Annotated in this window: 38 protein-coding genes (2 of these 38 running past the window's edge); 9 read left to right on the forward strand and 29 right to left on the reverse strand. The window is 72.7% G+C overall.

What is annotated here, in order from left to right; genetic code table 11:
* The 4 genes in view from Acor_RS06510 to Acor_RS06525 are tightly spaced (at most 40 nt apart) and all read right to left on the reverse strand, a layout consistent with a single transcriptional unit that may run on beyond the window.
* Positions 1–4079, reverse strand: the 5' portion of a protein-coding gene (locus Acor_RS06510) for a type I polyketide synthase (RefSeq protein ID WP_155335632.1). Its footprint begins 727 nt before the window's first position; only the first 4079 of its 4806 coding nucleotides appear in the window; the start codon lies at positions 4077–4079; its stop codon lies off the left edge, out of view.
* Between the two features lie 40 nt (positions 4080–4119).
* Positions 4120–9495 carry a type I polyketide synthase gene (locus Acor_RS06515; protein WP_155335633.1) on the reverse strand — a complete coding sequence of 1792 codons (5376 nt, stop codon included), beginning with the start codon at positions 9493–9495 and terminating at the stop codon, positions 4120–4122.
* Positions 9496–9526: 31 nt separating this feature from the next.
* Positions 9527–14935 carry a type I polyketide synthase gene (locus Acor_RS06520; RefSeq protein ID WP_155335634.1) on the reverse strand — a complete coding sequence of 1803 codons (5409 nt, stop codon included), beginning with the start codon at positions 14933–14935 and terminating at the stop codon, positions 9527–9529.
* Positions 14925–23372, reverse strand: a complete 8448-nt coding sequence (locus tag Acor_RS06525) for a type I polyketide synthase (protein ID WP_155335635.1) — start codon at positions 23370–23372, stop codon at positions 14925–14927. Before Acor_RS06525 ends, Acor_RS06520 begins: the two co-directional genes overlap by 11 nt.
* A 319-nt stretch (positions 23373–23691) precedes the next feature.
* Between Acor_RS06525 and Acor_RS06530 the strand changes: the two genes are divergently transcribed.
* Positions 23692–24276 carry a hypothetical protein gene (locus Acor_RS06530; RefSeq protein ID WP_155335636.1) on the forward strand — a complete coding sequence of 195 codons (585 nt, stop codon included), beginning with the start codon at positions 23692–23694 and terminating at the stop codon, positions 24274–24276.
* 8 nt (positions 24277–24284) lie between these two features.
* Positions 24285–25655 carry a condensation domain-containing protein gene (locus Acor_RS06535; RefSeq protein ID WP_155335637.1) on the forward strand — a complete coding sequence of 457 codons (1371 nt, stop codon included), beginning with the start codon at positions 24285–24287 and terminating at the stop codon, positions 25653–25655.
* Between the two features lie 35 nt (positions 25656–25690).
* Here Acor_RS06535 and Acor_RS06540 read toward each other — a convergent pair whose 3' ends face one another.
* The 3 genes from Acor_RS06540 to Acor_RS06550 are packed head-to-tail and all read right to left on the reverse strand — an operon-like array spanning position 25691 to position 28614.
* The gene (locus Acor_RS06540; protein ID WP_155335638.1) at positions 25691–26893 is read right to left on the reverse strand and encodes a pyridoxal-dependent decarboxylase, exosortase A system-associated; all 1203 of its coding nucleotides are present in this window, start codon (positions 26891–26893) and stop codon (positions 25691–25693) included.
* Complete coding sequence (locus Acor_RS06545; protein ID WP_155335639.1) at positions 26890–28353, reverse strand: AMP-binding protein; 1464 nt, start codon at positions 28351–28353, stop codon at positions 26890–26892. The genes Acor_RS06540 and Acor_RS06545 overlap by 4 nt, the downstream gene beginning before the upstream one ends.
* Positions 28354–28356: 3 nt before the next feature.
* Positions 28357–28614 (reverse strand): phosphopantetheine-binding protein, encoded by a 258-nt coding sequence (locus tag Acor_RS06550; protein WP_155335640.1) that lies wholly within the window; start codon positions 28612–28614, stop codon positions 28357–28359.
* Positions 28615–28807: 193 nt separating this feature from the next.
* On the opposite strand from Acor_RS06550, the gene Acor_RS06555 reads away from it, so the two are divergent.
* Genes Acor_RS06555 through Acor_RS06565 form a run of 3 tightly spaced genes read left to right on the forward strand, consistent with a single transcriptional unit; the run spans position 28808 to position 32485 of the window.
* On the forward strand, positions 28808–30409 hold the full coding sequence (locus Acor_RS06555; RefSeq protein ID WP_246238474.1) for a condensation domain-containing protein: 1602 nt from the start codon (positions 28808–28810) through the stop codon (positions 30407–30409).
* Positions 30406–31296: an LPD16 domain-containing protein gene (locus Acor_RS06560; RefSeq protein WP_155335642.1), complete on the forward strand. Its 891-nt coding sequence runs from the start codon at positions 30406–30408 to the stop codon at positions 31294–31296. Before Acor_RS06555 ends, Acor_RS06560 begins: the two co-directional genes overlap by 4 nt.
* Positions 31297–31306: 10 nt before the next feature.
* Positions 31307–32485, forward strand: coding sequence for a cysteine desulfurase family protein (locus Acor_RS06565; RefSeq protein WP_155335643.1), 1179 nt, complete (start codon positions 31307–31309; stop codon positions 32483–32485).
* A gap of 49 nt (positions 32486–32534) precedes the next feature.
* On the opposite strand, the gene Acor_RS06570 is transcribed toward Acor_RS06565, so the two are convergent.
* Genes Acor_RS06570 through Acor_RS06655 form a run of 18 tightly spaced genes read right to left on the reverse strand, consistent with a single transcriptional unit; the run spans position 32535 to position 48909 of the window.
* Positions 32535–33527 (reverse strand): hypothetical protein, encoded by a 993-nt coding sequence (locus Acor_RS06570; RefSeq protein WP_155335644.1) that lies wholly within the window; start codon positions 33525–33527, stop codon positions 32535–32537.
* A gap of 11 nt (positions 33528–33538) precedes the next feature.
* Positions 33539–34681: an ABC transporter permease gene (locus Acor_RS06575; protein ID WP_155335645.1), complete on the reverse strand. Its 1143-nt coding sequence runs from the start codon at positions 34679–34681 to the stop codon at positions 33539–33541.
* Positions 34678–35856 (reverse strand): ABC transporter permease, encoded by a 1179-nt coding sequence (locus Acor_RS06580; RefSeq protein ID WP_155335646.1) that lies wholly within the window; start codon positions 35854–35856, stop codon positions 34678–34680. Before Acor_RS06580 ends, Acor_RS06575 begins: the two co-directional genes overlap by 4 nt.
* Position 35857: 1 nt before the next feature.
* A complete protein-coding gene (locus Acor_RS06585) occupies positions 35858–36796 on the reverse strand; it encodes an ABC transporter ATP-binding protein (RefSeq protein WP_155335647.1) in 939 nt (312 codons plus the stop codon).
* Entirely contained in the window at positions 36793–37806 is a 1014-nt protein-coding gene (locus Acor_RS06590; RefSeq protein ID WP_155335648.1) for a right-handed parallel beta-helix repeat-containing protein, read from the reverse strand. The genes Acor_RS06585 and Acor_RS06590 overlap by 4 nt, the downstream gene beginning before the upstream one ends.
* Positions 37797–38258: a 4'-phosphopantetheinyl transferase family protein gene (locus Acor_RS06595; protein WP_155335649.1), complete on the reverse strand. Its 462-nt coding sequence runs from the start codon at positions 38256–38258 to the stop codon at positions 37797–37799. The genes Acor_RS06590 and Acor_RS06595 overlap by 10 nt, the downstream gene beginning before the upstream one ends.
* On the reverse strand, positions 38255–39040 hold the full coding sequence (locus Acor_RS06600) for an alpha/beta fold hydrolase (RefSeq protein WP_155335650.1): 786 nt from the start codon (positions 39038–39040) through the stop codon (positions 38255–38257). Before Acor_RS06600 ends, Acor_RS06595 begins: the two co-directional genes overlap by 4 nt.
* A gap of 11 nt (positions 39041–39051) precedes the next feature.
* Positions 39052–39909: an ester cyclase gene (locus Acor_RS06605; RefSeq protein ID WP_155335651.1), complete on the reverse strand. Its 858-nt coding sequence runs from the start codon at positions 39907–39909 to the stop codon at positions 39052–39054.
* Positions 39909–40346, reverse strand: coding sequence for a holo-ACP synthase (locus Acor_RS06610; RefSeq protein ID WP_155335652.1), 438 nt, complete (start codon positions 40344–40346; stop codon positions 39909–39911). The genes Acor_RS06605 and Acor_RS06610 overlap by 1 nt, the downstream gene beginning before the upstream one ends.
* Positions 40343–41248 (reverse strand): ACP S-malonyltransferase, encoded by a 906-nt coding sequence (locus Acor_RS06615; RefSeq protein ID WP_170316813.1) that lies wholly within the window; start codon positions 41246–41248, stop codon positions 40343–40345. Before Acor_RS06615 ends, Acor_RS06610 begins: the two co-directional genes overlap by 4 nt.
* Positions 41248–42126, reverse strand: a complete 879-nt coding sequence (locus Acor_RS06620; protein ID WP_218034153.1) for an alpha/beta fold hydrolase — start codon at positions 42124–42126, stop codon at positions 41248–41250. Before Acor_RS06620 ends, Acor_RS06615 begins: the two co-directional genes overlap by 1 nt.
* Positions 42123–43352: an NAD(P)/FAD-dependent oxidoreductase gene (locus tag Acor_RS06625; RefSeq protein ID WP_155335653.1), complete on the reverse strand. Its 1230-nt coding sequence runs from the start codon at positions 43350–43352 to the stop codon at positions 42123–42125. The genes Acor_RS06620 and Acor_RS06625 overlap by 4 nt, the downstream gene beginning before the upstream one ends.
* A complete protein-coding gene (locus Acor_RS06630) occupies positions 43349–44071 on the reverse strand; it encodes a nitroreductase family protein (protein ID WP_155335654.1) in 723 nt (240 codons plus the stop codon). The genes Acor_RS06625 and Acor_RS06630 overlap by 4 nt, the downstream gene beginning before the upstream one ends.
* On the reverse strand, positions 44068–46302 hold the full coding sequence (locus tag Acor_RS06635) for a beta-ketoacyl-[acyl-carrier-protein] synthase family protein (protein ID WP_155335655.1): 2235 nt from the start codon (positions 46300–46302) through the stop codon (positions 44068–44070). The genes Acor_RS06630 and Acor_RS06635 overlap by 4 nt, the downstream gene beginning before the upstream one ends.
* 27 nt (positions 46303–46329) lie before the next feature.
* The gene (locus tag Acor_RS06640; RefSeq protein ID WP_155335656.1) at positions 46330–47394 is read right to left on the reverse strand and encodes an aminomethyl transferase family protein; all 1065 of its coding nucleotides are present in this window, start codon (positions 47392–47394) and stop codon (positions 46330–46332) included.
* 3 nt (positions 47395–47397) lie between these two features.
* Positions 47398–47871 (reverse strand): 3-hydroxyacyl-ACP dehydratase FabZ, encoded by a 474-nt coding sequence (gene fabZ, locus Acor_RS06645; RefSeq protein ID WP_155335657.1) that lies wholly within the window; start codon positions 47869–47871, stop codon positions 47398–47400.
* Entirely contained in the window at positions 47868–48158 is a 291-nt protein-coding gene (locus tag Acor_RS06650; protein ID WP_155335658.1) for an acyl carrier protein, read from the reverse strand. The genes fabZ and Acor_RS06650 overlap by 4 nt, the downstream gene beginning before the upstream one ends.
* 22 nt (positions 48159–48180) lie before the next feature.
* On the reverse strand, positions 48181–48909 hold the full coding sequence (locus tag Acor_RS06655; protein WP_246238466.1) for a 3-oxoacyl-ACP reductase family protein: 729 nt from the start codon (positions 48907–48909) through the stop codon (positions 48181–48183).
* A gap of 170 nt (positions 48910–49079) precedes the next feature.
* On the opposite strand from Acor_RS06655, the gene Acor_RS06660 reads away from it, so the two are divergent.
* Positions 49080–50636 carry an FAD-dependent monooxygenase gene (locus Acor_RS06660; RefSeq protein ID WP_246238467.1) on the forward strand — a complete coding sequence of 519 codons (1557 nt, stop codon included), beginning with the start codon at positions 49080–49082 and terminating at the stop codon, positions 50634–50636.
* Here the strand turns inward: Acor_RS06660 and Acor_RS06665 are convergent.
* Positions 50626–52050 carry an AfsR/SARP family transcriptional regulator gene (locus Acor_RS06665; RefSeq protein ID WP_218034154.1) on the reverse strand — a complete coding sequence of 475 codons (1425 nt, stop codon included), beginning with the start codon at positions 52048–52050 and terminating at the stop codon, positions 50626–50628. The two genes, Acor_RS06660 and Acor_RS06665, sit on opposite strands and share 11 nt — an antisense overlap.
* A gap of 294 nt (positions 52051–52344) precedes the next feature.
* On the opposite strand from Acor_RS06665, the gene Acor_RS06670 reads away from it, so the two are divergent.
* Entirely contained in the window at positions 52345–53256 is a 912-nt protein-coding gene (locus Acor_RS06670) for an aldo/keto reductase (RefSeq protein ID WP_155335660.1), read from the forward strand.
* Here the strand turns inward: Acor_RS06670 and Acor_RS06675 are convergent.
* The 3 genes from Acor_RS06675 to Acor_RS06685 form a co-directional block, all read right to left on the reverse strand.
* Positions 53232–53900: a response regulator gene (locus Acor_RS06675; RefSeq protein WP_155335661.1), complete on the reverse strand. Its 669-nt coding sequence runs from the start codon at positions 53898–53900 to the stop codon at positions 53232–53234. The two genes, Acor_RS06670 and Acor_RS06675, sit on opposite strands and share 25 nt — an antisense overlap.
* Positions 53881–54900, reverse strand: coding sequence for a sensor histidine kinase (locus Acor_RS06680; RefSeq protein WP_155335662.1), 1020 nt, complete (start codon positions 54898–54900; stop codon positions 53881–53883). The genes Acor_RS06675 and Acor_RS06680 overlap by 20 nt, the downstream gene beginning before the upstream one ends.
* A gap of 136 nt (positions 54901–55036) precedes the next feature.
* Positions 55037–55987, reverse strand: coding sequence for a UbiA family prenyltransferase (locus Acor_RS06685; protein ID WP_155335663.1), 951 nt, complete (start codon positions 55985–55987; stop codon positions 55037–55039).
* A gap of 223 nt (positions 55988–56210) precedes the next feature.
* On the opposite strand from Acor_RS06685, the gene Acor_RS06690 reads away from it, so the two are divergent.
* Together Acor_RS06690 and Acor_RS06695 are read left to right on the forward strand one after the other, a co-directional pair.
* Positions 56211–56957, forward strand: a complete 747-nt coding sequence (locus Acor_RS06690) for an AfsR/SARP family transcriptional regulator (RefSeq protein ID WP_155335664.1) — start codon at positions 56211–56213, stop codon at positions 56955–56957.
* On the forward strand, positions 56954–57671 hold the beginning of the coding sequence (locus Acor_RS06695; protein ID WP_155335665.1) for a 2-isopropylmalate synthase. The gene runs 1013 nt beyond the window's last position; the window shows 718 of its 1731 coding nt (coding positions 1–718); its start codon is at positions 56954–56956; its stop codon lies beyond the right edge, outside the window. Before Acor_RS06690 ends, Acor_RS06695 begins: the two co-directional genes overlap by 4 nt.

The following is a 57671-nucleotide window of genomic DNA, read 5'->3' on the forward strand; positions in this document are numbered from 1 at the left end:
GCGGAGGAGTACAGGACGAGCAGTTCCGGCCGCAGGTCGGCGGGGGTGCCCGCGCCGACCAGTTCGGCCAGCGGGCCCATCGCGAGCATCTTCGGCGCCAGTACGGCTCCCGCGTCCGCGAGCGACCTGCGCTGCGCCATCCCGCCGGCGGGGAGGCCGGCGGCGTGGACGACGCCGGTGAGCGTGCCGAAGTGCTCGCGGCAGCCGTCCAGCGCGGCCCGCAGCTCGGCGGGGACACCGGCGTCGGCGGCGAGCAGCAGCACCTCGGCGCCGGCGGCCTCCAGTTCGGCGATGTCCCGCAGGCTGCGCCCGGCCTTGCTGTCGGGGTCGGTCCCGGCGTCGCGGGACAGCGCGGTCCTGCCGACCAGCGCGAGCCTGCGCACCCCGGCTCGGACCAGGTGCCTGGCCAGCGCCATCCCGAGCCCGCGGGCGCCGCCGGTGATCAGGTACACCCCGTCGGCCCGCCACGGCACCGGCGGATCGGGGACCTCGGGCACCTCGCCCCAGCCGCGCAGCCAGCGCCGGCCGCGCCGCCAGCCGGACACCCGGTCGTGGGGGGCGGCGGCGTCGTCGCGATCGGCGTCAAGCAAGAGCTCCCGGCCGATCTGCGCGGCGGCGTCGCCGTCGGCCCTCGGGTCGGGGTCGAGGTCGACGCCGGTCCAGTCCAGGCCCGCGTACTCGTGCCGGACCGCGCGCCCCAGCCCGTGCGTCACGGCCCGGTACGGAGCCGTCGCGTCGTCCCCGAGGATCTCGGCGGCCCCCCGGGTGACGGTCAGCAGCCGCACCCCCCGCTGGGCGGGCAGGTCGCCGAGTGCCTGGACGGCCAGCAGCAGACTGTCGAAGCCATGCCCGACGGCCGCACGAAGCTCCTCGTCGGAGGGGTGGCCGGAACCGGTGGCGGCGGGGACGGCGGTGGCGGCGAGGACGGGGGTGGCGGCGGTGGCCGTGGCCGTGGCCGTGGCGAGCAGGCTCCACAGGTGGGCCACCCGCACCGGCCCGTCCCCACCGGCGGCGGCGAATACCTCGGCGTAGTGCGCGGGGTCGCGGGGGTCGATGACCAGGCGGCGTCCTTCGCGGCGGAGCGCGGTTCCCGCGACCACTTCCAGCACCGGCGTCCCCGCGGCGGCGGCGCGGTCGGCGAGCGCCGTACCGATGCCGTCCGCGTCGGCGAACACGATCAGCGGCCCGTCCAGCCGCAGCTCGGCGGGTGCGGCGCCGCGCGCCGGGTCCTGCTGCCAGGCGGGCGCGAAGCAGAGGTCCGCGGGCTCGGCCGGCTGGGCGGCCGGCACCGGCGGCTGGCCGCCGTCAACGAGTTCGGGCCAGTATCGGGTCCGCTGGAACGGGTACGTAGGCAGGCTGACGATGCGGCCGGGACCCGGCTGGACGCGCTCCCAGTGCACGCTCGCGCCGCGCTCCCACAGCCGGGAGCAGGTCTCCAGCAGTTCGACCCTGGCGTCGCGCGGCTCCCCGCCGGCCCAGCTGGGCGACAGCGTGCCGAGGACCGCGACGCCGGACCCGCCGTCGAGGTTCTGCCGCACCAGGCCGCCGAGCGTCTGCCCCGCGCCGAGCTCGACGAACACGTCGATGTCCTGCTCGACGCAGTGCCGGACCGCGTCCGCGAACCTGACCGTGCCGACCAGCTGATCGGCCCAGTACGCGCTGCTGGTGGCCTGTTCCGCGGTCATCGGCAGCCCGGTGAGGTTGCACACGATCGTGGTGACGGGGGCCTGCCGGGGCACCGAGTCGATCAGCGCGGCCAGTTTCTCCCGCGCGGGTTCGAGCAGCGAGGAGTGGAAGGCGTGCGCCGATCGCAACGGGCGGCAGGCGATGCCGTCGCCCAGCAGCCTGGCGGTGACGGCGTCGATCTCGGCGGGCAGGCCGCTGAGCACGGTCATCGTCGGGCCGTTCAGCGCGGCGACGTCGACGTCGGCGCCGAGGAAGGCCCGGACCCGGTCCGCGTCGGCGGCGACCGCGACCATCTTGCCGGTCGGGGCTGAGCTGATCAGGCGGGCGCGTTCGGTGACGACGCGGAGGGCGTCCTCCAGGGTGAACACCCCGGCCAGCGTGGCGGCGACGTACTCGCCGAGGCTGTAGCCGAGCAAGGCGTCGGGGCGGACGCCTCGGTGTGCGAGCAGCTGGGCCAGCGCGTACTCGACGGTGAACAGGAACGGGTGGGAGAACCTGGCGTGCTCCAGCGGGTCGCCGGCCGCCGTGGGCGTGGCCGTCCGGCCGAGCAGCGCGGCCAGGTCGCCGGAGGCCGGGGCGGCCCGCTCTGCGGGGAAGAACAGCGGGCGCAGGTCGACGTCCTCGACGAGTTCGACGCAGCGGTCGACCGCTTCTGCGTAGACGGGTTCTGCCTGGTAGAGCTCCCGGCCGAGGCCCGGGTACTGGTCGCCGACGCCGGGCAGCAGGAACGCGACGCGCGGCCGTCCCTTGACCCGGTTGGCGGCACCGGACGAGGCGGCGGCGCGGAGTCCGCGGACGGCCTCGGCCGGGTCGGCGCAGACCAGGGCGCGGCGATGGTCGTGCGCGGCGCGGCCGATCCGCAGCGTGTGCGCGACATCGGCCAGGTCGGCGTCGGGGTGGTCGCCGAGCCAGGACGCGAGCCGGGCCGCGTGCGCGCGGAACGCCGCGTCGGTGGCGGCCGAGATCGGCAGCACCTGCGGACCCGCGGGTGCCGCCGCCTCGTCCGGCGGCGGCGCGGTTTCGAGCACCAGGTGGGCGTTACTGCCGGACAGGCCGAACGAGCTGACCCCGACCAGGCGCGGCGTGCCCTCGCCGGGCAGCGGCACCGCGCCGGCGACCGGCAGGATCGAGCCGTCCGCGGGCACGGCGGCCGACGGCCGGGTCAGGTTGAGGGTCTTCGGGATGAGCCGGTTCTCCAGGATCAGCACCGACTTGATCAGCCCGGCGACTCCGGCGGCGGCCTGGGTGTGGCCGATGTTGGTCTTGGCCGAGCCGACCCGCAGCGGGCGTTCTGCGGACCGGCCGCCGAACACGTCGTGCAGCGCGCCCAGCTCGATCGCGTCGCCGAGGTGGGTGCCTGAGCCGTGCGCCTCGACGTGGTCGATGTCGTCCGGCGACACCCCGGCGGCGGCCAGCGCGTTGCTGATCACGGTGACCTGGGCGCTCCGGCTGGGGGCGGTCAGGCCGTTGCTGCGGCCGTCCTGGTTGACGGCGGAGCCGCGCAGCACGGCCCGGATGCGGCGGCCGTTCGCGATCGCCTTGGACAGCGGTTCGAGCAGGACCAGGCCGGCGCCCTCGCCCATCACGTAGCCGTCGGCGTCGGCGTCGAAGGTCTTGCACTTGCCGTCGGCGCAGAGCATCGAACCGGCGCAGGCCTGGATGAAGTTGCTGGGGTGGATGGTCAGCGACGCGCCCGCCGCGATGGCCAGGTCGCATTCGCCGCGGCGCAGGCTCTCGGCGGCCAGGTGCACCGCGATCAGCGACGACGAGCAGGCGGTGTCGATGGTGAAGGTCGGGCCCGACAGGTTGAAGTGGTAGGCGATCCGCCCGGCCGCGACGCTGGCGGAGGCGCCCTGGCCCAGGTACGGGTCCGACAGCGCGTCCCGGCCCTGGCGTTCGAGCTGGAGCCGGCCGTACTGGAGGGTGTCCATGTAGCCGACGATCACGGCGGTGCGGCTGCCGGCCATCCGGTCCGGGGACGCGCCGGCGTCCTCCAGGCCCTCCCAGGCCAGTTCGAGCAGGAGCCGCTGGTGCGGGTCCATCCGGAGCGCCTCGCGCGGGGACAGGCCGAAGAACTCGGCGTCCCAGCCGGTGATCTCCGGCAGGAACGCGCCGTACCTGGTGTACATGGCGGCCGGGGTGCGCGGGTCGGGGTGGTAGTAGTCGTCGATGTCCCACCGGGAGGCCGGCACCTCGGAGACCGCGCCGCGTCCCTGTGACAGCAGGTCCCAGTACCCTTCGACCGTTTCGCCGCCCGGGTAGCGGCAGGCCATGCCGATGATCGCTACCGGCTCGTGGGTCCGCTCCTCGGCCGCGGCGAGGCGGCGACGCGTCTGGGTCAGTTCGACGGTCACACGCTTGAGGTAGGCGCGGAGTTTTTCCTCGGTCCCCATCTGTCGAGCCTTTCCAGTAGCGAGGGTGGTGGGTCGGCGGTCAGAGTTCGTTGTCGATGAGGGCGAAGATCTCCTCGTCGGACGCGGCACCGATCTTCGCCACCACTCCGGCCGCGCCGGTGGGAGTGGGCGCGAGCCTGGTCAGGCCGGTCTGGAGGATGGCTACGAGCTTGCTCCTGACCGCGTCCGCCTCGCCGTTGAGTGCGCTGAGCACGGCTTCGGCCCGGTCCAGCGCGCCGCGCAAGGCCTCCTCAGGCGAGGGTTCTGCGGGGGCGAGGCTCCTGAACAGGTAGTCGGTCAGCGCGGTGACGGTCGGGTGGTCGAAGACGAGCGTGGCCGGGAGCCGCAGGCCGGTCTCGGCGTTGAGCCGGTTGCGGAGTTCGACGGCGGTCAGCGAGTCGAAGCCGAGTTCGTTGAACGCCCGGTCCACGTCGACCCCGGTGGCGCTGCCGTGCGCGAGCACGGCGGCGACGTGGGCGCGCACGCCGTCGGTGAGCAGCCGCCTGGCCTCGGCCTCGGTCGTCCCGGCCAGCCGTCCCCGCAGGTCGCCGCCGGCGGGCGCGAGGGGCTTGCCGGACGCGGCGGGCCGGCGCGGGGCGCGGACCAGGCCGAGCAGGATCGGCGGCAGGTCGCCCAGTTCGGTGCGGGCGCGGAGCCCGCCGTTGTCCCAGTTCGTGGCGACGACCAGCGGTTCCGCGCTGCCGAGCGCGGCGTCGAACAGGTCGAGGCCGGCCTCGACGGTGAGCGGGGAGATGCCGGAGCGGGCCATTCTGGCCACGTCGCCGGCGGTGAGCGCGCCGGTCATGCCGGAGTCGGCGTCCCACAGCCCCCACGCGACCGACACGCCCGGCAGGGCGACCGCGCGGCGGTGCGCGGCGAGGGCGTCCAGGAACACGTTCGCGGCGGCGTAGTTGGACTGTCCGGCGTTGCCGAGCACCCCGGCCAGCGAGGAGAACACCACGAAGGCGGAGAGCGGCCGGTCGAGGGTGAGTTCGTGCAGGTGCCAGGCGGCGTCGGCCTTGGGCGCGAACACGGCGTCCAGGCGGTCGCCGTTCATCAGCTCGACGGTCGCGTCGTCCAGGACGCCGGCGGTGTGCACGACGCCGGTCAGCGGCCGGTCGGGCGGGATCAGCGCGAGCGCGGCGGCCAGCGCGTCCCGGTCGGCGACGTCGCACGCGGCGACGGTGACCCGCGCGCCGAGCGAGCCCAGGCGGCAGACCAGTTCGCCCGCGCCGGGCGCGTCCAGGCCGCGCCTGGACAGCAGCAGCAGATCCCGTACGCCGTGCCGCTCCACCAGCCGCTGGGCGACCAGCCTGCCGAGGCCGCCGGTGCCGCCGGTGACCAGCACCGTGCCCTTGGCGAGTCCATCGGGTTCGGCGACCGGATCGGCGGTCCTGCGGGCCAGCCGGGGGACCGACAGCGTGCCGTCCCCGGCCACCAGCTGGGTCTCCCCCGCCGTAATCGCGCCGGCCACGGCCGCCCAGTCGGCGAACCCGTCCTCGGCCTCCAGCAGCACGAACCGGCCGGGATGCTCCGACATCGCCGCGCGGACCAGCCCGCGCACCGCCGCGCCGGCCAGGTCGCCCGGCCGGGTCACGAACACCAGGCGGCAGTCGGCCGTCCGCTCGTGGGCGACCCACCCGCGTACCAGGTCGAGCGCCCGGCCGGACACTTCGCGCAACGCGGTCGGCAGATCGGCAGGGACGGCGTCGACGGTGGCGACGACGAGGCCCTTCAGCTCCGGGGTGAGCAATCCGGCTCCCAGGAACACGACGCCGGACCCGTCCCCGGCCGGTACGGCCAGCTTCACCCAGTCCACCCCGTGCACGACGGGCCCCCGCGCGGCGGACGTCCGCGCCGAGGAGGCCCGCACCCGCAGGTTGTCGATGGCGAGCACCGAACGCCCGTCCGCGTCGGCCGCCTCGACACTCGCGTCGTCCCCCGAGGGAACCAGCCTGACCCGCAGCAGGGTCGCCCCCGACGCGCGCAGGCTGACGCCCCGGAAGGAGAACGGCAGGCGCGGCCCGCCGGGCCCGGCGGCCAGCACCATCGGCTGGAACGCCGCGTCCAGTACGGCCGGGTGGATGCCGAACCCGGTCACGTCCAGTGCGTCGTCCACCGCGATCTCGGCGAACAGTTCGGCGCCCCGGGTCCACATGGCGCGGACGCCCTGGAAGGCGGGGCCGTACTCGTAGCCGAGGTCGGCCAGCCGCGCGTACCCGCCGTCGATCGGAAAGGGCGCGGCGCCGGCGGGCGGCCAGACGGTCGCCCAGGCGCACAGGTCCGCCACGGCCGGCGAACCGGCGGCGAGAACCCCGGACAGATGCCGCACCCAGATCGCCCCGGCGCGGGAGTGCACCCCCAGATGGCGGCGGCCGTCGGCGTCGGGTGAGCCGACGATGACCTGAATGGGGACAGAGCCGCTCTCCGGCAGGAACAGCGGCGCCTCGATGACCAGCTCCTCCAGCTGGTCGCAGCCCGCGAGCCCGCCGCCTTCGAGGGCCAGCTCGACGAAGGCCGCGCCCGGCAGCAGCACGCCGCCGTCGACGGCGTGGTCGGCCAGCCAGGGCGTGACCGCCACGTCGAGCTCCCCGGTGAGCAGGAACCCGTCGTCGGCCATCGGCACCACGGCGGTGAGCAGCGGGTGGCCGGAGCCGTCGATCCCGGCGGGCGCGATCCCGGCCCGCTCGGCGTCGCCCAGCCAGTAGCGGCGGCGCTCGAACGCGTACGTCGGCAGGTCCACGTGCCGGTCCGGCCCGGGGGCGACGGCCGCGGCCCAGTCGACCTCGGCGCCGAGCACGTACGCGCCGGCCAGCGCGGTCAGGAACCTCGGCCAGTCGCCCGCGCCCCGGCGCAGGGTCGCGGCGACCCCCGCCGTGATCCCGGCGGACTCGCAGATCTCCCGCAGGTCGTGGCCGAGCACCGGGTGCGGGCTGACCTCGATGAACAGCGGCGTGCCCGCGCCCGCGAAGGCGGTGACGGCCGACTCGATCAGGACCGGGTTGCGGAGGCTCTCGTACCAGTAGGCGGTGGTCAGCTCGGCCGGGTCGATGAACTCGCCGCGGTGCGCGGAGCTGAACGCGATGTCGGTCGGCTGCGGGGCGACCCCGTGCAGGGTGGCCAGCAGTTCGGCGCGGAGCGCTTCGATGTGCGGGGTGTGCGAGGCGTAGTCGACCCCGATCCTGCGGATCTGGACGCCGGCGGCGTGCGCGGCGGTGAACCCGTCCAGCGCGTCCGGCTCGCCGGCCACGACGCAGCTGGTGGGGCCGCTGCGGACGGCGATCCAGATCCGGTCCCGCCACGGCTCCAGCAGTTCGCTCACCTGGTCGGCGGGGAGCGACACGGCGAGCATGCCGCCGGTGCCGCTGAGCTGGACCAGGGCCTTGCTGCGCAGCGCGACGATCTTCGCGGCGTCCGCCAGGGAGAGCGCGCCGGCCACGCAGGCGGCGGTGATCTCGCCCTGCGAGTGGCCGACCACGGCCGTGGGGTCGACGCCGAGCGAGCGCCACAGCGCGGCCAGCGAGACCATCACCGCGAACAGGACCGGCTGGATGACGTCGGTGCCCTCCAGCGGCGGCGCGCCCTCGTCCGCGCGGAGCACGGCGGCGACCGACCAGCCGGTGTGCGGGCGCAGGGCCTTGTCGCAGCGCTGCAACTGCGCGCGGAACGCCTCGTCGGAGTCGAGCAGGTCGACGGCCATGCCGGCCCACTGGGAGCCCTGCCCGGGGAAGACGAACACCGGCCGAACGTCGGCGGGGGCGACGCCGGTGATGACCGCGGCGTGCTGGGCGCCTTCGGCGAGTGCGGCCAGCGCGGCGACCAGTTCGGCGCGGCCCGCGGCGGTGACGACGGCGCGGTGGGGGAAGCCGGAACGGCGGGCCAGGACGCGGCCGGCGGCGGCGAGGTCGGCTTCCGGGGCGCTCCCGGCGAAGGCGCCAAGCCGGGCGGCCTGGCCGCGCAGCGAGGCGGCGGACTTCGCGGAGAGCACCCAGATGAGGCGATCACCCGTGGTCGTCTCGGTCGCGGCCTCGGCCTCGGGCGCTCCCTCCAGGATGACGTGCGCGTTCGTGCCGCTGATCCCGAAGCTCGACACGGCCGTCCGCGGCGTACGGTCGGCGGGCAGCAGGACCGTCTCAGTGAGCACCCGCACCCCGCCTGAGGACCAGTCCACGTGCGGCGTCGGCTCGGCCACGTGCATGGTCACCGGCAGGGTCCTGTGCTCCATCGCCTTGACCATCTTGATCACGCCGGCCACGCCGGCGGCGGCCTGGGTGTGCCCGATGTTCGACTTCACCGAGCCGAGCCAGAGCGGCCGGCCGGCGGATCGGTTCCGGCCGTAGGTGGCCAGCAGGGCCTGGGCCTCGATCGGGTCGCCGAGCCGGGTGCCGGTGCCGTGCGCCTCGACGGCGTCCACGTCGCGGCTGTCCAGCCGGGCGTCGGCGAGGGCCTGCAGCACGACCCGCTCCTGGGCGGGGCCGTTGGGCGCGGTCATGCCGTTGCTGGCGCCGTCCTGGTTGACGGCGGAGCCGCGGACCACCGCGAGGATCTTCCGGCCGTTGCGCCGCGCGTCCGACAGGCGTTCCAGCACGAGCATGCCGACGCCCTCGGCCCAGGCCGCGCCGTCGGCGGTCGAGCTGAAGGCCTTGCAGCGGCCGTCGGCGGAGATCGCCCGCTGCCGGGCGAACTCGATGAACGGCTCCGGCGTGGCCATCACGGTGACGCCTCCCGCCAGCGCCAGGGCGCACTCCCCCTGCCGCAGCGCCCGCACCCCGAGGTGCATCGCCACCAGCGAGGAGGAGCAGGCCGTGTCGACCGAGATCGACGGGCCCTCCAGTCCGAAGGTGTACGAGACCCGTCCCGACAGCACGCTCGACGCGCTGGAGGTGAACAGGGTTCCTTCGACGGAGCCGGGGACCGTGCCGAGGAAGCGGTTGGCGTAGTGCTCGTACATGTTGCCGACGTAGACCCCGGTGCTGCTGCCGCGCAGGGCGACCGGGTCGATCCCGGCCCGTTCGAACGCCTCCCAGGAGGACTCCAGGACGAGCCGGTGCTGCGGGTCGGTGGCCAGCGCGTTGCGCGGGCTCATCCCGAAGAAGGCCGCGTCGAAGTCGGCCGCGTCGTAGAGGAAGCCGCCGTGCCGGGTGTAGGACTTGCCCGGGGCCTCCGGGTCCGGGTCGTACAGGTCGGTGGCCCAGCCGCGGTCGGCGGGGAACTCGCCGATCGCGTCCACGCCGCCGGCCACCAGGTCCCACAGCCCTTCCGGGCTGGTCACCCCGCCGGGGAAGCGGCAGGCCATACCGACGATCGCGATGGGCTCGTGCCGGCGTTCCTCAAGCTCCGCTAGGTGCTCGCGGGTGTCCTCCAGCTCGACGATGGCGCGTTTGAGATAGTCGCGGAGTCTGTCCTCAGTACTCATCGGTCCCGCCTTTCACTTCTAGGGCCACGAGTCACCGCTCGTTGTCGATGAGCGCGAAAATCTCCTCATCGGAGGCCGAGTCGATCTTGTCTGCCACGTCGTCCGCGTCGTCCGGGGCAGCCGCGGCCGTGAAGCGGTTCAGGCCGCTCTGCAGGATCGCGACGACCTTGTTCCTGATCGCGTCGCCGGCGGCCGCTGTGATCATCGATTCGACGCGTTCCAGCGCGCCCCGCAGCATCTCCTCGGGCGAGGGGGTGGCCGGGGCCAGGCTCTTGAACAGGTAGTCGGTCAGCGCGTTCACGGTCGGGTGGTCGAACACCAGCGTCGCCGGGAGCAGCAGGCCGGTCTCGGCGTTGAGCCGGTTGCGGAGTTCGACGGCGGTGAGCGAGTCGAAACCGAGTTCGTTGAACGCCCGGTCGACGCCAATGCTGGCGGCGCTGCCGTGCGCGAGCACGGCGGCGACGTGGACCCGGACGGTGTCGGTGAGCAGGCGCAGCGCGTCCGCCTGGGTCATCCCGGCCAGCCGGTCCCCGAGCCCACCGGCCGGAGCCGATCCGGTGGAGCCGGCCGGCCCACCGGCCACGGCCCGGCGGGGGGCGCGGACCAGGCCGCGCGCCATCGGCGGCAGGTCGCCGGCCTCGGCCCTGGCCCGCAGCCCGGCGGTGTCCCACCTGACCGCCACGACGAGCGGTTCCGGGCTGCCGAGCGCCGCGTCCAGGAGGTCCAGGCCCTGCTCGACGCTGAGCGGGGCGATGCCGGAGCGGGCCAGCCGGGCCGTCTCGGCCTCGGTCAGCGTGCCGGACATCCCCGATTCGGTGTCCCAGAGCCCCCACGCGATCGACACGCCGGGCAGGCCCGCCTTACGGCGGTGCGCGGCCAGCGCGTCCAGGAACACGTTCGCGCCGGCGTAGTTGCCCTGCCCCGGGTTGCCGAGCACGCCCGCCAGCGAGGAGAACAGCACGAACGCCGCGAGCGGGGCCGCCAGCGTGAGTTCGTGCAGATACCAGGCCGCGTCGGCCTTGGGCGCCAGGACCGTGTCCAGCCGGGCGGGTGTGAGCCCTTCGACGGTGGCGTCGTCGAGCACGCCGGCCGTGTGGATGACCGAGGTGAGCGGCCGGTCGGCCGGGATGAGCGCGAGCGCGGCGGCGAGCGCGTCCCGGTCGGACACGTCGCACGCGGCGACCATCACCCGGGCGCCGTAACTGCCCAGGTGCGAGACGAGCCGGCCGGCGCCGGGCGCGTCCAGCCCACGCCTGGAGACGAGCAGCAGATCCCGTACGCCGTGCCGCTCGACCAGCCGCCGGGCGACCAGGGCGCCGAGGGCCCCGGTGCCGCCGGTGATCAGCACCGTGCCCGACCCCAGTTCGGCCGGGGCCTGGATCGGGCGGCGGGCCAGCCGGGGCACCAGGATCGCGCCGTCGCGGACGCTGAGCTGCGACTCGCCCGCGCCCACCGCGGCGGCGACCTGGTCCCAGGCGGTGAAGCCGGGCCCGGCGTCCAGCAGGACGAACCTGCCGGGGTGCTCGGACTGCGCCGCCCGTACCAGGCCCCACACGGCCGCGCCGGCCAGGTCGTCGACGCGGGTACGGAACACCAGCCGGGAACCGGAGAAGCGTTCGCCGGCCACCCAGGTCTGGATCAGGTTGAGCGCCTGGGTGGACAGCTCGCGTACGGTGGCGGGCACATTCCCCGAGGTGGCGGTCAGGGTGGCCACCACGAACCCGGGCAGGGGGTCAGGCGACTGGAGCAGGGCCGGGTCCAGGAACGCGAACCCGGAGCCGTCGCCGCCCGTCACGGACACCTCCACCCAGTCCACCCCGTGCGGCACCGGGCCGGTCGAGGCGGCCAGCGCGGTCACCGGGACCGGCCGGACCCGGAGCGAGTCCATCGAGAAGACCGGCCGCCCCGCGTCGTCGGCCGCCTGGATGGCGCAGCCGTCCGCGCCGATGGGCGTGAGCCGTACCCGCAGGCGGGAGGCCCCGGCGGCGAGCAGCCGCACGCCGCGGAACTCGAACGGGAGGCGGAGTTCGCCGGGGGCGTCGCCGCCGGCCAGTAGCATGGGATGGAACATCGCGTCGAAGAGCGCGGGGTGGAGGCCGTAGCCGGTGACGTCCAGGTCGTCGTCGACGGCGACCTCGGCGAGCAGGTCGTCGCCCTGCCGCCAGAGGGCGCGGACGGCCTGGAAGGTGGGGCCGTACTCGTAGCCGAGGTCGGCCAGCCGCTCGTAGCCGCCGTCGACGGCGACCGGGACGGCGTCGGCAGGCGGCCAGACGCCGGCCCAGGCGGCGACCGTTGCGGCGGGGGCCGCGGTGACGAGGCCGGAGACGTGCCGGGTCCAGGCGCCCTCGGGGTCGTCGGCGGGACGGGTGTAGACCCGGACCTGGCGGGGTCCTTCGGCGTGCCGGATGACGACCTGCACGTCGACCGCGCCCTTGGCGGGCAGGATCAGCGGGGCCTCGAACATGATCTCTTCGATCCGGTCGCAGCCGAGCCGGCCGCCCGCGTCCAGCACCAGGTCCACCAGCGCCGCGCCGGGCAGCACGGCCGAGCCGAGCATCACGTGCTCGCTCAGCCAGGGCGCGGACGCGGCGGAGAGCCGCCCGGTGAGGATCGTGGTGCCGTCGTCGGCGAGGTCGACGGCCGCGCCCAGCAGGGGGTGGCCGACGCCGCGGAGCCCGGCCGCGGCGACGTCGCCGGTGCGGCTCAGCGAGCTGAGCCAGAACCGCTCGCGGTCGAACGCGTAGGTGGGCAGTTCCACGTGCGTGCCGCCGCCGGACAGCGCCGCCCAGTCGACCGGGACTCCGGCGACGGCCACCCGCGCCAGGCAGGCGACGAGCGAGTCGGGCTCGGAGCGCTGCCGCCGGTACAGCGGGACGATCACCGCGTCCGGACCGGTGACGCAGTCGTGCGCCATCCCGGCCAGCACCGCCTCGGGCCCCACCTCCAGGAAGGCGCGGACGCCGTCCGCCTCCAGCCGGGCGATCATCGGCTGGAACAGGACCGCGTGCCTGATCTGGTCCAGCCAGTACGCCGGATCCGTCCAGGTGGCGTCGCCGCCCAGGTTGGTGGCGGCCGGGAGCTGCGGCTCGGTGAACAGGACGGTGCGCAGTTCGGCCTCGAACGCGGCCAGCACCGGCTCCATCAGCGGCGAGTGGAAGGCGTGGCTGACCGGCAGCCTGCGGGTGCGGCGGCCGAGCTCGCGCCAGCGCGCCCCGACCGCGAGCGTCGCCTCCTCGGGGCCGGACACGACGACGGCTGCGGGCCCGTTGACGGCCGCGAAGCCGACCTGGCCGGTCAGGCCGGGCCGTACCTCATCCACGCTCGCCTCGATGGCGACCATCGCGCCGGGCACGTCCAGCGCCTGCATGAGCCGGCCCCTGGCGGCGATCAGCCGGGCCGCGTCGGCCAGCGACCAGACGCCGGACACGTGCGCGGCGGCGAACTCGCCGACCGAGTGGCCGGCCACGAAGTCGGGGGTGACGCCGAGCGATTCGAGCAGCCGGTAGGCGGCCACCTCGTAGGCGAACAGGGCGGGCTGGGTGTAGCGGGTCTTGTTCAGCAGGGCCGCGTCCGGGGTGCCGGGTTCGGCCCACATCACCTCGCGGAGCGGCCGGTCCAGGTAGCGGTCCAGGGCGGCGCAGACCTCGTCGAGCGCGGCGGCGAACACCGGCGAGGCGGCGGCCAGTTCGCGGCCCATGCCGGCCCGCTGGCCGCCCTGCCCGGTGAACAGGAACGCCAGCCTGGGCCGGTCCGGCGCGGTGCCGGTGATCCACTCGTCCTGGCGGTGCCCGTCAAGGCCGGCCAGCAGGGTCTCCCTGTCGTGGCCGATGACGACGGCGCGGTGCTCGAACCTGGCCCGCTTGGACGCGAGGGCGTGCGCGACGTCGGCGGGGGCCAGCGTCGGATCGGCGCTGACCAGCTTGTGCAGCCGGGCCGCCTGCTCGCGCAGCGAGGTGGCGGTGCGGGCGGTGAGCAGCCACGCGTGCGGGGCTCCGGTGACCGCGGGGGCCTGGCTCTGCGGTTCCGGCTGCTCGGGGGCCTCTTCGAGGATGACGTGCGCGTTCGTGCCGCCGATGCCGAAGGAGGAGACGCCGGCCCGGCGCGGGTGGCCTTCGCGGAACCAGCGGCGCGGGCCGGTCAGCAGCCGGATCCCGTCGGCCTGCCAGTCCACCGGGGCGCCCTGGCCGGTCTGGCCGGTCGCGTCGTCCACGTGCAGGGTGCGGGGCAGCACGCCGTGCCGCATCGCCTGCACCATCTTGATCAGGCCGGCCACTCCAGCGGCGGCCTGGGTGTGGCCGATGTTCGACTTCACCGAGCCCAGCCAGAGCGGGCGGTCCTTGGCGCGGCCCTGCCCGTAGGTGGCCAGCAGCGCGCCCGCCTCGATCGGGTCGCCGAGCCGGGTGCCGGTGCCGTGCGCCTCGACGACGTCGATGTCGCGGGTGTCCAGCCGGGAGTCGGCGAGCGCCTGCTCGACGACCTTCTCCTGGGCGGGGCCGTTCGGGGCGGTCAGCCCGTTGCTGGCGCCGTCCTGGTTGACGGCGGAGCCGCGGATGACGGCCAGCACGCGGCGGCCGTTGCGGCGCGCGTCCGACAGCCGCTCCAGCAGCAGGATGCCGGCGCCCTCGGCCCAGGACACGCCGTCCGCGTCGGCCGAGAACGACTTGCACCGCCCGTCCGGCGACAGCGCGCGCTGCCGGGAGAACTCGACGAAGGAGTCGGGAGTGGCCATCACGGTGACGCCTCCCGCGAGCGCCATCGTGCACTCGCCGCGCCGCAGCGCCTGCACCGCCAGGTGCACCGCGACCAGCGAGGAGGAGCAGGCCGTGTCGACCGAGATCGACGGGCCCTCCAGCCCGAAGGTGTAGGAGACCCGCCCCGGCAGCACGCTCGGCGCGCTCGACACCAGCAGCGTGCCCTCGACCCCTTCCGGCACCGCGCCGTCGGTGAACCGGGTGGAGTAGTCGCTGTACATGTTCCCGACGTAGACCCCGGTACGGCTGCCGCGCAGCGTGGCCGGGTCGATCCCGGCCCGCTCGAACGCCTCCCAGGACGACTCCAGCACCAGCCGGTGCTGCGGGTCGGTGGCCAGCGCGGTACGCGGGCTCATCCCGAAGAAGGCCGCGTCGAAGTCGGCCGCGTCGTACAGGAAGCCGCCGTGCCGGGTGTAGGACTTGCCCATCGCCTCCGGGTCGGGGTCGTACATGCCCTCGACGTCCCAGCCCCGGTCGGCGGGCATCTCGCCGATGGCGTCGCGGCCCGCGGTGACCAGGTCCCACAGGTCTTCCGGGCTGGTCACGCCGCCGGGGTAGCGGCAGGCCATGCCGACGATCGCGATGGGCTCGTGCCTGCGGTCGTCGCTGTCGCTGAGCCGCTGCCGGGCTTCGGCCAACTCGACGATCGCGCGCTTGAGATATTCGCGCAGTTTGTCCTCAGTCGCCATAATCGGACCTTTCCAGGGAGGACCTCAGTGGTGACGCCTTGGTCCGGTCGTCGAGCAAGGCGAAGATCTCCTCGTCCGAGGCGGAGCTGAGTTTCTCCGCCGCGTCCGTGGTGCCGCTCGGACGCGCGCGGAACCTGGTGATGGTGGCGGCCCCGAAGGTCTCCAGACCGCTCTGCAGAATCGCGACGAGCTTGCCGCGAAGGGCGTCCCCGTCGCCGTTGGCGGCGGCGACCATGGATTCGACCTGTTCCAGCGCGCCGCGCAGGGTGTCCTCCGCGGAGGGCGCGGCGGGTGCCAGGGTGCGGAACAGGTGGTCGGTGAGGGCCGCGACGGTGGGGTGGTCGAACACCAGCGTCGCCGGGAGCCGCAGCCCGGTGTCGGCATTGAGCCGGTTGCGCAGCTCGACCGCGGTGAGGGAGTCGAAGCCGAGTTCGTTGAAGGCGCGATCGACGCCGATGCTGCTCGCGCCGCCGTGCGCCAGGACGGCGGCGACGTGCGAACGGATGACGTCGATCAGGTGGGCCTGGGCGTCGGCCGGGGGGAGCTGGGCGAGGCGCTCGACCAGGCCGGTCTTTCCGGTCGCCCGCGCGTCGCCCTGACCGGCACTGCTCTGGCCGGCGGCCCGGCGCGGGGCGCGGACCAGGCCGCGCAGGGGCGGGGGCAGGTCGCCGGCCGCCGCCCTGGCGCGGAGCCCGGCGGTATCCCAGGTCGCGGCCACCAGCAGGGGGGTCCGCGCGGTCAGCGCCGCGTCGAAGAGCTCCAGACCTTGCTCGGTGCTCATCGGGGCGATGCCGGCGCGGGCCAGCCGGGCCGTGTCGGCGTCGGACAGCGTGCCGGACATCCCCGATTCGGTGGCCCAGAGGCCCCAGGCGACGGAGACCGCCGGCAGGTTCTGGGCCTGGCGGTGCACGGCGAGCGAGTCCAGGAAGGCGTTGGCGGCGGCGTAGTTGCCCTGGCCGGGGTTGCCGAGCACGCCCGCCACCGAGGAGAACATCAGGAACGTGGTCGCGCCGGGGATCAGTTCGTGCAGGTTCCAGGCGGCGTCGGCCTTGGGCGCGAACACGGTGTCCAGGCGCTCGGCCGACATGCCCTCGACGGTGGCGTCGTCCAGGACGGCCGCGGTGTGGATGACGGCGGTGACCTCGTGGCCGGTGAGCAGGGCGGCCAGCCGGGTGCGGTCGGACACGTCGCAGGCGGCGATGGTGACCTGCGCGCCCAGGGCTTCCAGGTCGGCGCGCAGTTCCGCCGCGCCCGGCGCGCCGGAACCGCGCCGGGAGACCAGCAGCAGGTTCCGTACGCCGTGCCGCTCGACCAGCCGCCGGGCGACCAGCGCGCCCAGCCCGCCGGTGCCGCCGGTGACGAGCACGGTGCCCGCTCCCAGCCCGGGACCGGATTCGCCCTGTTCCGCGATGGTCCGGCGAGCCAGGCGAGGGACCAGCACCGTGCCGTCACGCGTCACGAGCTGCGTCTCACCCGCGGCCACCGCCGCTGCGGCCAGGCCCCAGGCGGTGAACTCCTCTTCCACATCTAGCAGGACAAATCGCCCCGGATGTTCGGACTGCGCGGAGCGGACGAGCCCCCAGAGCGCGCCGCCCGCCGGCGAACTCCGCGCTCCCCTGGTGACGAACACCAGCCGCGATCCGGCGAACCGCTCGTCCCCCACCCAGGTCTGGATGAGGTTGAGCGCCTGGGACATACCGTTGTGCGCGCCGTAGGGAAGGTCGTCGTCCTCCGGCAGGTACGGCACCAGCACGGTGGCCGGCACGTCGCCGAAGGACATCTCCGCGAGGGAGGCGAGGTCGTAGCCGCGCGGCGCGTTCACCCCGGCCGCGACCAGCGCCGCGCCGATCTCGTCGGCGAACTCGTCGTACCCGACGACGGCCCAGCGCCGGCCGGCCAGGCCGTCGTCCGGTGTCGCCAGGTCGATCCAGTCGAGCGCGTACGCCTGCGCGGCGGGCCGGGCCGCGCCGCGGGCCACGCCGCGCAGGTGCAGCTCGTCGGCTTCGGCGATCTTGAAGCCGGTTCCGTCGTAGATCTCCAGCGAGTCGCCGGACAGGCGCACCCGGAGGGAGTCCGCGCCCGGGGCGGACACCCGTACCCCGCTCCAGGAGAAGGGCAGCAGCAGCGTGCCGGGGTCACGCGCCTCGTCGGCGGCGTCCAGGACGAGGAGGTGCAGGGCCGCGTCCAGCAGCGCCGGGTGCAGCGTGAACCTGTCTCCGCGCAGCGGTTCGGGAAGCGCGACCTCCACGTAAGTGTCGGCGCCCGAGCGCCAGGCGGCGCGCAGGCCCTGGAAGGCGGGGCCGTACTGGTAGCCGTGGTCGGCCAGCCGCTGGTAGGCGTCGGCGACGTCGACGGGGTCGCCGGGCGGCCAGGCCAGCCGGTCGGCGTCGGCAGGGGCCGACATCGCGAGGGTGCCCGCCGCGTGCCTGGTCCACGGGAGTTCCGGGTCGCCGGCCGGGCGGGCGTGCACGGTGAACCCGCGACGTCCCTGCTCGTCGGCGGCGGTGACCGCGACCTGGACGTGCACCGACCACGCGCCTGGCAGCGGCAGCGGCGCCTCCAGCGTCAGGTCCTCGACCTCGTCGCAGTCCGAGGCGGCCGCGGCGGCCAGCGCGAACTCCACGAACGCCGTGCCCGGCAGGATCGCGTTCCCGTCCACGACGTGATCGCCCAGCCAGGGCGTGCTCCCGCGCGACAGCCGGCCGCTGAGCAGGAATCCGCCTTCGCCGGCCAGCGGGACGACCGTGCCGAGCAGCGGATGCCCCGCCTGAGCGTCGCCGTCGATCCAGTGGCGGTCGCGCTCGAACGGATAGGTGGGCAGGTCGACGTGGTGGCTGGGCCCGTCGCCGAGCGCGGCGGCCCAGTCGACGCCCGCGCCCAGCGTGTACGCGTGGGCGACGGCCAGCAGGAACCTCGGCCGGCCGCCCTGGTCGCGGCGGAGCGTGCCGGTGGCGCCGCCCGGCCGGCCCGCCGCCGCCAGGGTGTCCTGGACGTGCCCGGTCAGCACCGGATGCGGGCTGGCCTCGATGAAGACCGGGGTGCCGTCGAACGCCTCGATGGCCTGCTGGAAACGGACCGGGGTGCGAAGGCTGGTGAACCAGTAGTCGGCGGTGAGTTCGGCCGGATCGATGAACGCGCCGTCGCGGGCCGAGCAGAACGCGACCTCGGTCCTGCGCGGTGTGACGTCGCCGAGCGTGGCGAGCAGTTCGTCGCGCAGCGCCGCGATGTGCGGGGTGTGCGCGGCGTAGTCGATCGCGACCGGCCGGGTCCGCACGCCTTCGCCGCAGTCGGCCGCGTACTCGGCCAGCGCGTCCAGGTCACCGGCGACGACCGTGTTGGCCGGACCGCTGTACACGGCCGGCCACAGCCGCCCGGCCCATCGGTCCAGCTCGATCCGGTCGGCCGGCAGCGACACGGCGAGCATGCCGCCGGTGCCGCCCAGCTTCATCAGCGCCCTGCTTCGGAGCGCCACGACCTTCGCCGCGTCCGCCAGCGACAGCGCCCCCGCGACGCACGCCGCGGTGATCTCGCCCTGGGAGTGCCCGACCACCGCCGTGGGATCGACCCCCACCGACCGCCACAACTCGGCCAGCGACACCATCACCGCGAACAGCACCGGCTGAATGACGTCGGACCCTTCGAGCTTCGGCGCTCCCTCGGCCTCGCGCAGCACGTCCGCCACCGACCAGCCGACATACGGCCGGAGCGCGTCCTCGCACCGGGTCAGCCACTCCCGGAACACGGCACTGGATTCGAGCAGTTCGACGGCCATCCCGGCCCACTGCGACCCCTGCCCGGGGAAGACGAACACCGGCCGCGCCACACCGTCGGCGACCCCGGCCACCACGGCTCCGTGCGGCGTCCCTGCGGCGACGGCCGCCAGTCCTTCGAGCAGTTCCGCGCGGTTCCCGGCGACCACGACGGCCCGGTGGGCGAAGGCCGCCCGCCGCGCCAGCAGCCGCCCTGCGGCGGCCAGGTCCTCCTCCGCCGCGCCCTCGGCGAACGCGCCGAGGCGGATGGCGTGCTCCCGGAGCGCCGTCTCGCTCTTCGCCGACAGCGCCCAGACCAGCGCGGAGTCAGGGCCGCCCGGCTCCGCGTCGCGCCAGACCAGGGCGGAGTCCGGACCGGCCGGTTCCGCGTCGCGCCGGTCCCGGCCGGTGGCGGCTGGGCGTTCCAGGATGACGTGGGCGTTGGTGCCGCTGATGCCGAAGCTGGAGACGGCCGCGCGGAGCGGGCGGTCGGCGGGCAGGCCGACCGGTTCGGTGAGCAGGCGGACCTGGCCGGCCGACCAGTCGACCTGGGTGGTGGGCTCGTCGGCGTGCAGGGTTCGCGGGAGCGTGCGGTGCTCCAGAGACTTGATCATCTTGATCAGCCCGCCGACTCCGGCCGCGGCCTGAGTGTGGCCGACGTTGGACTTCAGGGAGCCCAGCCAGACCGGCCGCCCGGGATCACGGCCGGTCCCGTACGCGGCGATGATCGATTCGGCTTCGATCGGGTCGCCGAGGCGGGTCCCCGTGCCGTGCGCCTCGACCACGTCGATCTCGGCGGCGGACATCCGTGCGTCGGCGAGGGCCTGGCGGATGACCTCCTGCTGGGCCTGGCCGCTCGGGGCGGTGAGGCCGTTGCTCGCGCCGTCCTGGTTGATCGCGCCGCCCCGCAGGACGGCCAGCACAGGGTGCCCGTGCCGTACCGCGTCGGACTGCCGTTCGAGCAGGAGCAGGCCCGCGCCCTCGCCCCAGCCGGTGCCGTCCGCCTGCGCGGAGAACGCCTTGCAGCGGCCGTCGGCGGCGAGCCCGCGCTGCCGGCTGAACTCGACGAACAGCCCGGGGCTGGACATCACGGTCGCCCCGCCGGCCAGCGCCAGCGAGCATTCGCCGCGCCGCAGCGCCTGCATGGCCAGCACGATCGCGACCAGCGACGACGAGCACGCCGTGTCGACCGTGATCGCCGGGCCGCGCAGCCCCAGCGCGTACGCGATCCGGCCGGACGCGACGCTGAGCGCGGTGCCGGTCAGCAGGTGGCCGTCGGCGACGCCGGTGGGCTGGTGCAGGCGCGGCCCGTAGTCGGAGGCCATCGCGCCGACGAACACGCCGGTGGGCGTGCCGTTCAGCGTGCCGGGATCCACCCCGGCGCGTTCGAGGGTCTCCCAGGAGATCTCCATCAGCAGCCGCTGCTGGGGGTCCATGGCGACCGCCTCGCGCGGGCTGATCCCGAAGAATCCGGCGTCGAAGCGATCCGCGCCGGTGAGGAAGCCGCCGTAACGGGTGTCGCTGGCGCCCGGCCCGCCCGGTGCGAACAGCGCGTCGAGGTCCCAGCCCCGGTCCTCGGGGAACTCCCCGATGGCGTCGGCGCCGGCGTCGACGAGACGCCACAGGTCTTCGGGCGTGGTCACGCCGCCGGGGTAGCGGCAGCCCATCGCGACGACCACGATCGGGTCGCCGTCGGCGTCGGTCCGCTCGGCGGGGCCCGCCTCGGCCGTGCCACCGCGGGTCAGCGCGTACAGATGCTCGGTGAGCCGATCCGGCGTCGGATGATCGAACAGCAGCCCGGTCGGCAGCCGCAGCCCGGTCGCGGCGCGCAGCCTGGCCCGCAGATCCTCAGTGGCCGCCGACTCGAAACCAAGATCCTTGAACGTCCGGTACGGTTCGACGCCCGCACCGTCCCCATGCCCGAGGACACCGGCGGCGGTGCTGAGAACCAGTTCGCGGATCTCCCGCCGCGAAAGCCCGACAGGCGCGTCACCGGAGGTCACCGCCGGGGCCGGCGTGGAGGGGGAACGAGGCCCGGCCGCAGCCGGGGCGTAGTGGCTGCGCTGGAACGGATAGGTCGGCAGGTCGATCAGCCGCGCGGCCGGAACGAGGGCGGCCCAGTCGACGGGCGCCCCATAGGTGTACGCCTCCGCCAGCGACCGGGTGAACCGCTCCGGCCCGCCGTCGCCACGCCGCAGCGACCCGACGACCGCCACGTCCAGCTCCGCGGCCTCGGCCGTCTCGGCGACCCCGGAACCGACCACGGGATGCGGGCTGCACTCGATGAACAGCCCCGCGCCCAGGTCGAGCGCGCGGCGGGTGGCCTGCGCGAACCGGACCGGCTGCCGGAGGCCGCGGTACCAGTACTCGGCGTCGAGCCCGGCCGTGTCCAGCGGCTCGCCGGTGAGGGTGGAGACGAACAGCGTCGGCGCGCTCACCGGCCGGATCGGTGCCAGCGCGGCGATGACCTCGTCGCGGATACCCTCGACCTCGGCCGAGTGGGACGCGTAGTCGACCGGCAGCAGCTTGACCCGGTGCCCGGCGGCGACCAGCCGCTCCCCCAGCTCGACGAGGGCCGCGCGCGGCCCGGACACGACCGCCGAGCGCGGGCCGTTGAACGCGGCCACGCCCACCTGCGGCGCCAGCGGCCGGACCGCCTCCTCGACGACGTCGAGCGGCGCGGCGATCGACATCATGCCGCCGTGGCCTGCGATCCCGGCGATGGCCCGGCTGCGCAGCGCCACGACCCGCGCGCCGTCCGCCAGGCTCAGCGCCCCGGCGACGGTGGCCGCGGCGATCTCGCCCTGCGAGTGCCCGAGGACCAGGTCGGGTTCGACGCCCCGCGCCCGCCACAGTCCGGCGAGCGACACCATGACCGCCCACAGCGAGGGCTGCACCACGTCGACCCGGTCCAGGCCGGGCGCGCCCGGCGCGCCGCGCAGGACGTCGAGGAGGGAGTAGTCCACGAACGGTTCGAGCGCCGCGCCGCAGGATTCGATCAGCGCGGCGAACTCCGGCGACCCGTCGAGCAGCCCGGCGGCCATCCCTGCCCACTGCGAACCCTGCCCGGGGAAGACGAACGCCCGCCGGCCGGCGATGACCGATCCGCTGACCACCGACTCCGCAGGCCGCCCAACGGCGAACGCGTCGAGCCCTTCGCGGCGGCGCTCCCCGAGAACGACCGCCCGATGCTCGAAGCGCGCCCGGGTCCGTACCAGCGAGAGGGCCACGTCGGCGACGTCGGCCGCGGGTTCGCCGTTGACCCGGTCGTGGAGCCGTCCGGCCTGCGCCCGGAGCGCCTCGGCCGACCGGGCGGAGATCACCCAGGGCGGTCCCGCGTCGATGCCCATAGCCTGCGGGGGTCCCGCGCCGGCGTCCGGGGGCGGCGGGGTCTCGGCGGTCGGCGGGGCTTCGGCCAGGATCAGATGGCAGTTGGTGCCGCCCATGCCGAACGAGCTGACGCCGGCGATCAGCCGGCGGTCGGGCGCGGGCCACGGGCCGGACGACCGGACGACCTGGAGGGCCAGGTCGGTGAGCGGGATGTCCGGGTTCGGGGTCTCGAAGTTGAGGCTGGCCGGGAGTTCGCGGTTCTTGAGGCTGAGAACGATCTTGAGGAGGCCGGCGATGCCCGCCGCGCCTTCGAGATGGCCGATGTTCGTCTTCACGGAGCCGACCAGCAGCGGGTCGCCCGCCGGGCGGGCTCCGGCGTGGGCGGCGCCGAGCGCGCCGGCCTCGATCGGGTCGCCCACCCTGGTGCCGGTGCCGTGCAGTTCGACGTACTGGACCTCGGCGGGGGCGACCCCGGCGGAGCGGCGGGCCAGCGTGATGACCTCCCGCTGGGCGCGGGCGCTCGGCACGGTCAGGCCGTCGCCGCCGCCGTCGTTGTTGACGGCTCCGCCGAGGATCACGCAGTGCACCGCGTCCCCGTCGGCGAGCGCCGCCGCGAGCGGCTTGAGCACGACCAGCGCGCCGCCCTCGCCGCGCACATACCCGTTCGCCCGGCTGTCGAAGGTGTAACAGCGCCCGTCGGGAGAGAGCGCGCCGAAGCTGCCGATCGCGGTGGTGGTCTGGCCGAGCAGGTTCAGGTTGACGCCGCCGGCCAGCGCCAGGCCGGTCTCGCCCCTGCGCAGGCTCTGGCAGGCCAGCTCCACGGCGACCAGCGAGGAGGACTGCCCCGCGTCCAGCGTGAGGCTCGGGCCGCGCAGGCCCAGGAAGTACGAGACGCGATTGGCGATCATGGCGCGGTTGGCGCCGGTGTAGGTGTGCCGGCCGGGTTCGCCGAGCAGGGCGGCGTGGTCGTTGGAGATCGCGCCGATGAACACGCCGGCCGCCGCGTCGCGCAGGGCGGTGGGGGCGACCCTGGCGTTCTCCAGCGCCTCCCAGGCGAGTTCCAGCACCAGCCGCTGCTGCGGGTCCATGGCGGCGGCCTCGTGCGGGGAGATCCCGAAGAAGGCGGCGTCGAAACGGTCCACGTCGTCGACGAACCCGCCCCGGCCGCGGCCTGGCGTCTCGGCGTCCGGCCACCGGCCGGCGGGCGGCGCGGTCACCGCGTCCACCCCGTCCCGGAGCAGCCGCCAGAAACGCTCGGGAGTGTCGGCCTGGGGGAGCCGGCAGGACAGACCCACCACAGCGACCGGTTCGACCGACGAATCCCGCCGGGCGTCCGACTGAATCGACTCACCAACCATGAATGCGCCACCTCAAGCCTCGGGCGTCACCGGCAACGCCGCGCCGGTTTCTCTAAACCCATCCGGAGAAAATGATGGACACTTAGGATTTATTCAAATGGGCACCGCTGGAAGTTACTGCGACCCTAAGGGCGGGTCCCTTCCCCGGACCACGATCGTGTGCTGGCACCTTGTTGCCAGTAGCTAGCTGTCAGCACGACCTGGTGGCAGCTCCCTTGACACGCGGGAGGCGAGTTCGGATCCTGGTACGACACGCTAATATTGGCCAAAATCGAATACGCGTCGTCGCGGAATTCATCTCTTTGGAGAAGAGGCGGGGATGAGTGACCACCAGAACGCGCCGAACTCCAGAATTGCCGGCCCCCCATTCGATCTGATCTGGGCCGGCCTGGCCGGGACCTGGCTGGTCGTCGAGAGTGTGCTGTTCGGGGTGCGCGGGATGGATCCGGTGGTGTCGGCCGTCTGGGCGGCCGGGCTGGTGGTCGCCGGGCTCCTGGTCGTGACGAGGCGGGGCGAGCCGGAACTGGTGTCGGCGCTGCGGTGGGGTTCCTCGGTCACCGTGGCCGGAGGTGCGGCCGCACTCGCTATCGGTGGAAATTTTACGTTGTTTCTGGCGATGCATGCGCTGCTGGTGGTCGTGCTGTGCGCCGCGGTGCTCCGGCCGGTGGCCCGCCGTACCGACTGGGTGGCGTCCGGCCGGGTCAGGGTGCGGCTCACCTGGACCGTCGCCGGGACCTGCGCCGGCCTGATCGCGTTCAGCCTGATGCAGGATCTGCGGGGGTTGCCGCTGATCCATCCCGACGTGGCGAGCCTGGTCACGCTCGGGACCATGTTCGAGACGGCGGTCACCGTCGCCATCGCCGTGCTGTGGCGGGGGCGGCGGGAAACCGTCACGACCCGCTAGGAGAATCGATGCCCGTCGACGCCCCCCTCAGCCACGGCCAGCTGTTCAGCTGGCGCGAGATCGAGCGGTATCCGGACGATTGGATGCAGGACGCGAACCTCCCCATCGTCTCCGACCTGCGCGGGCTCCCGCTGGCCCGGGTCGAGAACGCGCTGCGGGTGCTGATGGCGCGGCACGAGCCGCTGCGCACCACCTACCACCTCGTGGACGGGCAGCCGGTGCAGCGCGTGCACGAGACGGCGGAGCCGCCGATCGAGCGGGTGGACCGGGTGGTCCGCGACTGGGAGGACCCGGAGGACGTCAAGAACGAGCTCTGCGCGGTGCCGTTCGCGATGGAGGGCGGCCTGTGCTGGCGCGGGCAGCTGGTCACCACCAACGGGTCGCCGGTGTTCCTGGCGCTGTCCTTCTCGCACCTGATCCTGGACGTGTGGTCGATCAACCACCTGACCGACCAGTTCGGCGCCCTGGTGGCCGATCCGGAGGCCGTCGCCGAGCTCGGGCCCTCGCCCACCGAACTGGCCCACGAGCAGCGGACCGACCTGTGGCGGGACCGGAAGGAGGCGTCCGAGCGGTACTGGCGGCGCACCCTCGGCGACGTCCTGGCCGACCCGCTGCCAACGCTGCCGGCCAAGGTGAAGCGCGACCGCCTGGAGGCGACCCTGCACTCCCATCGCCTCGGCGGGCTGGCCGCGCTGGCCGCCAGGAAGCTCGGCGTCACCGCGCCCGCGCTGGTGATGGCGCTGGTCGCGGCCGGTCTGGCCCGGCACACCAACACCGGCAAGGTGGCGATGAGCCTGATGGCCTCCAACCGGTTCGCGCCGGAGCACCACCACGTGATCGGCACGATGAACCAGCTCATCCCGGTCGTCGCGACGGTCGATCCGGGGGCGCCGCTGAGCGAGCACGTCAAGCGCCTGCACTGGGCCGGGGCCAGGGCCTACCGGTACTCGTCCTACGATTTCGACCGCGTCGCCGTACTCGCCGCCGAGGCCGCCGCGGAACGCGGCGAGGAACCGGCGCACGACTGCTGGGTGAACCAGCTGTTCCGCTGCTGGTTCAACTACGTGCAGCTCGATCGCCAGCCCTCCGACCCCGTCGCCAAGACCCCGGCCGAGCTGCTGTGGACGCCGCTGGCCCAGCAGTACGGCCAGCCGTTCCGGGTCAGGGTGTCGGTGATCAACGGCCGGACCAGCATCCTGATGCTGGCCGACCCGACGATCATCCCGGCCGAGGGCATGGCGGACATGCTGCGCACGATCGCCCTCGGCGTCCAGGTCGCCGCGACCGACCCGGAGACCAGCCTCAAGGACCTGTGGAACGCCGGCCACGAAACCCTGGCGCCGTCCCTGTTCCCGGCGGTCATCCCCATGCCGGAGTGAGCACGTGCCGGGCGCGGCGCGCCCGGCACCCGGTTTCACACGAGCACTTCGACCGGCGCCGGATGGCTGAGGAACCCCGTCGGGCTCGCCGTGAGGCCGTACGCGCCGGCCTGGAACAGGGCGATCAGATCGCCGATCTCGACTCTCGGCAGTTCCACCCGGTCGCCGAGCAGGTCGAGCGGTGTGCACAGGCAGCCGACCACGTTGACCGGCTCGTCCGGCGCCTCGCCCAGCCGGTTGGCCACGGCCATCGGATAGTTGCGCCGGATCACCTGCCCGAAGTTCCCTGACGCCGCCAGCTGGTGATGCAGCCCGCCGTCCACGACCACGAAAGTCGTCCCCCGGGATTCCTTCCGGTCCACCACCCGGGTGATGTACACCCCCGCCTCGCCGACCAGATAACGCCCGAGCTCGATGACGACCCGGGCCCCCGGCAGCCGGGGAACGACGCGCTCGCGCATGAGCCGCGCCAGGTTGTCGCCGATCGGCTCCAGGTCGAGGGGACTGTCGCGGCGCGAGTAGGGAATGCCGAACCCGCCGCCCAGATTGACGTACCGCACGGGCGGCGACAGGTCGGCGAGTTCGAGTATCAGGTCCACCGTGCGCCGCTGCGCCTCGCAGATGTCGTCCGCGCGCAGGTTCTGCGAGCCCGCGAACACGTGGAACCCCTGGAAGTCGACGTCGTCCCCCAGCCCGGCGAGCACCTTGGGCACCCGTTCCGCGTCGATCCCGAACTGCCGCGGCCCGCCGCCCAGGCGCATCCCCGACCCGCGCACGGTGAAATCGGGATTCACCCGGAGCGCGATCCGGGCCGGAACCCCGGTGGCGGCGCTGATCGCGCGCGCCCTGGCCAGTTCGGTCTCCGATTCCAGCTCCACCGTCACGCCGGCCGCGATCGCCTGGGACAGCTCCTCGACGGTCTTGCCGGGCCCGGCGAAACTGATCCGGCCGGCGTGCGTCGGCGTGTCCAGCGCATGCCGCATCTCCTGCGCCGAGGCCACGTCGAAGCCGTCGACGAGCCCGCTCAGATGCTGGAGCAGCGCGGGCATCGGGTTCGCCTTGACGGCGTAGCTCAGCTGGATTCCGGCCGGCAGGGCGGCCCGGAGGGCGGCGACCCTGCGGGTGACGAGGTCGCGGTCGTAGGCGAAGAACGGCGTGCTCCCGATCCGGGCGGCGAGCCGCTCGACCGGGATTCCGCCGACGGTCAGCTGCCCGTCGCGGCGGCCCTGCCAGGTCATCGGGCCGCGCTCCGGCGGATCTCGGCGCGGTCGAACTTGCCGTTTCCCGACCGGGGCAGCGCGGTGGCGGTCACGATCCGGCGCGGCACCATGTACCGGGGCAGGTCGCGTTCCAGCGCCAGGCGCAGCCCGTCCGGAGCCGCGGCTTCGGTGAGCACCACGTGGAGCACGACGTGCTCCCCCAGGTCCTCGTCCGGTACGCCGACGGCGACGGCCTCGGCGACCAGGCCGGTCGCGTACGCCGCCTCCTCCACCTCGGTCGGGCTCAGCCGGTAGCCGGACGTCTTGATCATGTCGTCGGTACGGCCGACGAAGAAGATGAACCCCTCCTCGTCCCGGTAGGCCACATCGCCCGACCACACGGCGATCTCGTCGCCGCCGGGAGGAAACGGCCGGAACCGCTCCGCGGTACGGGCCGGGTCGTTCCAGTAGCCGAGCGACACCAGCGCCCCCCGATGCACGATCTCGCCTTCCTCGCCCGGGTCGCACTCCGAACCGTCCGCCCGCACGACCAGGACCTCGGCGTTCGGCACGGCCTTGCCGATCGAGCCGGGCCTGCGGTCGATCTCGGCGGGATCCAGGTAGGTGGACCGGAACGCCTCGGTCAGGCCGTACATCAGGAAGGGGGTGGCCTGCGGGAACGTCTCGCGCAGCCAGGCCAGTGTGGTCTTGGGCAGGCGTCCGCCGGTGTTCGCGAAATAGCGCAGGCCGCGCGTCGCCTCGGCGGGCCACCGCTGCGTCGCGAGCTGCGCCCACAGCGGCGGCACGCAGGTCAGCGCCGTCACCCCGTGGGTGGCGCAGAGCCGGACGACCTCGCGGGGCAGCAGGTAGTTGACCAGCACCACGTGTGCTCCGGCCAGGAACGACGTGGTCAGCTGGCTCAGCCCGGCGTCGAAACTCAACGGCAGCGCCGCGAGGACCACGTCGTCGTGGGCGTGACCGAGGTAGCCGGCGACGCTCGCCGCGCCCGCGAGCAGGTTGCCGTGACTCAGCACGACCCCCTTCGGCGAGCCGGTGCTCCCGGACGTGTAGAGAATGCCCGCGATATCCGAAATATCGTGATCGACGGAGGAGGGCGGATCCGTCGTGACGACGTCCAGGTCTCCGATCAGCACCGTGCGCACAGAACCGCTCAGCGTGCGCGCCCGCTCCGGAGTGGTGATCAGCAGCGCGGCCGCACAATCCTCGATCACATACTCAACCTGCCGAGCCTTAAAGAGCGGATTTATCGGGACAAAGACGCCGCCGGCCGCTGCCACCGCGAACATCGCGACGACCGTTTCGAGCTGCTTCTCCGCATAGATCGCGACCCGGGCGCCAGGCTCCAGCCAGCGCAACCCCTCCGCCGCCCGCGCGACCCGCTCACGCAGCTCGCCATAGGTGAGCGTCACATTCTTGTAGGTGACCGCGGCGTGCTCGGCGGCCCCGAACCCCAGCAGCTCCTCGAAGCGCGTCAGCATGGCTCAGAATCCGATCCGCGCCGCGTCCAGCAGGAACGACAAGGTCAGCCACAACGATCCCACCGTCGCGAACGTCTCCTCGCTGAGGATGTCGTCGGGCAGTTCGAGGTCGTACCCGTCCTCCAGGTCCACCATCAGCTGCACGACCCCCATCGAATCCAGCCCGAGCGAGGTGAGGTCGTCACCGGGGGTCAGGTCACCCGGCCCCGCGTACGGCAGATACCGGCGGAGAACGGCCTGGAACTCGTGAGGTATTTCCATCGGAGGTCTCCTCACAATGCCTGAGCTGAATTACCCGTTCAGGGTCGTTTAATTCCGCGACAGGTGTCAAGCGGGAGCCCTGGCAGCTTTTGGCCGCTGACAATATGCCAGCGGCCGGCCGGCGCGGCGAGCCTATTCTCATTTAGCCTGAGTGGGCTGGACCGTTCAACCGTGGGAGGCCGGGTTGTCCGTTGTGAAGAACGCGAATCTCGGCTGGGGCCAGCGTTATATGTGGCTCCGCTATCACGACCTGCCGCCACACGCTCGCCACAATACACATATTATTCTGAAACTACAGATTCCGGTCGGCCTGACGATCCAGAACTGCCGGGCGATACTCAATCAGACGGCCCGCCGGCACGAGACGCTGCGCACCACCTACCACTTCGATCTCGACGGCGATCCGTACCGGGTGGTGCGCCCGCCTGGCCCGTGTCCCCTCGTCGTGGTGTCCACCGAGGAGGACGGCACGCCGATGCCGGCCGAGGTGATGGAACGACTGGGCGGGGCCGAGTTCGACATCGCCGTGGACTGGCCGATCCGGACCTCCGTCATCACCACCGAGGGAGTGCCCCAGCAGCTCGTGCTGGTGCTGAACCACCTCGCGGTGGACATGTGGACGGTCACGGAGCTCCAGCGCGAACTACAGCTGAACTGCACGGCGGTGCTGGCCCGGCGGCTCGCCGCGATCGAACCTGTCCGGCATCGCCCGTCCGATCTGATCCGGTACGAGACGACCCTGGACCCGGGGCCGGCCTTGGCGTACTGGGAGAAGGAGATCGAGTCCATCCCACCGGACGCGTTCGGCGACCGCCGCAGGCACGGCGTGCCGCCGGAGACCCGGCGGGCGACGCTGGTGTCCCCGGCCCTGCTGGCCGCCTCGCGGCGGATCGCGGCCCGCCAGAAGGTGTGGCCGTCGCAGGTGCACCTGGCGGCCTACACGGCGCTGATGGCCGCCTATACCGGCGGCCCGTCCTTCGACCACCTGACGTTCACCGGAAACCGCGAGAACGGCCCGTACGCTACGGTCCTGACCTGCATGTTCTCCCCGCTGCTCCTGCGCGTGGACGTATCGGACGACCCGACCTTCACCGAGCTGCTCGCCCGGGTCGGCGACCGGTTCGAGCAGGCGCGCGAGCACGCCTACGTCCCGTACGACGAGGTAGCCGAACTGCTGGCCAGAAAGGGCGCGCGACTGGCGTCGGAGTTCAACTTCATCAAGCAGGTCACCCTCGAGTCCCGCGCGCGGCGCAGCCGGATCACCTGGCAGACGCCGCCCGAGGATCACGGCGCCGACACCTACGTCCGGGTCGACGAATGGAAGGACGCCGTGGTGATCGCGCTGAGCGCCGCGTCGTCGGTCATGGACGCGGACTCCATCGAACGTTTTCTGCGCGCCTGGGAGACCACGATCCTCAGCTACGACGCGACGCCGGACGCCCTGCGCACCAGCGACATCGCCGCGCTGGCCGGCTTCGCCCCCGCGCCGCCGCCCAGCCGGCGCACCGAATCACGAAATATCCCGGACAAGGCGGCGGAGGAGGTCCTCGCGGCCGTCGTCGGGCAGGCGAACGGGCTCGCCGAGGTCGATCCGGCCCAGAGCTACACCGGCACAGGGGGCAGGGTCCTGCGGATTCCGCGGGTGCTGGCTCTGCTCCGGAGCCACGGGTGGGAGGGAGTCACCGTCCACCAGCTCACTGGTGCCGCGCCATTGAGCGCACTGGCCTGCCTGCTCGCCCCAGCGGCCAGCGTCACGCCATCTCCAGAACCGCTACAACCCGGAGTCCGACCATGAGTGAAGTGTTCGCAGAGACCATAGCCAAGTCCCACCAGCTCGTCGGCTCTGAGCAGGAGCTCCGCGCCGCCATCGACCGCGAACTCGCATCGGCCCCCCTGACCGAACTCGTCGTCATGGGCGGCCATTTCATGCTGTTCGAGGACGAGGACAGCGGCGCACTCGTCCCCGGCGTCATGGAGGCACAGTCCTCCACCCTCATGCGCGACCGGATCGCTGGCCGGGTGGGCATCTTCCCGGCCTACTCCTGGCAGCTCTCAGTCGACCTGATCACGGCATACGCGAAGCTCGTCAAGGACGCCAAGCTGCTGCTCCTCATCAACGACTGGCAGTACGTCCCCACCGGCGGCCGGCCCGCCAGCACGCTCCGAGCCGAGTTCTTCGAGAGCTTCACCGGCCTGCCGGACGGCTACCAGCAGATCCTGCGCGCGGCCGGGCTGGACGCGCGGAGTCTGCTGCCCAGCCGCAAACACCCGCTGGCGTTCCCGGAGACGTGGCTCAAGTACCGCTTCCAGAAGGCCGCCGACAAGTTCGTCAAGCAGGGCAGGCTCGAAAAGCGGGTGCTGGAGTCCGGCGCGAAGGACACCGAGGTCGCGTTCCTGGACGAGGCGGGCAACTACCGCACGCTGATCAGTTGCGGCATCACCGGCTGCGCCGGCGAGATCACCGAGATGATCTCCGAGGTGTACCAGGCCGGCTACCGGGCCATCGTGATCTTCGCGCCGGGCGAGTGCCTGGCTCCCGTACAGACCGGGGTCGAGATCGCGCTCAGTCTCTACCGGCTCACCGGCATGGTCGTCGTGATCGCCGACCCGGGCGGCAGCGGCGAGATGTCCACCGACGAGATCTACTCAAAACTGGTGACGGTCAGCACCTTCCGGAGCTGAGGGCGGGACGATGGACGTCATTTACCTGGACAACTGCGCCACCACCCGGGTGGACGAAGAAGTGCTCGACGCGATGCTCCCGTACCTGCGGGAGGAGTTCGGCAACCCGTCCTCCCCGCACCTGCTGGGCAAGCGGGCCCGCCGGGCGGTGGACGCGGCCACCGAGTCGGTCGCCGGACTGCTCGGCGCCGATCCGGCCGGCATCGTGTTCACCTCGGGCGCGACCGAGAGCAACAACATCGCGCTGCTCGGCGTGTTCGGTCACGGCGACCGCGCCCCGGTCAACGCGGTGTTCTGCCCCACCGACCACAAGTCGTCGCTGTCGATCGCCCGCGCGCTGCGCGAACGCGGCGTCGGCATCAGGACCACGGCGGTCCGGGCCGACGGCGTGGTCGACCTCGCCAGGTTCGCCAACCTGCTCGACTTCGACACCCGGGTGGCCACGGTGGCCTGGGTGAACAGCGAGATCGGCACGATCCAGCCGGTCCGCGAGATGGCCGCGCTCTGCCACGAGAGCGGCGCGCTGCTGCACGTCGACGCCGCTCCGGCGGCGGGCCGGATCCCGATCGACGTGGTCGGCACGGCCGTCGACACGCTGGCCATGTCCGCCCACAAGATCGGCGGCCCGAAGGGGATCGGCGTCCTGTGCATCCGGCCGGAGATCCGCCGCAGGATCCGCCCCATCACCCACGGCGGCGGCCAGTACGACCTGCGCAGCGGCACCATCCCCACCCACCTGGTGGTCGGCCTCGGCAAGGCCTGCCAGCTGGCCGCGGCCCGGATGGCGGAGGACGGCGAGAAGGTCGCGGTGCTGCGCTCGATCGCGATGGAGCTGCTCACCCGCCGGATTCCCGGCCTGCGGATCAACGGCCACCCGCGGGCCGGCGTCCCGCACGTGCTGAACCTGGTGCTGCCGGGGGTGCGCGGCGAGAGCCTGGTGGCGAGCCTGCCGTCGGTGGCGCTGTCCACCGGATCGGCGTGCAACTCCGACTCCCAGGAGCCCTCACCGGTGCTCACCGCGATCGGGGTGAGCGCCGAGGATGCCAACAGCTCCATCCGGATGTGCCTGAGCCCACGCATGACGGCCGAGGAGCTGGTCAGGGGGCTGAACCTGGTCTGCGACCGGGCTCGCGGCCTGGCCGGCGTGGTGGTGGCGAGGCGTGCGGCCGACGGCGTCGCCGTACTCTGAGGACGCCCCTGAGGACGCGGGGCCCGCCGTGACACACGGCGGGCCCCTCTCACGCGCCGCTGGCCAGGAATTTGCGGGCCGCCTGCACCCCGGCCTGGAACCTGCTGGTGGCGTCCAGGTCGCGCATCAGGGTGGCGATGTGCCGGCGGCAGCTCCGTACCGACATGCCGAGTTTGCGGGCCACCACCTCGTCGGTGTAGCCCTTCGCCATCAGCCCGGCGATGGCGTGCCGCAGGTCGTCGGCCACGTTCGCGTAGCCGGAGTCGGCGCTCTCCAGCGGCATCGCGGTGTCCCACAGATGGTCGAACAGGTCGAGCAGGAACCTGACGATGCCGTCGTTGTGCACCCGCGCCACGTTGGTCTCGCCGTCGGCCAGGCCGAACAGCACGACCAGCGACCGGTCGAAGACGACCGCGGAGCGGGGGATGTGACTGACCGTGCCGATCGCGGCGCCCGCGTCGGTGAGCTGCTTCAGCTTCATCCGGGTGGACAGGTCGGCCCGGTTCCGGTGCCGGCAGATGATCCGCACGGTGACGCCGCGCGCGAGCAGCGGCAGGTACGCCTGCGCCAGCTCCTCGGCGTCCTCCTCACTGGACTGCAGAACCAGCACCTCGGTACGGCAGGCGTCGCCGGCCATCTTCAGAAAGCCGCGCACCTCCAGCGACCCGACCAGATACTCGATCGGCGACGGCGCCGAGGTGGGGCCGCGGTAGTCCTCCCGGAACACGTCCTTGATCTGGTCGATCAGCTCGCGCCGCTGGTAGATCTCCCGCTCCACCGAGGAGACCAGCGCGTTGGCCGCGACCTGCGGGTCCACCGGGATGAACCGGCGGGCCGCCCCGTCCACGGCGCGTAACAGGCGGTTCTCGACGAGCTGGTCCACCGCCTCGTTCAGCTCGTGCATGCCGATGCCGAGCTCGACGGCGGCCACATCCAGGACGTCGATGGCCCCGTTCCTGGTCGCGTAGCGGTAGACGCCGGCGACGTTGGCGCCACCGGCGCGGACGGAATCGGAAAGCCACCTGGTGGTCGAATTCATCATGTGCTGTCTCCTCAGAGGATTCTCGTGCGTCGGCTGAACAGGACCAGGGACAGGCTCAGCAGGACGGCGGCCATGACGGCCAGTACGGCGACGTCGAGCAGCACGTCGCCGAGCCCGGTGCCGGGCCGGGACAGAGTCAGGAGCGCGTCCATTCCCCACAAGTGCGGGAACAGCCGCCCGATGGCGTTGAGCGTGTCGCCGGCGGCCTCGCTGGGCCACAGGCAGCCGCCGAGCATGCCGAGCACGATGCCGAGCGGCGGCCCGATCGCGGACGGCTGCGCGGAGGAGCGGACCAGGCTGCCCATCAGAATCGCGGCGCCGGTGGAGACCAGCGCGAACACGCCGACGACGGTGGCGACGCCGAGCGGCTGGCCCCAGGAGACGCCGAACAGCAGGGAGCTCACCACCATGATCAGCACGGCTTGGGCGGCGGCCACGATGAACCGGCTGAGCGCCTCGCCGAACAGGACGGCGCCGCGCCGCACCGGGGCGGCGAAGGCCCGCTGCAGCATGCCGATGCGGCGGCTCTCGGCGAGCGCGGCGGCGACGGCCATGGAGTTGATGAAGGTGAACAGCAGCAGGTTGGCCGGGGCGGTGTAGGCGAACCCGCGCGGCGTGCCGGACGCGGTCGAGGAGTTGACCACGTCGACATCGGCCGAGGCGGCCTCCGCCTTCCGTACCAGCGCGGCGGCCTCGGCCGGGGTGGCGCCGGCCGAGGTGGCGGCGCGGGTGGCTTCGATGACGGCCGCGACCTTGCCGACCGCGACGTCGACGGCGCTGCGCGCGGCCATGCCGCTGCCGTTGGACTGCGTCATGACCAGCTCGAATTTGGTCGAGCCCGGCGGGATGACGACCCCGGCGGCCAGCGCGCCCGCCCGCACTCCGGCCCGCAGTTCCGCTTTGCCGGCGACTGCGGTGATCTCCAGGTCGGGGTGCGCGCGCAGTTCCCGCAGGACGGCGGCGGCCACCGGGTCGAAGTCCTGGGCGACCACGCCGACCGGCAGCCGGGACGCGGCGGTGCCGCCGCCCAGCGCCATGCCGACGAAGATGATGCTGACGAACGGCATCACCACGATGAAGAACAGGCCGACCCGGTCGCGGGAGTGGCGGCGCAGGTTGGCGGCGACGAGCGCCCAGACAGGGTGCGGTCTCATCCGAGCAGTCCTTTCCTGAAACCCATCGCGGACAGCCCGAAGGCGACCACGGCGATCGCGCACAGCACGCCGATCGGCGCGGCCACCGAGGCCAGCCCCGCGCCGGAGCCGGCCAGCCCGGTCAGCCCGGTGGTGGTCCAGGCGTTCGGGGTGAACAGGGCGAGCTTCTGGAGCACGTCGGGCAGGCTGTAGAGCGGGACCAGGCTGCCGCCGAAGAACGCGGCCACGAACGAGATCACCATGATCACTCCGTCCGCCTGGGCGTCGGTCCTGGCCCGGCTGGCGACCAGCATGGTGATCGCGGTGGCGGCCAGCACGTGCGCCAGCAGGAGGGTGAACACGGCCACCGGGTCCCCCCAGCTGGAGCCGAAGATCAGCACCGAGGACGCCCAGGTGACGCAGACGCTGACCATGGCCAGGCCGAACCCGACGACGGCCTTGCCGGCGATCGGCACCCAGGCGTGGATCGGTCCGGCCCGCATCCGGTCCAGGGTGCCCTGCTTGCGTTCGATCAGCAGGCTGCGGAAGGACGCGCCGACCACGAAGAAGGCGAACAGCGCCGCCATCCCCGCGCCGTAGTAGACCGACAGGTCGACCTTGCCGCCGGCCATCGGGTCGTTCGCCAAGGTCAGGGCGGGCCCGCCGGCGCCGTTGCGCTCCACGAACTCCTTGACCTCAGAAGCGGGCACGCCCGCGTCCAGGGAGGCGCGGACCGCGAGCGTGCGGGCCCGCACCAGGGCGGAGATCCGGTCCACGACCGCGTTCGCGACCACTCCGGCCAGCGGCGTGTCCGCCGAGGTCAGCACGCCGACCTGGCCGCCTTCGCCGGCGCCGACGCTGGTGCTGAAGCCCGCGGGGAACACGATCGCGGCCCCGATGTCGCCGGCGTCCAGGGCGGTCTGGGCCTGCTCGCGGCCGGGCAGGTCGCGCAGCGTCAGCACGCCTTCGAGCTCGGTGGAGGCGGTGAGCTCCCGCCGGACGCCGGCCGGGAACTCGCCGCCGTCCAGGTCGACGAAGCCCACGGTGGCCCGCAGCGGCGGGTCGTCGCCGCCGAGCGCCACGCCGAACAGGGTGGCCATGGCCACCGGCACGACGATCGCGATGACCAGGGCGGTCCGATCCCGGATCCGGGTGCGGAGCTCCAGGGCGCTCACGGTGAGAAGCGGTCGCAACATGTCAGTCCCTGAGCGTGCTGCCGGTGAGGTGCAGGAAGGTGGCCTCTAGGTCGGGTTCGACGACCTCCACGGCGGTGACGGTGGCGATGCCGTCGACCGTGGAGATGATCGCGGGCAGCAGGTACCGGCCGCCTTCGGCGATCAGCCGGACCGACCCGGCCGAGGTGCGGACCGCCTCGGTGACGCCGCCCACGCCGTGCAGCTTGGCGAGCGCGGTCTCGACGTCGCCGTCCAGGGTCAGCTCGATCCGGTCGACGCCGCCGACCAGCTCGATCAGCTCGTGCCGGGTGCCCTCGGCGACGATGGCGCCGTGGTCGATGATGGCGACCCGGTGGCAGAGCCGCTCGACCTCCTCCATGTAGTGCGAGGTGTAGAGCAGGGCCATGCCGTCGGCCACCAGGCGTTCGACGCCGTCCAGGATGGACTTGCGGCTCTGCGGGTCGACGCCGACCGTGGGCTCGTCCAGGATGAGCAGCTCGGGGCGGTGCAGCAGGGCGGCGCCGATGTTGATGCGCCGCTTCATGCCGCCGGAGTAGGTGTCGAGTTTGGCGTCGGCACGGTCGGCGAGCCCGACCAGGTCGAGCACCTCCTCGACGCGCCCGCGCAGCGCCTTGCGCGGGAGGCCGAACAGGCGGCCGAAGAAGCGCAGGTTCTCCCGGCCGGTCAGGTCCGGGTAGAGGGCGATCTCCTGCGGAACGTAGCCGATCTTCGCCTTGGCCGCCATGGGCTCGGCCGCCAGGTCGGTGCCGCCGACCACGACCGTGCCGGTGTCGGGCTTGAGCAGGCCGACCAGCATGGAGATCGTGGTGGTCTTGCCGGCGCCGTTGGGGCCCAGCAGCCCGTACGCCTCACCCGGGGCGATGGTGAATCCGACGTCCCGGACCGCGATCGCGCCGCCGTAACGCTTGCTGAGGTTCGCGCAGGTCAGCGTGTTGGTCATGACCGCCACCCGGCCAGTTCCACGGGGTCGCCGTTGGCGGCGAGGTTGCCGGCGAAGGTCTGGAGTCCCGTTTCGACGCCGAGCTGGTAGTCCAGCGGGGTGTTGCCGGTGACCCGGTTCCAGAGGATGTGGTTGGCCACCGCGTCGTCGCCGCCCCAGCCCTTGGACGAGCCCATCACGAACCCGGCGCCCATCACGGACGGGCCGCTGGGGTGGTTGTCGTGTATGTGGTTGTCGACCACGCTGACCCGCTCGGTGCCGATCAGCGCGATCCCCACCCCCGAGATGGGCGGGCCGGCCGCGCCCAGCGAACCGGGGTCGTCGCCGCCGGCGGCCAGGTCGTTGCCGTGCACGTCGTTGCCGGCGACCAGGCAGTCCCTGACCCCGCCGTCCGGCTCCCCGTCGTAGGTCTGGTTGAGCAGCATCAGCCCGATCGCGTTGCCGTGGCTGGTGTTGCGCAGCACCCGTACGCCGCTGGAGTTGTCGACGAACACGCCGAACGCGTTGGCGAAGGTCTCGTTGCCCTCAATGAGGGCCGCACCGGCGCAGAAGCTGACCGCGACACCCGCGTACTGGCTGCCGGAGGCCCGGCAGCTCACCACTTCGCAGCCGGTGCTCTCCCGCACGTAGACTCCCCAGACCGCGTTGTCCACGACCGTCACATCCCGTACGGCGAGGCCGGTGACGGAGTGGGCGTAGACGCCGGCGCCGGAGAAGCCGCGCACCGAGAGCCCGGTGACGGTGAGGTCGCGGACGCCGTGCGCGACGACGCCGGAGACCACGTCCTCACTCGCGTCGTGCAGTTTGGGCATGTCGGCGCGCACCCCCGGCCCGGGGACCAGCACCGCCCCCTCACCGTGCAGGGTCACCCCGTCATGCCTGATCCAGACGCTTCCCGGGTACGTCCCCGGGGCGAGCAGGATCGTCGCGCCGGGGCCCGCCTCGTCCAGTGCGTCCTGGATCGACTCACCGGGCCGGACTGTTCGGTTTCCGGACATCGTTATGGACATCGGGCGTCCTTCCTGTGGACGTAGACGACCGCCAGCGAGACGAGCAGCCCGTCGCCGCTCCCCCAGCGGGCCGCGCCCGCCACCGGGCCGGCCAGGCGGAGGCGGGCGGCGTCCCGGCAGGCGCCGCTCAGGGTGTAGGCCGCGCCGCCGGTCAGGGTCAGGCCGGTGGCGGCGGTGAGTTCGGCCGCCGCCTCATCGAGCAGCTCGCCGGTCCAGCCCGGCGGCGGCTCCCGCACGGCCTCGAAGTCGTGCCAGGTGAAGCCGGGCGGGCGGCCGCCGACCGCCTTGATGAAGCTCTCCTTGACCGAGAACGTCGCCGTGCCCGGACTGAGGTCGCGTTCCGCGACGGTGGTGAGGTGGCGGGTGAAGGTCGCGCCGCCGCGCGCGGCGGCCCTGGCCAGCCGGTCTGCCGCGACGATGTCCACTCCGATCAGGACGGCGGGAACGGTCATGCCGGCACCCGGCCGCAGCGGTCCAGGAAGGATTCCAGGAACGCGGTGTAGTCGGCGGCCTTTTCGATCATCGGGATGTGGCCGCTGTCGGCCACCACGACGACCTCGGTCTCCGGGTATTCGGCGAGCAGCTCCAGCCAGGGGTCGACGGGGGTCATCCGGTCGTGCCGGCCCCACACGTACGCGGACGGGCAGCGCACCTGGTCCAGCGCGGGCCGTACCCGGTAGCGGCGGGTGGCCTTGATGCTGCGGGCCATGCTGACCATCGCCTCGGGCCGCAGCAGCATGGTGCCGACGCCGTCCATCTGCTCCTGGGTGAAGAACCGCTCCTCGCCGTGGAACAGCGCGGCCATCATCCGGTCGCCGAACTCCGCGCCGACCGGTCGCACGCTGGCGCGCCGGTCGAAGCTGAGGCCGACGTCGGGGTCGGGGGTGAGGCCGGGGGCGCCGCTGACCACGATGCCGCGGACCCGGTCGGGGCACCGCCCGGCGAGGTCGATGGCGACCAGCCCGCCGAGCGAGTTGGCGCACACGATCACCTCGCCCACGCCGGCCTCGTCGCAGGCCGCCAGCAGCGCGTCGCCGAGCCGTTCGATCGACCCGGCCACCTGCCGGTCCAGGGCGCAGATGGCTTCGTGGGTGCGGAGCACCGGCCACCCGGCCGCCGCCAGGCGCCGGTAGGGGTGCTCCCAGATCCAGCCGCCGGCGAACAGCGCGGACATGAACACCACGGTCGGCTGGTCGCCGTCCCCCGGCGCGTGCTCGTAGGTGAAATCGGTCATCGGTGCTCCAGTCACAGTAGGGGGACGTCGTCGGGGGTCCACCCGCAGCCGCAGGCAGCGCCATCACCATCGCCGTCGCCGGCGCCGAGCTTGACGACGGTGCCGCAGTCGGCGCAGCGGGCGTACTCGCGGATGGCCTCGGGGATCAGCAGGCCGGTGAGGGCTCGGGCGCAGAGCCCGGCCTTGAAGAACCGGCGCATCGCCCGCTGGTGCGGCCGGGCGTGCACGGCGCGCACCGACTCCGGCCGGTCGAACGCCGTGAGCGTGTACTTGCGGTTGCCGATGTCGAACGTGGCGACCCCGAGGAAGCCCCTGGAGGTCCGCAGCCCTTTGACGATCTCCACGCTGAGCAGGTCCACGTCGGCCGCCTCCGCCTCGTCCCTGACCTCCAGCCAGGTCAGCGTGAACGCGCCGGGCCGGTCGGTACGGCTGCTCGCCGCCCGCGCGCTGACCCCGAACTCGCGCACCTCGTCGGCGGCGGGCACGAACCTGGCCGTGTACCCGAGCGCTTCTGCGACGGCCAGCCGGTCGAAGCAGCGCCGGACCATCCCGTCGGCGGTGACCAGGTCGGTCCCGGCCACGCGGACGGCGCCGCCGACGGCGGGCATCCCCAGGTAGGAGGCACGGTGGTCGGCTTCCATCACCCACCAGACGGTCGCGGCGTCCGCGTCGCCGGTCACCCGCTCGACCTGGAAGCGCAGGTTCTTGAAGCGCTCCATGACCTCGGCCGCGTGCGCGGCCAGCGCGTCACCGGCCAGCGAGCCGTCGGTGTCGGGGTCCTGGAACCCGGTGACCGAGGCGGCCACGGCGGCGGGATCGGCGTTCCGCCAGGCTTCCAGATTCGCTTCGGCGATCTTCCGTGCGTCCATCACGCGTCCCCGCCTTCCGAGAAGTCCTGGAGGTCCTCCGGAAGCCCGGCCGAAGCCACGGCCACCGCCAGGGCCCGGCCACTGGTGTGGCTGAGCGAGAGCCGGATCCGCTGATCGGTCCGGGCGGCGAGAGCGGGCCCGAGGCGTACGACCGGGGGATGGCCGTCGTGGCACGCGGCGGTGCGGGCGCAGGCGGCGGTGGGCCGGGGCAGGACCTCGACCTGGGCCAGGTGCTCGGCCGTCGGCGGGACGCCGAGCAGGCGCAGCACGGCGCGTTTGGCGGCCAGCCGGCCGGCCCAGTGCTGGAGCGAGCGCCCTGCTCCGGAGCGCAGCCGTTCCGCGGGGGTGTAGACGTCCTCCAGGCGCATGCCGTCCAGCAGGTCATGAGGCAGGGTGAGCCCGGCGAAGCCGACGACGGCGCTGCCCCACCGGTTCATGCCGCCGACTCCCTGGCCAGGCGGCGCAGCGTGCCGGGGTCGGCCATGCTCAGGCAGCGCGCGCCGGTCCGGCGGGACAGCCCGGCCAGCACCTTGCTGTCGCCCACCTCGACGGCGAGCGCGAGGCCGTCCACCACCGCGACGGTCTCCGTCCAGCGGACCCGGCCGGTCAGCTGGGCGATCAGCGAGTCCCTGATCAGTTCGAGGTCGGTGGTGGGCCGGCCGGTGACGTTCGGGACGACCGGCACCCGGGGCGGCCGCATCGGCGCGGCCCTGACGGCCTCCGCCCAGCCCGGCACGGCCGAGGCCATCAGCGGCGAGTGGAACGCGTTGCCCACCGCGAGCGACATGATCTTGCTGGCGTCGGCGGCCAGCTCAGTCAGCCGGTCCAGCGCCTTCAGGGAGCCGGAGACGACCACATGTCCAGGCGCGTTCTCCAGCCCGACCACGAGCGGCTCGTCCGAGGTCCCGGCCAGCGCGGCCAGCTCCTCGACCCGCTCGACCGGCAGGCCCATCACCGCGCGCATCCCGCCGGTGACGCCGACCTGCGACATCAGCCGCGACCTGGTCTCCACCAGGCCGACCACCTCGGCCCGCCCGAGCACCCCGGCCGCGTGCAGCGCGGTCAGCTCGCCGACGCTGTGACCGGCCACCACGCCCGGCTCGTAGCCCTCTTCCGCCAGCACGGCCAGCGCCGCCAGATTGCACGCGGTCACCGCGATCTGCGCGTGCTCGGTGGCCACCAGCCGATCCAGCGGCCCGCGCGCGCACAGCGCCGAGATCGGCCGCGTCAGCAGCTCGTCGACCTCTTCGAGCACCGCGCGGGCGACCGGGCGGCGGCGCAGCCAGGCGCCCATGCCGACCCGGACGGTGCCCTGACCGGGGAACAGGTAGCCGAGCACTAGAGCCGCCGGCGCGGACGTCGTTCGGCCTGCGCCGAGTCCTGCGAGCCGAGGAAGTCCAGCAGCAGCTTGCTGACCACCTCGGGGGCGTCGAGCGGAATCCAGTGGCCGGCGTCCTCAACCCGCTCGTACCGCCACGGGCCTTTCACGAACTTGGCGGAACCGTGCATGCCCTCCTCGCGGAGCGCCTGGTCGCCGGCCCCCCAGATGCCGAGGGTGGGGGCCAGGACCGGCGGGAACGGCCGGGCGGGCCGCAGCTCCGCCTCCGGCGAGCGGTTCGCCCGGTACCAGTTCAGCCCCGCGGTCAGCGCGCCGGGGCGGGCCATGTCGCGCAGGTATCGGTCGTAGTCGCCGTCCTTGCCCATGATCTCCTTGAACAGCCGCCAGCCGTTGCGGCGCAGCAGCTCCTCGCTGATCCCGGGGAACTGGTAGAGCAGCATGTACCAGGAGGCCGCGCGCTGCTCGATGGACGGCCTCGCGAACACGCCCGGGTGGCCGACCGACAGCACGGCCAGGTGGTCGATCCTGCGCGGCATCAGGAACGCGTACATCCAGGCGATGGCCGCGCCCCAGTCGTGGCCGACCACGTGCGGGCGGCGGATGCCGAGCTTGGCGGTGAGCGCGACGATGTCGTTGACGATCGTCTGCATCCGGTACGCCTCGATCTCCTGCGGCTTGGAGGAGTCGCCGAAGCCGCGCAGGTCCGGCGCGATCACCCGGAAGCCGCCCTCGGCGAGCGCCGGGATCTGGTGCCGCCACAGGTAGGAGGAGTCGGGGTAGCCGTGCAGCAGGATGACGGGGTCGCCCTCGCCCGCCTCCACGTAGGCGATGTCGACGTCGTTGACGCGCACCGTCTTCTTGTCGGTCATGTCGGTCATGCCGTCTCCCTGAACAACCGCTCCGCGAAGAACTCGCTGAATCCGAATTCGGGCACATCCTCGGGGGCCACCATGTTCAGCAGACCGGTGACCTGGGCGGCGAAGTTCTTCGCCATCAGCCGGCGGGCCCGCCGCCGGCGCTCGACCGCCACCTCGCCGAACTCAACGTGCAGCCGGCTGATGATGTCCGCGCCGAACGCGAGCCGGTCCAGCCGGAACAGGCGCTCTTCCACGTACGGGTCGAACGCCGCAGGCGACCAGTCGTCGGAGCCGAGCAGGATGTCGCACACGGTCCTGGAGTCGCGCATCGCGCAGGACAGCCCGGTGCCGAGCACGGTGTCCGCGTTGCCGGCCTCGTCGCCGATCAGCACCACGCCCTCGGCCAGCGGCGGCCCCTCCGGCACGCTCGACACCGACGGCCACACCGACAGCGGCCCGGCCGGGATCGCCTCGGTGACGGCCTTGCCGCGATCGGGCAGGCAGTCGAGCTCGAACGCGGCGAGGAATCGTTCGACGCCGCCCTCGCCCCGGTAGCGCAGCTTGTTCTCGGCGGGGAAGTTCAGGTAGAGGCGGGCGCGGCCGTACCCCTGCGGGAAGACCATGAACATCACGTCGCCCTCGGTGCCCATGGCCTGCACGTCGGCCGGCCAGGAGTCCAGGCCCTCGACCATCATGCCGCCGCCCCAGTGGTGCATGGAGTTGCGCATGGTGACGCCGATCTGCCGCCCGACCGTGCAGCCGCGGCCGGTCGCGCCGAGCACCATCCTCGGGCGGATCTCATGCTCGCCCTCGGCGGTCCGGTAGGTGACCACGGGTTCCGCGCCGGCGGTGACGGTGATCCTGGAGGCGTCCATCACCAGGCGGGCGCCGGAACCGACGGCCTGCGCGGCCATCAGCTCGCACACCGCGTGGTGCGGGAACGACATCGGGCCGCCGACGCCGGGGATGAAACTGGTCATGTCCACGGCTTCGACCTCGTCGTCGGAGACCGCCTCGTCCCAGGTCATCCACTCCCGGATCTCCCAGCCGCCGCCCGCGCCGAAGCAGTCGTACACGCCGAGCCGCTGCGCCTCGCGGATGCCCCAGGGGGCCAGCCACTCGCCGCGGACCAGATCGTGGTAGACGTCCTGCTTCTCCAGCAGCACCACGTCCAGGCCGCCGGCGGACAGCTTGCAGGCCGCCGACGCGCCCGCGATGCCACCCCCGACGATCACGACATCGGTCATGCCTGCCACCTCTCCCAGTACGTGCGTTCTTTCGCGCTGGCCCGATCGGCCGGGCGGAACTCGGTGCCCACCGTGTAGGCGACCGGGATCATGCAGACCTGGGTCACCCCGGACGGGATCCCCAGCAGCTCGCCGACCGGCCGCTCGTACGGGACGTGCATGCAGGTGATCGTGCTGCCGAGGCCACGGCTGCGCAGCGCCAGCTGGAAGGACCAGATGGCGGGGAAGATCGAGCCGTAGAAGATGCTGGACCGCATCGGGCCGAGCCTGACCAGGTGGCCCGGGTCCTGCGGCGGCTTGGTCGACATGCGCTCCCGCCAGGCGGCGTCGATCGCCTCGGTGTCCGGCGGGCGGCCGAGCACGCACGGGATGACCAGGATCGGCACCCGCGCGATCGTCTCGGCCAGCACGACCACCGACTCGTTGTTGCGGCGCGCCTGGGCCGTGTTCCGCCGCCGCCCGGCGTTGGTCCACACGTCGTTGCGGTGGAACAGCCAGGACGACAGCGTCCGCTCGGCGATCTTCTCCTTGGTCGCCGGGTCGCTGATCACCAGCCAGCGCCAGTTCTGGTGGTTGTTCGCGGTGGGCGCCTGGACGGCCACCTCCAGCGTCTCCTCGATGATCTCTCGCGGCACCGGCCGGTCCAGGTCCAGGCGGCGCCGTACGGAGCGGGTGGTGGTCAGCAGCCGATCGGTCTCGCCGACGTCGAAGGGGGTCATACCGCCCCCAGCAGGACCGCGCCGCGCACCGATCCGGGCGCGGAGCTGAGCACCAGCGCCCGCTCGACCGGCTCAGGCGGATTCGGCTTCATCAGGTAGTCGTCCAGGCCACCCGCCGCCGGCGCGGCCAGCCCGGTGAGCGCGGGGGCGATCCCGTCCCTGATCGCGAGGGCGGCCAGCGCGATGTTCAGCCCGCCGGTCGCGGCCTGGCAGTCGCCGGTCAGCCCGGCCGACGCGGTCAGCGGCACGCCGGGCAGCGCGGCCAGCACGGCCGCGGCCTCCTCGGCGTCCTCGCCGCCGCCGGTGCCCGCGCCGACGACCAGATCGGGCCGCCCGCCGGGCAGCCCGGCGATCCCGTCGAACCTCCCGCCGACGTGGCTGGTGCCCAGCACCCGCGCGTACGGCGTCCCGCCCCGCGCCGCGCAGTACTCGGCCGCCTCCACCACGAACGCCACCGCCGCCGACCCGGGCACGCTGCCGGAGTCCCGGTCGTACGGCGACACGAACGCGCCCTCGGGCACCGCCGTGACATGTTCGTCCGCGGCCACCACCAGGACCACGTCCGCCTTGCCCGCCCTGATCATCTCCAGCGCGCAGTCCAGCGCGATCGACGCCGACGCCCCGCCGTTGCAGATCGTCGTGGTCGGCCCGCGCAGCCCGAGGGTCTGGCAGACCGCGCCGCCGGTGGCGTTCAGCACCACGTTGGAGAAGCTCAGCACGGCCGGTTTGCTGGGGTTGGCCGCGATGCTGTCGTCGAACCCGCCGGTGCTCTCGGCCGACCCCGCGCCGGTGGCGAACACCAGCCCGACGTCGTCGAGTTCCTTCCTGGGCAGCTTCAGCCCGGCGTCCTCCCAGCTCAGCCGGGAGGCCGCGATCGCCATCCTGGACAGGTTGTTCATGTGCCGCCAGAGCGAGCGCGGCGCGAACGTCCTGCCCTCCAGGGAGGGCCGCACGCCGAGCGCCGGCCGCCCGGCCAGGATCGCCTCGGTGGTCTCGGCGATCCCGACGCCGAGCCCGCTGACCGGCCCGAGCCCGGTGATCACGGCCTCCCGGCGGGGCAGCTCGGTGTGCTCCCGGTCCGGGCCGGGGGTGGTCAGGATCAGCGAGACGTTGTTCCCGCCGAACGCGTAGTTGTTGGACACGACCGTGTCCATCGGGAGCGCGCGCGCCAGGTTGGGCACGAAGTCCAGATCGCCAGGCACGGCGTCGGGGGCGAAGCCGATCGTGGGCGGCGCGACGCCGTCCCGCAGGGCGAGCACCGCGGCGACCGCCTCGACCGCGCCGGCCGCGCCGAGGGTGTGGCCGACGAACGACTTGATGCTGCTGGTCGGCACCTGCCCGGCGCGCGGCCCGAAGACCGTGCGCATGACCTTGGCCTCCATCGTGTCGTTGGCCGGGGTGCCGGTACCGTGCCCGCTGACGTAGCCGACGTGGTCGGGGGTGAGGCCGGCGTCGGCCAGCGCCCGCCGCATCGCGGACGTGCCGCCCCGGCCGGTGGGGTCGGGGGCGGTGGCGTGGTAGGCGTCGGCCGACAGGCCGTACCCGGCGACCTCGGCCAGCGGCACCGCGCCCCTGGCCAGGGCCAGGTCCAGCGGCTCCAGCAGCAGGAACGCGGCTCCTTCGCCGAGGTTCAGGCCGTCGGAGTGGCTGTAGGGGCGGCACGGCCCGGTGCTCAGGGCCTTGAGTCCGGCGAAGCCGGCGTAGGTGCCGAACAGCAGCGGGTCGACGCCGCCCGCCAGCACGGCGTCGGCCGCGCCGACCAGGATCTTGTCCTTGGCCAGGCCGACCGCGTTGCCGCCGGCCGCGCAGGCCGTCGACACCAGGATGCGCGGGCCGCGCATCCCCAGCCGGTCGGCGATCACGTCCTGGGTGCGGTGCATGGGCTGGTAGTGGCCGGCCGCGTCCGGGGTGGCCTGGCATTTGCCGAGGATCATCCCGAACCGTTCCGGGTCGAGGCCGGTCAGCCCCGCCTGGGCGACGGCCTGGCGGGCCGCGATCAGGGCCAGGCCGGCGGTGCGGTCCAGGGCGGCGTCGGACTCGGGGAGCTGCCCCGTGATCCACTCGTCCGGGACCTGGCCCGCGTACCTGGCCTCGAAGACCGCGAAGGCCGGGTCCTGGATGGGGGTGAGGCCCCCCTGGCCGGTGGTGAGCCGGTGCCAGAACTCGGCGGGGTCGCGGCCGATGGCACAGATGACTCCAAGGCCGGTGACGACGACGGGCCGCAGCGCCATGCTGGTCTCCTTACCTGGCGGTCCCGATCAGATGATCGGGATGCTCCAGCTCTTGGGCACGATGTACGGGCTGGTCAGCGTGGTCACATCGACGCCTTCGACGGTGAACTCCAGACCGGCGGCGGCCAGTTCCGCGTCCACCCTGGCCAGGCCGAGGGTCGCGCCGAGGCCGACGCTGCGGACCGCGAGCACCACCTCGCCGACGTCCTCGCCGCCGGCCAGGACGCGGGCGCCCGGCTCGGGCACGGTGTCGCCGCCGGAGAAGCCAACGGTCCTGCGGCCCTGCCCGGACTCGAAGGCGGCCAGCACGGCCTCCTTGCCGACGAACTCGTCCTTGGTGACGTCGACCAGCCAGTTGGCGCCGATCTCGATCACGTTCACGCCGCCGGCGGTCTCCAGCCGCGGGATCGGCTGGCGCACCTCCAGCATGGCCAGCTCCAGCGCCTCCTGCCCGGCGGCGGCGACGTGCTCCAGGGCGGCCCGCCACAGGTCGGCGGCGGACTCGATCGGGACGATCATCTGGTAGCCGTACTCGCCGGTGAATCCGGTCCGAGCGAAGATGATCTCGACGTCGTTCCAGACGGTGTCCGACACCGCCTCGAACGGCAGCGAGGCCAGCTCACCGTCGATCAGCCGGCCGACCACGCCCCACGCGTACGGGCCCTCCAGGCCGAGCACGGTCAGGTCGCCGGACCGGTCGGTGATCTCCACGCCCTCGTCGTTGTTGGCCCGCAGGTGCTCGATCAGCCGGGTGCCCGCCCCGACCGAGCTCTCCAGCAGCAGCCCGTTCTCCCGGCCGAACGCCAGGACCTGGTCGACGACCTGCCCGGCGTCGTCCAGCACCAGGCTCATCATGCAGCGCTCGGAGGTGAGGTACTCGACGTCGCGGGCCAGCAGCCGCTGCGCGAAGTCCACGGCGGCGGGGCCGCTGATCTCGATCAGCCGGTGCCCGCTCAGGTCGAGCACCGCGGCCCGGTCCCTGAGCACCTGGTACTCCGCCGACAGGCCGGCGAAGCGGAGCGGGACGGAGGCGTCGCCGACCTGGCCGTAAACAGTGTCCCCAGGGTGCGCGTGCGCGAGGACGGTAGTCATTGGTCACACCTTTCGTACGGCGGTGTTCCCCGCCGGATCGACGATCGTGAGAATTCCTTCGGCCGCGACCTGGCCGTCGACCCGGGCCGAGACGCGGAACTCGGCGAAGCCCGCGCCACCCCCGGTCCGCTCGGCGGTCAGGGCGAGCTGATCGCCGGGGACGACGGGGCGGCGGAACCGCATCGACCTGACCCCGGCCAGGTAACTGATCCGGCTGGCCCCGGACAGGGCGAAGACCAGGCCGGCGAGTTGCGCCATCGCCTCGATCATCACCACGCCGGGCAGCACCGCCTCGGTCGGGAAGTGGCCCTGGAACCACAGCTCGGTCCCGGTGACGTTCTTGGTCGCGGTGCCCTTCGTGCCCGGTTCGACCTTGCCGACCCGGTCCAGCAGCAGCATCGGCCAGCGGTGCGGCAGCACGTCGCGGATCTGGTCATTGCTCAGCCCGGTGATCGGGGCCGCCGCCACGATCGTCATGCGGCCGCCTTGAGCTGCGGATTGACCTCGTCGGCCAGCCGGGAGACCGACCCGAAGACGGCCATCTCGCTGTCGTAGAGCGCCACCCCGAACTCGGCCTCGATCGCGACGTACAGTTCAAGCACGTCCAGGCTGTCGAGTTCGAGGCCGCGCCCGAAGAGCGGCTGGTCGTCGGTGATCCAGTCGGGCTCGATCTCCAGGTCGAGGCGGGACACGATCATCTTCTTGATCTGGGTGCACGTCTGCTGCCGCTCGGCGGCCTTGGCGCGCAGCTCGTCGATGGTCATCTGTCCTCCAGGTTGGGGTTCTTCAGCCGAGGCCGCCGCCGTGGGCGACCACGACGGCGCCGGAGATGTAGGACGCCTTGTCGGAAGCGAGGAAGCTGACGATCGAGGCGATCTCCTCGGGCCGCCCCATCCGGCCCAGCCGGATGCGGGACTCGTACTGCTTCCTGATCCCGGCGGGCACCTTGCGGGTCATGTCGGTGGCCACGAAACCGGGCGCGACGACGTTGGCGCGCACCCCGTGCGGAGCGGCCTCGTTGGACAGCGCCTGGGTGAACGCGATGATCGCGCCTTTGGACGCCACGTAGTTGGTCTGGCCGGGGAAGCCGCCGTCCAGGCCGCTGGTCGAGGACAGCGTCACGATCGCGCCGCTGCGCTGGTGCTGCATAAGCCGCAGGCCTTCCCGGCAGCTCAGGAACGTTCCGATCACGTTGACGTCCATCGGCCTGCGGAACTGCTCAAGGTTCATGGCGACGAGGTAGCGGTCCAGGGTGATGCCGGCGCTGGTCACCAGAATGTCCAGCCGGCCGCGGGTGCTGCGGACGTCCTGGAACATCTGCCGCACCGCGCCCTCATCGGTCACATCCGCCTGTACGGCCGTCCCGGTGCCGCCGCGCTCCTCGATGAGGGCGACGACCTCCTTGGCGTCCGCTTCTGAGCGGGCGTAGTTGACGATGACGTGCGCGCCCTCGGCCGCGAGGTCAAGCGCGACGGCCCGGCCGATTCCGCGGGAACCGCCCGTAACCAGGGCCACGGATCCTTCGGCAAAGAGCATCATCGTCTCCAGATTCGCGGGGATTCGACAATCACACTGCAAATAGCCGTATCTTTCACGAATCAAGTTACTATGGCCCGATATCACGCCTGTATCACCGAGTTATCCGAGCATTGACGCGCATTAGGAAAATGTATGACTCTGACTCCGTGGAGCCGGATGTCGAGAATGTCGAAACGCTGATCGTGGGTGGCGGCCCGGTCGGGCTGGCCGCGTCCATCGAGCTTTCCCGGCACGGAATATCGTCACTGCTCGTCGAAAAACATCCGGGCACGTCCCTTTTCCCGAAGGCCCGGCTGGTCTCGACCCGGACCATGGAGATCCTGCGCGCCTGGGGCCTCCAGGACGAGGTGGAGCGGGCCGGCATGCCGCGCGAGGACGTGCTGGCGGTTGGCGTCGGCACCTCGCTGAGCGCCCCCGACTACCTCCGCAAGGCGGCGGCCATCGCCGAGGACGCGGCGCAAAGCCCGACCTACACCTACCTCTGCTCGCAGGACATCCTCGAAGTGATCATGCGCGGGGTCGCCGAGTCCGCGAGCGACGTGCGCTTCGGCACCACCATGACGGACCTGCGCGTCGGCCCTGACGGGGTCGAGGCGGTGGTGGAGTCCGGCGGCGTCGCGACCCGGGTCAGGGCCCGCTACCTGATCGCCGCCGACGGCGCCCGCAGCGGCATCCGCGACCGGCTCGGCATCGCCGTGACGGGGCCGCCCCCGCTCGGGCACATGGTCAGCATCATGTTCGACGCCGACTTCGACTTCCTGCCCCCCGGCCGCAGGGCCGCCCTCTCCTTCGTCCGCAGCACCCCCGGCGGCGCCATCGAGGCCGTCGACAACCGCCGCCGCTGGATCATGCAGACCGGGTACGACCCCGCCAACGGCGGCAGCGCCGACGACTTCACCGAGGAGTACTGCCTGGCCGCGGTGCGTTCGGCGATCGGCATCCCCGATCACCCGGTCGACATCGTCGGCGTGATGCCCTGGCTCCAGCAGGCCGTGGTGGCCGCCGAGTTCGCCAGGGACCCGGTCTACCTGGTCGGGGACGCCGCGCACGTGGCCACCCCGCAGGGCGGGTTCGGCATGAACTGCGGCATCCAGGACGCGCACAACCTGGCCTGGAAACTGGCCGCCGTCCTGCGCGGCGAAGCCGGCCCCGAACTGCTGGCCACCTACGCGGAGGAACGCCGCCCTGTCGCGCTCCGCACCGTGGACGAGAGCCTGGTCAACGCCATGATCACGTTTCAGATGATGGCCGGGCGGCTGTCCATGCACGAGGCCATCGAACGGCAGGCGGGGCGGCGCGGGTCGGAGGGGCTGGTGCTGGGCTTCCACTACGAGTCTGCGGCCGTCATCCCCGACGGCACGCCGGAGCCCGCGCCGGCTGATCCGTACCGGACGTATGTGGCGACCGCCCGGCCGGGGCACCGCGCGCCGCACGTCTGGGTGTCGCCCGGCGTGTCCACGCTCGACCTGCTCGGCCCGTCGTTCACGCTGCTCACCGCGCCGGGAAGCGGCTGGGCCCGGCCCGCCGCGGCGGCGGGGGTGCAGGTCGCCGAGATCGATTCCGCGGAGTGGGCCGAGCAGTACGGCGTCGGCGCCACCGGCGCGGTGCTGGTGCGCCCCGACGGTCATGTCGGGTGGCGCACCCAGAGCGCGGATTTCGCCGAGCTGGCGAAAGCGCTGAGCGTCATCCTGGTCAGGCCGTGAGGGGCCTGGTCCGCGACCGTATCCGGGCGGCGCCCAGCCGCAGCCGCAGCGGGTTGCCGTAGGAGTGCGCCAGCAGGTCGGTCACGGTCTGCGCCTCGACCGAGCCGACCAGCAGATCGGCCAGTTCCCTGGCGGCCTCGGTGGCGAGCGGGCGGACGAACTCGCGGTGTGCGCCCTGCCGGGCCACCAGCTCGTCCAGCGGATCGGTGCTGGTCACGATCACCCGGCAGTTCGCGCCGCCGGGCAGCAGCGGCAGCACCTGGGTGGCGTTCCTGGCCCTGTCCAGCACCACGACCAGCCGGCGGCGGGCCGTCCAGCTGCGGAACAGCGCGACCCGCTCGGCCCGGTCGCCGGGGATGTCGGTGCGGGGCACGCCGAGCGCGCGCAGGAACCGGCCCAGCACGACGGCGGGCTCGGCCTCGTCCAGGTCGGCGAAGAGGTGACCGTCCGGGAACCAGTCGGCCCGGTCGTGCGCCCACTGCAACGCGAGCGCGGTCTTGCCGACGCCGGCCGGACCGCACAGCACGGTCGTGCCGGGCAGCGCCACCTCGGGGTCGGGCCGCAGCACCGCGTCCAGCGCGGCCAGCTCCTCACCCCGCCCGACGAACGGCAGGACCCTCGGCGGGAGCTGGGACGGCACGACCGTCCCGCCCCGGTGTGGGAGCTGCCGCATCAGGCCGGCCTCGTCGCGCAGGATCTGGTCGTGCAGGTGGCGCAGCGCGGGGCCGGGCTCCAGGCCGATCTGGTCGCGCAGGTAGCGGCGGGTCTCCTGGTAGGTGCGCAGCGCGTCGGCGCGTCGGCCGGCCCGGTACTGGGCCAGCATGAGCTGGGCCCTGATCCGCTCCCGGAACGGATGCTCGGCGACCAGCGCCAGCAGTTCGGGGATGACCTGGTGGTGCTGGCCGAGCTCGATCTCCAGCTCCAGGCAGGCCTCGGCGGCCTCCAGCCGGGACTCCTCCATCCTGGCCACGTCGTAGCGCAGGCCCCGGATGTCCTCGAACGGGTTGCCGCGCCACAGCGCGAGCGCCTCCCGCAGCAGCCGGACCGCCTCCTCCCGGTGCTTGCCCGCGACCTCGTTGCGGGAGCGGGCCACCAGGGCCCGGAACTCCAGCCAGTCGATGCTGCCGGGGGCCGGGCGGATCAGGTAGCCGGGGCTGGAGGTCTCGATCACCCCGGCGCCCACGACGCGGCGCAGCCGGGACACGCAGATGGCGATCTGGCGGCGCGCGCTGGGCGGCGCTGAGCCCGCCCAGACCGTCTCGATCAGGCGGTCGACGCTGACCACGCGGCCCGCGTTGAGCACCAGGCCGGCCAGGATCGCCAGCTCGCGGCTGGCGCAGATCTGCAGTTCTGTGCCGTCCCTGAGCACCTGCATGGGGCCGAGCACCCGGAATCTGAGGCCCTCGTCCATCATCGGGCCCGCGTCTCACTACTGATACGCGGAGGAAACATGAAGAGATATTTTCGCGCCATTTAAGAATCTCTCCCGCAGATTACTCGAGGGGTATCCGCTACTTCTGAACCTAATGAGTGGTCCAGCTATCCCGGCACCCCTAGGCACCCCCTGTAACCCTTCACCCCAGGCGTCCGATAAGGGGTCCCCTATTTCTCCCGGGACCGACGGCACCTGGGCCTTCGCTGTACGCTTTTGACCGGACTTTGACCGGCGCAGGCTATCAATGGATGGACCAGGCGCTGAGGGGGGCAATTGCGTTACACGAGGCTCGGGCGGGCGGGCCCGGTGATCTCCAACATCGGGCTGGGCACGCTCGCGCTGTCCGGCGCGTACGGGCCGGTGGACCCCGGCGAGGCGTTCGATCTGATCGGCCGCGCGCTGGACTCGGGCGTCAGCTTCGTCGACACCGCCGACCTGTACGACGACGGCCGGGTCGAGCGCCTGATCGGCCGGGCGGTCGCGAGCCGCCGCGAGGAGATCGTGATCTGCACCCGGGGCAGCGGCACCGCGCAGGCGTGCGAGGCGTCGCTGAAACGACTCGGCGTCGACGCCATCGACCTCTACTACCTGCGCTGCCGGCGCCAGGACGCCCCGATCGAGGAGGACATGGCGCAGCTGGCCGACCTGGTCAGCGCCGGGAAGATCCGCTATCTCGGCCTGTCCAACGGGTCACTGCGGCAGCTCCGCCAGGCCCATGCCGTGCATCCGCTCACCGCGCTCGCGGTGGAGTACTCGCTGTGGGGGCTGCCCGCCCAGCCCGGCCTGCTGGCCGAGGTCCTGCGGCTGGGCCTCAGCGTGGTGGCCGCGCGCCCGGTCGGCCGGGGCTTCCTCACCGGCCGCATCCGCTCCGCCGACCAGTTGACGCCCGGCGACTGGCGCCGCCGCGACCCCCGCTTCCAGCCCGCCGGGCTGCGCCGGGGTCTGGACCCGCTGCGCGAGGTCGAGGACGTCGCCGCCAGGCTGGATCTCGGCGCGGGCCGGCTCGCGATCGGCTGGCTGCTGTCCCAGGGCGAGCACGTCGTCCCGGTGCCGAGCACCCGCGACCAGGTCCACCTGGAGATGAATCTGGCCGCCTCCGACGTCGCCCTCGCCCCCGACATCCGGGACGAGCTCAGCCGGATCTTCCCGCCGGCGGCGGATCAGTCCGACTCGCTCCTGCTCTGAGCCGGGATCAGCGACGCGGCCAGGGCCTTGTTGACCGCGTCGATCCGGGAGACCGCGTTGAGCTTCACGAAGATGTTCCGCATGTGCCGTTTCACGGTCGCCTCGGCCAGCCCGAGCCGGCGGGCGATCTGCAGATTGCTCAGCGCCTGCGCCGCCAGCTTCAGGATCTCCTTCTCCTTGTCGGTCAGCACTCCCGCCGGGGGGCCTTCGACCTGGGCCAGGCTGGTCCTGGACACGGCGAGCACGACCCGGCCAGGGTCCTCGTACACGCTGCGGACGGCCGCGAGCAGTTCGTGCCGGTGGATGCTCTTGAGCAGGTAGCCGCTGATCCCGGCCGCCAGCAGGCGGGTGAGCAGATGCGGGCCGTCGTACATGCTCAGGATGATGATCTGCGTGCACGGCGACAGGGTGCGGATGCGGGCGACAGTCTCGATCACCTCGTCGCCGGGGATCTCGACGTCCAGCAGCACCACGTTCGGCCGGGTCTCCTGGACCAGCCGGACCGCGTCGGAGGAGTTGCCCGCCTCGCCGGCGATGACCAGGTCTGAGGTGGATTCGAGGATCTCGCGCAGGCCCTCGCGGAACAGGGCGTGGTCGTCGACGAGCACGACCGAGATCTTGCCGCTAGAGCTCGTCGGGCTCACGGGACTGCCTCTTGAGCGGGATGGACAGTTCGACCTGGCAGCCGCTGCCCGGTTCGCTGGTGATCGTCAGCCCGCCGCCGAGCAGCTCGGCCCGCTCCCGCATCGAGGCCAGCCCGACCCCGCCGGTGCGTACCCTGGCCCGGGACGGCTCGAAGCCCCGGCCGTTGTCCTGCACCAGCGCCCTGAGCTCGTGCGGGGCGATGTCCACCCGCATCAGGATGGCCGACGGCGTGCCGTGGGTCAGCGCGTTCCTGGTCGCCTCGCGGATGATCAGGAACGACTCGTCCAGGACGCGCGGGTCGGCCCACGACTCGTCGCCGTTCACGTCCAGCCCGACCGAGACCGACTCGTCCTCGACCGCTTCGAGGAAGCCGAGCAGCGCCTTCTCCAGGCTCTTGACCGGCACCTGCGGGTGCAGCTCCGAGGTGATCTGGCGGAGGTTCTCCATCGCCTCCTGGATCGCCTGCTGGGCGACCCCGATCTTGACGGCCGCCCTGGCCGGGTCGGTGCCGCGGTGCAGCTCAGACAGCGCGAGCTGCTGGTGGGCGACGCTGATGCCGTGGCCGATCCGGTCGTGCAGTTCGCGCGCGATCCGGCGCCGCTCCTGCTCCTGCACCTCCTGGACCTGGTTGAGCAGGAACCCGTGGTAGCTCTCGGAGGCTTCCCTGACCCGGCGCGACAGGCTCTCCTCCATGCCGGTGGCGACCAGCGCGAACGTCTCGGAAGGGTGCTCCGAGTCCGCCGCTATTCGCCTTGCGAGATGCGTCAGCGCGGACCTGAAGAAAAGTGAGCCAGCCTCAAGAGAGGCCTTCGGATGAACTCCGGAAGCGGCCCTGCTGATGCCTACTTCCCAGGCATGGAATTTATAAAGGTCGTTGACCTGCACCCTTCCGGTGCGCAGTGTCGCGGCCACATCGTCCAGAACGTACTCGGCGGTCATAAGAGCCTGCCGGATGGCGCTCGGATCCGTAGAGAGCGCGTTACCGGTGGTGTGCAACACCGACTCGAATTCCTCAAGGATTTCCGCCCGGCACTCATCTACGAATCTCGCCGGATCGCTCGCCGCCCCGAAACCAGCACCCAAGGAAGTCCCTCCGATTTGGGACGCGTGAGGCCCTAACTATCTCCCACTTTCGTTACCAAAGCAACATATCCTGTCGAATATTGGTGAACAGGACCGTAATGTGAACGACGTGTTGTGTCCCCATGAACGCTCGGTAAGGGCGCCGACGTCGACGGCCGACGTCGACGGCCGCCGCCCGTCCCGCCAGGACGACCGCCACCGCGCCGGCCAGCATGGCCAGCGCCGCCCCGGCGAGCGGCATCGCGAGGGCCAGGCCGACCAGGCAGAATGACACCGCCAGGATCAGCGCGGTGGCCGACATGACGTTCCTGGTCACCCGCGCGCCCCAGGTCACCGCGATGGTGCGCCGACCGGCGGCGGCGTCCCCCGCGATGTCGGACAGGTCCTTGGCGGGGATGCCGACCAGCGTCATCCAGCAGGTCGCGGCCACCGCGAACATGATCAGCGTGATCGGCGTGGGCACGCCCGCGCCGCCGACGACCACGGTGAATCCGCCCCAGTAGGCCAGCAGCCCCGACCCGCAGAGCACCGCGACGGCACCGCCGGACCGGCCCTTCAGGTGGAACGGCGCGCCCGAGTACAGGTAGCCGAGAACCAGATTGACCGCGATCACCCAGGTCATCGCGCCGGGCAGCCCGGCGGTGGCCAGCAGCGACGCGACCGCGGCGAGCACGGCGACCAGAGCCGCCGCGCGCGGGTCCAGGTCACCGCGGGCGATCGGCCGGCGGGAACCGTTGACCCGGTCCTCTGTGACGTCCGATACCCCGTTCCCGACGTAGATCGCGAAGATCGACAGCACCCAGGCGGCGCCGCCCTGCAGCACTTTCGCCAGCTCGGGGGAGGCGGCCGCCGGCAGCGCCAGAGCCGCCCCCACCAGGAACCTCAGCATGGACACGGCCAGCACGGACGGCCGGGCCTCGACCGCGCAGAACCCCAGTATTCTCACCGCGCTCTTGAGGGCGGAGGGGCCGGACGCCCGGCCCGATGTCCATGTGCTCGCCATGCCCGGATTGTTACGCCGGGACGGCGATCCGTTAAGAGGGATAACCCGAGAGTTGTAGGCCGGAATACAACTTTGGATACCCCCCTTGCCACTCCGGGCTACTTTCCCCGAACTGCCGGTCCCCCGTCTTGCCGGGCGCCGGGGACCCCTATTAGCTTGAGCCCAGCGGAATAAGGGTCGTGTAACTTTCAACAAGTCGGTCGACTTAACCTTAGGGACGCTGATGCCGGATTTCAAGCTGCTGGGCCCGACCGAGGTGCTGGACGGCGACGGCCATTCCCGCACACCCGGCGGCCCCAAGCTCCGGCAGGTGCTGGCATTGCTGGCGCTCAATGCGGGAAAGGTCGTCAGCGTCGACGTCCTCGTCACTGAATTGTGGGGCGAGGTCACCAGGAAGTCCGAAATAAAAACCCTGCAGACGCATATCTACCACCTGCGCCGGGCGCTGGGCGGCGGCCTCGTCGACACCCGGGCGCCCGGCTACACGCTGCGGGCCGACCCTGGCCGGGTCGACGCCCTGATCTTTCCCCGCCTGGTCGACCGGGCCGCCGAGCACCGGCAGGCCGGCGATCACCGGGCCGCCGAACTGGTCCTCCGCGACGCGCTGGCCATGTGGACCGGGCCGGCGCTGGCCGATGTGCGGCTCGGCCCGGTGCTCGCGCCGTACGCGACGGCCCTGCACGAGCGGCGGCTGCGCGCGCAGGAGATGCACATGGACGCCAGGATCAGCCTGGGCCTGCACGGCGAGGTCATCGAGGAATTGCGCATGCTGGTCGCCGCCCACCCGCTCAATGAGAATTTCCACGCCCAGTTGATCACCGCGCTCAGCGGCAACGGCCGGCGCACCGACGCGCGGCGCGCCTATGAAGGGCTGCGCGCGCTTCTGCACACCGAACTCGGTGTCGCGCCCTCATTCGCCATCTCTGATCTTCACGCCAGGAGTAATAAAGGAAAGGAAATCCGACGATGAAGGGTGTCGAGCGTTACTCCGGATTCACCCCCCTCGCCCTGACCGACCGCACCTGGCCGGGAAACCGCCTCACCGCCGCGCCGCGCTGGCTCTCCACCGACCTCCGGGACGGCAACCAGTCGCTCGCCGAGCCGATGACCCCCGAGCGGAAACTTCTGATCTTCGACCTGCTGGTCAAGATCGGCTACAAGGAGATCGAGGTCGGTTTCCCGGTGGCCAGCCGGAGCGACCACGACTTCGTCCGCCTGCTGATCGAACGCGACCGCATCCCGGATGACGTCTGGATCACCGTGCTCACCCAGGCCCGCGACGACCAGATCCGGCGCACCGTCGAGTCCGTACGGGGCGCGAGCCGCGCGGTCGTGCACATCTACAACGCCACCTCGCCCCTGTTCCGCCGCACCGTGTTCAACCTGGACCGGGCCGGGGTGCGCGACCTCGCCGTCCGGGGCACCCGGACGATGATGGACCACGCCGAGCGGGTGCTGCGCGACTGCGACCTGGTCTACCAGTACTCCCCCGAGCTGTTCAACGAGACCGAGGCCGACTTCGCCCTGGAGGTGTGCGAGGCCGTCATGCGGGTCTGGCAGCCCGAGCGCGGGCGCGGCATGATCCTGAACTTCCCCACCACGGTGGAGCGCTCCCTCCCGAACGTCTTCGCCGACCAGATCGAGTGGCTGCACCGCAACCTGTCCGGGCGCGAGCACGTCTGCC

This window comes from Acrocarpospora corrugata (genome assembly GCF_009687845.1).
Taxonomy (GTDB): domain Bacteria; phylum Actinomycetota; class Actinomycetes; order Streptosporangiales; family Streptosporangiaceae; genus Acrocarpospora; species Acrocarpospora corrugata.

Coding starts and splice junctions, on each gene's coding strand:
- Acor_RS06515 (WP_155335633.1), bottom strand. CDS start 9,495: ATGAGTACTGAGGACAGACTCCGCGACTATCTCAAACGCGCCATCGTC.
- Acor_RS06520 (WP_155335634.1), bottom strand. CDS start 14,935: ATGGCGACTGAGGACAAACTGCGCGAATATCTCAAGCGCGCGATCGTC.
- Acor_RS06525 (WP_155335635.1), bottom strand. CDS start 23,372: ATGGTTGGTGAGTCGATTCAGTCGGACGCCCGGCGGGATTCGTCGGTC.
- Acor_RS06530 (WP_155335636.1), top strand. CDS start 23,692: ATGAGTGACCACCAGAACGCGCCGAACTCCAGAATTGCCGGCCCCCCA.
- Acor_RS06535 (WP_155335637.1), top strand. CDS start 24,285: ATGCCCGTCGACGCCCCCCTCAGCCACGGCCAGCTGTTCAGCTGGCGC.
- Acor_RS06540 (WP_155335638.1), bottom strand. CDS start 26,893: ATGACCTGGCAGGGCCGCCGCGACGGGCAGCTGACCGTCGGCGGAATC.
- Acor_RS06545 (WP_155335639.1), bottom strand. CDS start 28,353: ATGCTGACGCGCTTCGAGGAGCTGCTGGGGTTCGGGGCCGCCGAGCAC.
- Acor_RS06550 (WP_155335640.1), bottom strand. CDS start 28,614: ATGGAAATACCTCACGAGTTCCAGGCCGTTCTCCGCCGGTATCTGCCG.
- Acor_RS06560 (WP_155335642.1), top strand. CDS start 30,406: ATGAGTGAAGTGTTCGCAGAGACCATAGCCAAGTCCCACCAGCTCGTC.
- Acor_RS06565 (WP_155335643.1), top strand. CDS start 31,307: ATGGACGTCATTTACCTGGACAACTGCGCCACCACCCGGGTGGACGAA.
- Acor_RS06570 (WP_155335644.1), bottom strand. CDS start 33,527: ATGATGAATTCGACCACCAGGTGGCTTTCCGATTCCGTCCGCGCCGGT.
- Acor_RS06575 (WP_155335645.1), bottom strand. CDS start 34,681: ATGAGACCGCACCCTGTCTGGGCGCTCGTCGCCGCCAACCTGCGCCGC.
- Acor_RS06580 (WP_155335646.1), bottom strand. CDS start 35,856: ATGTTGCGACCGCTTCTCACCGTGAGCGCCCTGGAGCTCCGCACCCGG.
- Acor_RS06585 (WP_155335647.1), bottom strand. CDS start 36,796: ATGACCAACACGCTGACCTGCGCGAACCTCAGCAAGCGTTACGGCGGC.
- Acor_RS06590 (WP_155335648.1), bottom strand. CDS start 37,806: ATGTCCATAACGATGTCCGGAAACCGAACAGTCCGGCCCGGTGAGTCG.
- Acor_RS06595 (WP_155335649.1), bottom strand. CDS start 38,258: ATGACCGTTCCCGCCGTCCTGATCGGAGTGGACATCGTCGCGGCAGAC.
- Acor_RS06600 (WP_155335650.1), bottom strand. CDS start 39,040: ATGACCGATTTCACCTACGAGCACGCGCCGGGGGACGGCGACCAGCCG.
- Acor_RS06605 (WP_155335651.1), bottom strand. CDS start 39,909: ATGGACGCACGGAAGATCGCCGAAGCGAATCTGGAAGCCTGGCGGAAC.
- Acor_RS06610 (WP_155335652.1), bottom strand. CDS start 40,346: ATGAACCGGTGGGGCAGCGCCGTCGTCGGCTTCGCCGGGCTCACCCTG.
- Acor_RS06620 (WP_218034153.1), bottom strand. CDS start 42,126: ATGACCGACATGACCGACAAGAAGACGGTGCGCGTCAACGACGTCGAC.
- Acor_RS06625 (WP_155335653.1), bottom strand. CDS start 43,352: ATGACCGATGTCGTGATCGTCGGGGGTGGCATCGCGGGCGCGTCGGCG.
- Acor_RS06630 (WP_155335654.1), bottom strand. CDS start 44,071: ATGACCCCCTTCGACGTCGGCGAGACCGATCGGCTGCTGACCACCACC.
- Acor_RS06635 (WP_155335655.1), bottom strand. CDS start 46,302: ATGGCGCTGCGGCCCGTCGTCGTCACCGGCCTTGGAGTCATCTGTGCC.
- Acor_RS06640 (WP_155335656.1), bottom strand. CDS start 47,394: ATGACTACCGTCCTCGCGCACGCGCACCCTGGGGACACTGTTTACGGC.
- fabZ (WP_155335657.1), bottom strand. CDS start 47,871: ATGACGATCGTGGCGGCGGCCCCGATCACCGGGCTGAGCAATGACCAG.
- Acor_RS06650 (WP_155335658.1), bottom strand. CDS start 48,158: ATGACCATCGACGAGCTGCGCGCCAAGGCCGCCGAGCGGCAGCAGACG.
- Acor_RS06665 (WP_218034154.1), bottom strand. CDS start 52,050: ATGATGGACGAGGGCCTCAGATTCCGGGTGCTCGGCCCCATGCAGGTG.
- Acor_RS06685 (WP_155335663.1), bottom strand. CDS start 55,987: ATGGCGAGCACATGGACATCGGGCCGGGCGTCCGGCCCCTCCGCCCTC.
- Acor_RS06690 (WP_155335664.1), top strand. CDS start 56,211: ATGCCGGATTTCAAGCTGCTGGGCCCGACCGAGGTGCTGGACGGCGAC.